Source organism: Parafrankia soli, assembly GCF_001854695.1.
Classification (GTDB): domain Bacteria; phylum Actinomycetota; class Actinomycetes; order Frankiales; family Frankiaceae; genus Parafrankia; species Parafrankia soli.
The window spans coordinates 57,204-113,485 of the sequence record NZ_MAXA01000257.1; the positions used below are offsets into that span (position 1 = coordinate 57,204).

The 56,282-nt window shown below is 73.0% G+C and carries 57 protein-coding genes (1 of these 57 only partly in view); 18 read left to right on the forward strand and 39 right to left on the reverse strand.

The annotated features are described in order from the left end of the window. Positions 1 to 119: the 3' portion of a heavy-metal-associated domain-containing protein gene (locus BBK14_RS29695; RefSeq protein ID WP_020463551.1), read on the forward strand. Its footprint begins 106 nt before the window's first position; the window shows 119 of its 225 coding nt (coding positions 107–225); its start codon lies beyond the left edge, outside the window; it ends in the stop codon at positions 117 to 119. Between the two features lie 58 nt (positions 120 to 177). Here BBK14_RS29695 and hemB read toward each other — a convergent pair whose 3' ends face one another. The 6 genes from hemB to BBK14_RS29725 all read right to left on the reverse strand — a co-directional run bounded on the left by hemB (position 178) and on the right by BBK14_RS29725 (position 7,135). Beyond that, complete coding sequence (gene hemB, locus BBK14_RS29700) at positions 178 to 1,194, reverse strand: porphobilinogen synthase (RefSeq protein ID WP_020463552.1); 1,017 nt, start codon at positions 1,192 to 1,194, stop codon at positions 178 to 180. Then, the gene (locus BBK14_RS29705) at positions 1,191 to 3,005 is read right to left on the reverse strand and encodes a bifunctional uroporphyrinogen-III C-methyltransferase/uroporphyrinogen-III synthase (protein WP_071066480.1); all 1,815 of its coding nucleotides are present in this window, start codon (positions 3,003 to 3,005) and stop codon (positions 1,191 to 1,193) included. Before BBK14_RS29705 ends, hemB begins: the two co-directional genes overlap by 4 nt. A gap of 2 nt (positions 3,006 to 3,007) precedes the next feature. Then, entirely contained in the window at positions 3,008 to 4,072 is a 1,065-nt protein-coding gene (hemC, locus tag BBK14_RS29710) for a hydroxymethylbilane synthase (protein ID WP_071066481.1), read from the reverse strand. After that, positions 4,069 to 5,499, reverse strand: a complete 1,431-nt coding sequence (locus BBK14_RS29715) for a glutamyl-tRNA reductase (RefSeq protein WP_071066482.1) — start codon at positions 5,497 to 5,499, stop codon at positions 4,069 to 4,071. The genes hemC and BBK14_RS29715 overlap by 4 nt, the downstream gene beginning before the upstream one ends. Further along, entirely contained in the window at positions 5,496 to 6,365 is an 870-nt protein-coding gene (locus BBK14_RS29720; RefSeq protein ID WP_476739413.1) for a redox-sensing transcriptional repressor Rex, read from the reverse strand. Before BBK14_RS29720 ends, BBK14_RS29715 begins: the two co-directional genes overlap by 4 nt. 284 nt (positions 6,366 to 6,649) lie before the next feature. Continuing rightward, positions 6,650 to 7,135, reverse strand: coding sequence for a glutaredoxin family protein (locus tag BBK14_RS29725; RefSeq protein ID WP_083391339.1), 486 nt, complete (start codon positions 7,133 to 7,135; stop codon positions 6,650 to 6,652). 327 nt (positions 7,136 to 7,462) lie between these two features. On the opposite strand from BBK14_RS29725, the gene BBK14_RS29730 reads away from it, so the two are divergent. Next, positions 7,463 to 8,422: a sigma-70 family RNA polymerase sigma factor gene (locus BBK14_RS29730; protein WP_071066484.1), complete on the forward strand. Its 960-nt coding sequence runs from the start codon at positions 7,463 to 7,465 to the stop codon at positions 8,420 to 8,422. 259 nt (positions 8,423 to 8,681) lie between these two features. Next, positions 8,682 to 9,566 (forward strand): HAD family hydrolase, encoded by an 885-nt coding sequence (locus BBK14_RS29735; RefSeq protein ID WP_020463559.1) that lies wholly within the window; start codon positions 8,682 to 8,684, stop codon positions 9,564 to 9,566. A 46-nt stretch (positions 9,567 to 9,612) separates the two neighbouring features. Here BBK14_RS29735 and BBK14_RS40875 read toward each other — a convergent pair whose 3' ends face one another. The 11 genes from BBK14_RS40875 to BBK14_RS29785 all read right to left on the reverse strand — a co-directional run bounded on the left by BBK14_RS40875 (position 9,613) and on the right by BBK14_RS29785 (position 23,417). Beyond that, on the reverse strand, positions 9,613 to 10,950 hold the full coding sequence (locus BBK14_RS40875) for a lysophospholipid acyltransferase family protein (RefSeq protein ID WP_241831948.1): 1,338 nt from the start codon (positions 10,948 to 10,950) through the stop codon (positions 9,613 to 9,615). Positions 10,951 to 10,994: 44 nt separating this feature from the next. Next, positions 10,995 to 12,035 carry an NAD-dependent epimerase/dehydratase family protein gene (locus BBK14_RS29745; RefSeq protein ID WP_071066578.1) on the reverse strand — a complete coding sequence of 347 codons (1,041 nt, stop codon included), beginning with the start codon at positions 12,033 to 12,035 and terminating at the stop codon, positions 10,995 to 10,997. Between the two features lie 201 nt (positions 12,036 to 12,236). Beyond that, positions 12,237 to 13,073, reverse strand: a complete 837-nt coding sequence (locus BBK14_RS29750; protein ID WP_241831949.1) for an SAM hydrolase/SAM-dependent halogenase family protein — start codon at positions 13,071 to 13,073, stop codon at positions 12,237 to 12,239. 313 nt (positions 13,074 to 13,386) lie between these two features. Next, positions 13,387 to 13,485: a 30S ribosomal protein bS22 gene (locus tag BBK14_RS36140; RefSeq protein WP_003948845.1), complete on the reverse strand. Its 99-nt coding sequence runs from the start codon at positions 13,483 to 13,485 to the stop codon at positions 13,387 to 13,389. 102 nt (positions 13,486 to 13,587) lie between these two features. Then, complete coding sequence (proC, locus tag BBK14_RS29755) at positions 13,588 to 14,442, reverse strand: pyrroline-5-carboxylate reductase (RefSeq protein ID WP_083391340.1); 855 nt, start codon at positions 14,440 to 14,442, stop codon at positions 13,588 to 13,590. 94 nt (positions 14,443 to 14,536) lie between these two features. Then, positions 14,537 to 16,948 (reverse strand): acyltransferase, encoded by a 2,412-nt coding sequence (locus BBK14_RS29760; protein ID WP_241831950.1) that lies wholly within the window; start codon positions 16,946 to 16,948, stop codon positions 14,537 to 14,539. Between the two features lie 436 nt (positions 16,949 to 17,384). Beyond that, positions 17,385 to 18,134: a class I SAM-dependent methyltransferase gene (locus tag BBK14_RS29765; RefSeq protein WP_071066487.1), complete on the reverse strand. Its 750-nt coding sequence runs from the start codon at positions 18,132 to 18,134 to the stop codon at positions 17,385 to 17,387. Between the two features lie 73 nt (positions 18,135 to 18,207). Continuing rightward, a complete protein-coding gene (locus BBK14_RS29770; protein ID WP_071066580.1) occupies positions 18,208 to 19,074 on the reverse strand; it encodes a sugar phosphate isomerase/epimerase family protein in 867 nt (288 codons plus the stop codon). 499 nt (positions 19,075 to 19,573) lie between these two features. Then, a complete protein-coding gene (locus tag BBK14_RS29775; protein WP_241831951.1) occupies positions 19,574 to 20,905 on the reverse strand; it encodes a Ppx/GppA phosphatase family protein in 1,332 nt (443 codons plus the stop codon). Between the two features lie 223 nt (positions 20,906 to 21,128). Continuing rightward, positions 21,129 to 21,809: a response regulator transcription factor gene (locus BBK14_RS29780; RefSeq protein ID WP_026240240.1), complete on the reverse strand. Its 681-nt coding sequence runs from the start codon at positions 21,807 to 21,809 to the stop codon at positions 21,129 to 21,131. Positions 21,810 to 21,947: 138 nt separating this feature from the next. After that, positions 21,948 to 23,417, reverse strand: a complete 1,470-nt coding sequence (locus BBK14_RS29785) for a sensor histidine kinase (protein ID WP_071066488.1) — start codon at positions 23,415 to 23,417, stop codon at positions 21,948 to 21,950. A 332-nt stretch (positions 23,418 to 23,749) separates the two neighbouring features. Here BBK14_RS29785 and phoU point away from each other — a divergent pair, with 332 nt between their 5' ends. Then, the gene (gene phoU / locus BBK14_RS29790; RefSeq protein ID WP_020463569.1) at positions 23,750 to 24,394 is read left to right on the forward strand and encodes a phosphate signaling complex protein PhoU; all 645 of its coding nucleotides are present in this window, start codon (positions 23,750 to 23,752) and stop codon (positions 24,392 to 24,394) included. Positions 24,395 to 24,553: 159 nt separating this feature from the next. Here phoU and BBK14_RS29795 read toward each other — a convergent pair whose 3' ends face one another. Then, on the reverse strand, positions 24,554 to 25,291 hold the full coding sequence (locus BBK14_RS29795; RefSeq protein WP_071066489.1) for a phosphoglyceromutase: 738 nt from the start codon (positions 25,289 to 25,291) through the stop codon (positions 24,554 to 24,556). 403 nt (positions 25,292 to 25,694) lie between these two features. On the opposite strand from BBK14_RS29795, the gene BBK14_RS29800 reads away from it, so the two are divergent. Together BBK14_RS29800 and ygfZ are read left to right on the forward strand one after the other, a co-directional pair. Further along, complete coding sequence (locus BBK14_RS29800; RefSeq protein WP_071066490.1) at positions 25,695 to 26,129, forward strand: Fur family transcriptional regulator; 435 nt, start codon at positions 25,695 to 25,697, stop codon at positions 26,127 to 26,129. A gap of 7 nt (positions 26,130 to 26,136) precedes the next feature. Then, the gene (gene ygfZ, locus BBK14_RS29805) at positions 26,137 to 27,366 is read left to right on the forward strand and encodes a CAF17-like 4Fe-4S cluster assembly/insertion protein YgfZ (RefSeq protein ID WP_071066491.1); all 1,230 of its coding nucleotides are present in this window, start codon (positions 26,137 to 26,139) and stop codon (positions 27,364 to 27,366) included. Between the two features lie 77 nt (positions 27,367 to 27,443). Here ygfZ and BBK14_RS29810 read toward each other — a convergent pair whose 3' ends face one another. The 5 genes from BBK14_RS29810 to BBK14_RS29830 all read right to left on the reverse strand — a co-directional run bounded on the left by BBK14_RS29810 (position 27,444) and on the right by BBK14_RS29830 (position 33,779). Further along, the gene (locus BBK14_RS29810) at positions 27,444 to 28,793 is read right to left on the reverse strand and encodes an NsdA family TPR-like regulatory protein (RefSeq protein WP_071066492.1); all 1,350 of its coding nucleotides are present in this window, start codon (positions 28,791 to 28,793) and stop codon (positions 27,444 to 27,446) included. A gap of 528 nt (positions 28,794 to 29,321) precedes the next feature. Then, positions 29,322 to 30,512, reverse strand: a complete 1,191-nt coding sequence (locus BBK14_RS29815) for an ABC transporter ATP-binding protein (protein ID WP_071066582.1) — start codon at positions 30,510 to 30,512, stop codon at positions 29,322 to 29,324. 11 nt (positions 30,513 to 30,523) lie between these two features. Beyond that, on the reverse strand, positions 30,524 to 31,879 hold the full coding sequence (locus tag BBK14_RS29820) for an extracellular solute-binding protein (protein ID WP_071066493.1): 1,356 nt from the start codon (positions 31,877 to 31,879) through the stop codon (positions 30,524 to 30,526). A 35-nt stretch (positions 31,880 to 31,914) separates the two neighbouring features. Then, positions 31,915 to 32,838: a carbohydrate ABC transporter permease gene (locus BBK14_RS29825; protein WP_071066494.1), complete on the reverse strand. Its 924-nt coding sequence runs from the start codon at positions 32,836 to 32,838 to the stop codon at positions 31,915 to 31,917. After that, positions 32,835 to 33,779, reverse strand: coding sequence for a carbohydrate ABC transporter permease (locus BBK14_RS29830; protein ID WP_071066495.1), 945 nt, complete (start codon positions 33,777 to 33,779; stop codon positions 32,835 to 32,837). Before BBK14_RS29830 ends, BBK14_RS29825 begins: the two co-directional genes overlap by 4 nt. A gap of 326 nt (positions 33,780 to 34,105) precedes the next feature. Here BBK14_RS29830 and BBK14_RS29835 point away from each other — a divergent pair, with 326 nt between their 5' ends. The 4 genes from BBK14_RS29835 to BBK14_RS29850 all read left to right on the forward strand — a co-directional run bounded on the left by BBK14_RS29835 (position 34,106) and on the right by BBK14_RS29850 (position 37,924). After that, positions 34,106 to 35,449 (forward strand): DUF349 domain-containing protein, encoded by a 1,344-nt coding sequence (locus BBK14_RS29835; RefSeq protein WP_241831952.1) that lies wholly within the window; start codon positions 34,106 to 34,108, stop codon positions 35,447 to 35,449. 114 nt (positions 35,450 to 35,563) lie between these two features. Further along, positions 35,564 to 36,361, forward strand: coding sequence for a helix-turn-helix domain-containing protein (locus BBK14_RS41490; protein ID WP_071066497.1), 798 nt, complete (start codon positions 35,564 to 35,566; stop codon positions 36,359 to 36,361). 41 nt (positions 36,362 to 36,402) lie between these two features. Beyond that, positions 36,403 to 36,873 (forward strand): hypothetical protein, encoded by a 471-nt coding sequence (locus BBK14_RS29845; RefSeq protein WP_071066498.1) that lies wholly within the window; start codon positions 36,403 to 36,405, stop codon positions 36,871 to 36,873. A 130-nt stretch (positions 36,874 to 37,003) separates the two neighbouring features. Next, entirely contained in the window at positions 37,004 to 37,924 is a 921-nt protein-coding gene (locus BBK14_RS29850; RefSeq protein ID WP_241831953.1) for an aldo/keto reductase, read from the forward strand. Positions 37,925 to 37,993: 69 nt separating this feature from the next. Here BBK14_RS29850 and BBK14_RS29855 read toward each other — a convergent pair whose 3' ends face one another. Continuing rightward, positions 37,994 to 38,491, reverse strand: a complete 498-nt coding sequence (locus BBK14_RS29855) for a DUF1269 domain-containing protein (protein WP_071066500.1) — start codon at positions 38,489 to 38,491, stop codon at positions 37,994 to 37,996. A gap of 84 nt (positions 38,492 to 38,575) precedes the next feature. Here BBK14_RS29855 and BBK14_RS43045 point away from each other — a divergent pair, with 84 nt between their 5' ends. Then, entirely contained in the window at positions 38,576 to 38,809 is a 234-nt protein-coding gene (locus tag BBK14_RS43045; RefSeq protein WP_071066501.1) for a macro domain-containing protein, read from the forward strand. A 6-nt stretch (positions 38,810 to 38,815) separates the two neighbouring features. Here BBK14_RS43045 and BBK14_RS29865 read toward each other — a convergent pair whose 3' ends face one another. Further along, entirely contained in the window at positions 38,816 to 39,643 is an 828-nt protein-coding gene (locus BBK14_RS29865; protein ID WP_241831954.1) for a class I SAM-dependent methyltransferase, read from the reverse strand. 241 nt (positions 39,644 to 39,884) lie between these two features. On the opposite strand from BBK14_RS29865, the gene mshA reads away from it, so the two are divergent. After that, positions 39,885 to 41,189 (forward strand): D-inositol-3-phosphate glycosyltransferase, encoded by a 1,305-nt coding sequence (mshA, locus tag BBK14_RS29870; protein WP_071066503.1) that lies wholly within the window; start codon positions 39,885 to 39,887, stop codon positions 41,187 to 41,189. 166 nt (positions 41,190 to 41,355) lie between these two features. Continuing rightward, on the forward strand, positions 41,356 to 41,850 hold the full coding sequence (locus BBK14_RS29875) for a type III secretion system chaperone family protein (RefSeq protein ID WP_071066504.1): 495 nt from the start codon (positions 41,356 to 41,358) through the stop codon (positions 41,848 to 41,850). Between the two features lie 43 nt (positions 41,851 to 41,893). Here BBK14_RS29875 and BBK14_RS29880 read toward each other — a convergent pair whose 3' ends face one another. Further along, a complete protein-coding gene (locus BBK14_RS29880) occupies positions 41,894 to 42,535 on the reverse strand; it encodes a nitrobindin family protein (protein ID WP_071066505.1) in 642 nt (213 codons plus the stop codon). Positions 42,536 to 42,798: 263 nt separating this feature from the next. On the opposite strand from BBK14_RS29880, the gene BBK14_RS29885 reads away from it, so the two are divergent. Both BBK14_RS29885 and BBK14_RS29890 read left to right on the forward strand, forming a co-directional pair. Then, positions 42,799 to 43,161 carry a DsrE family protein gene (locus BBK14_RS29885; RefSeq protein ID WP_041254942.1) on the forward strand — a complete coding sequence of 121 codons (363 nt, stop codon included), beginning with the start codon at positions 42,799 to 42,801 and terminating at the stop codon, positions 43,159 to 43,161. 206 nt (positions 43,162 to 43,367) lie between these two features. Then, positions 43,368 to 43,616, forward strand: coding sequence for a hypothetical protein (locus tag BBK14_RS29890; protein ID WP_071066506.1), 249 nt, complete (start codon positions 43,368 to 43,370; stop codon positions 43,614 to 43,616). 140 nt (positions 43,617 to 43,756) lie between these two features. On the opposite strand, the gene BBK14_RS29895 is transcribed toward BBK14_RS29890, so the two are convergent. The 9 genes from BBK14_RS29895 to BBK14_RS29930 form a co-directional block, all read right to left on the reverse strand. Further along, positions 43,757 to 44,056, reverse strand: a complete 300-nt coding sequence (locus tag BBK14_RS29895) for a DUF1416 domain-containing protein (protein ID WP_020463590.1) — start codon at positions 44,054 to 44,056, stop codon at positions 43,757 to 43,759. 2 nt (positions 44,057 to 44,058) lie between these two features. Beyond that, positions 44,059 to 44,892, reverse strand: coding sequence for a sulfurtransferase (locus BBK14_RS29900; RefSeq protein ID WP_071066507.1), 834 nt, complete (start codon positions 44,890 to 44,892; stop codon positions 44,059 to 44,061). Further along, the gene (locus tag BBK14_RS29905; protein WP_071066508.1) at positions 44,889 to 45,308 is read right to left on the reverse strand and encodes a DUF4395 domain-containing protein; all 420 of its coding nucleotides are present in this window, start codon (positions 45,306 to 45,308) and stop codon (positions 44,889 to 44,891) included. Before BBK14_RS29905 ends, BBK14_RS29900 begins: the two co-directional genes overlap by 4 nt. A 93-nt stretch (positions 45,309 to 45,401) precedes the next feature. After that, positions 45,402 to 45,551, reverse strand: coding sequence for a putative leader peptide (locus tag BBK14_RS42500; RefSeq protein WP_368952255.1), 150 nt, complete (start codon positions 45,549 to 45,551; stop codon positions 45,402 to 45,404). Further along, on the reverse strand, positions 45,517 to 46,185 hold the full coding sequence (locus BBK14_RS40885; RefSeq protein WP_241831956.1) for a thioredoxin family protein: 669 nt from the start codon (positions 46,183 to 46,185) through the stop codon (positions 45,517 to 45,519). The genes BBK14_RS42500 and BBK14_RS40885 overlap by 35 nt, the downstream gene beginning before the upstream one ends. A 74-nt stretch (positions 46,186 to 46,259) precedes the next feature. Next, complete coding sequence (locus BBK14_RS29915; RefSeq protein WP_071066509.1) at positions 46,260 to 47,027, reverse strand: LmeA family phospholipid-binding protein; 768 nt, start codon at positions 47,025 to 47,027, stop codon at positions 46,260 to 46,262. After that, the gene (locus BBK14_RS29920; protein ID WP_241831957.1) at positions 47,024 to 48,196 is read right to left on the reverse strand and encodes a hypothetical protein; all 1,173 of its coding nucleotides are present in this window, start codon (positions 48,194 to 48,196) and stop codon (positions 47,024 to 47,026) included. Before BBK14_RS29920 ends, BBK14_RS29915 begins: the two co-directional genes overlap by 4 nt. A 227-nt stretch (positions 48,197 to 48,423) precedes the next feature. Beyond that, positions 48,424 to 48,678 carry a MoaD/ThiS family protein gene (locus BBK14_RS29925; protein WP_071066511.1) on the reverse strand — a complete coding sequence of 85 codons (255 nt, stop codon included), beginning with the start codon at positions 48,676 to 48,678 and terminating at the stop codon, positions 48,424 to 48,426. Between the two features lie 63 nt (positions 48,679 to 48,741). Further along, complete coding sequence (locus BBK14_RS29930; protein WP_338045520.1) at positions 48,742 to 49,821, reverse strand: alpha/beta hydrolase; 1,080 nt, start codon at positions 49,819 to 49,821, stop codon at positions 48,742 to 48,744. 84 nt (positions 49,822 to 49,905) lie between these two features. Here BBK14_RS29930 and BBK14_RS29935 point away from each other — a divergent pair, with 84 nt between their 5' ends. Both BBK14_RS29935 and mshD read left to right on the forward strand, forming a co-directional pair. Next, on the forward strand, positions 49,906 to 50,649 hold the full coding sequence (locus BBK14_RS29935; protein WP_020463598.1) for a response regulator transcription factor: 744 nt from the start codon (positions 49,906 to 49,908) through the stop codon (positions 50,647 to 50,649). Between the two features lie 402 nt (positions 50,650 to 51,051). Then, a complete protein-coding gene (gene mshD, locus BBK14_RS29940; protein WP_071066512.1) occupies positions 51,052 to 52,020 on the forward strand; it encodes a mycothiol synthase in 969 nt (322 codons plus the stop codon). A 52-nt stretch (positions 52,021 to 52,072) separates the two neighbouring features. Here mshD and BBK14_RS29945 read toward each other — a convergent pair whose 3' ends face one another. Further along, entirely contained in the window at positions 52,073 to 52,504 is a 432-nt protein-coding gene (locus BBK14_RS29945) for an STAS domain-containing protein (protein WP_071066513.1), read from the reverse strand. Between the two features lie 496 nt (positions 52,505 to 53,000). On the opposite strand from BBK14_RS29945, the gene BBK14_RS29950 reads away from it, so the two are divergent. Continuing rightward, positions 53,001 to 53,654, forward strand: coding sequence for a hypothetical protein (locus BBK14_RS29950; RefSeq protein ID WP_071066514.1), 654 nt, complete (start codon positions 53,001 to 53,003; stop codon positions 53,652 to 53,654). A gap of 96 nt (positions 53,655 to 53,750) precedes the next feature. On the opposite strand, the gene BBK14_RS29955 is transcribed toward BBK14_RS29950, so the two are convergent. From BBK14_RS29955 to BBK14_RS29965, 3 genes are all read right to left on the reverse strand, one after another. Further along, positions 53,751 to 54,164 (reverse strand): hypothetical protein, encoded by a 414-nt coding sequence (locus BBK14_RS29955; RefSeq protein ID WP_235014147.1) that lies wholly within the window; start codon positions 54,162 to 54,164, stop codon positions 53,751 to 53,753. A 393-nt stretch (positions 54,165 to 54,557) separates the two neighbouring features. Further along, positions 54,558 to 55,238, reverse strand: a complete 681-nt coding sequence (locus BBK14_RS29960) for a pentapeptide repeat-containing protein (RefSeq protein ID WP_241831959.1) — start codon at positions 55,236 to 55,238, stop codon at positions 54,558 to 54,560. Positions 55,239 to 55,292: 54 nt separating this feature from the next. Next, the gene (locus BBK14_RS29965; protein WP_071066515.1) at positions 55,293 to 56,039 is read right to left on the reverse strand and encodes a TMEM165/GDT1 family protein; all 747 of its coding nucleotides are present in this window, start codon (positions 56,037 to 56,039) and stop codon (positions 55,293 to 55,295) included. Positions 56,040 to 56,282: the final 243 nt, after the last annotated feature.

Here is a 56,282-nt window from a genome sequence, read left to right on the forward strand (position 1 = left end):
CCGTGGACGCCGACGCTCCCAGTGGCCGGGTGGCCGTGACGAGCACCGGCGAGCTGGACGACGCGGCCGTCCAGGCCGCCGTCGAGGAGGCCGGCTACACCCTGACCGGCCGCCTCTGACCAACGCCCCCGGCCGCGGCCCGAACCTGGCGGCGGCCGGAGGCTGGTGGCGGGGAGGCTAGCGGCGGGAGGCCAGCCGCTCCGCGACCTCGGCCGCCCAGTAGGTGAGGATGATGTCGGCTCCCGCCCGGTGGATGGCGGTAAGCGTCTCCATGATGACCCGGTCGCGGTCGAGCCACCCGTTGGCCGCGGCGGCCTCGACCATCGCGTACTCGCCGGAGACCTGGTAGGCGGCGACCGGGACGTCCACGGAGTCGGCGACCGCGCGCAGGACGTCCAGGTAGGCCAGGGCGGGCTTCACCATCACGGCGTCCGCGCCCTCGGCCAGGTCCAGCGCCACCTCGCGCAACGCCTCACCGGCCGAGCGGGCTGGATCCTGCTGGTAGCCGGCCCGGTCGCCGAACTGGGGGGCGCACAGGGCGGCCTCCCGGAACGGGCCGTAGAAGGCCGAGGCGTACTTCGCCGAGTAGGCCATGATCGGGATGTCGGTGTGGCCACCGCCGTCCAGCGCGGTGCGGATCGCCGCGACCTGGCCGTCCATCATGCCGCTGGGGGCGATCATCTCGACGCCGGCGGCGGCCTGGGCCAGCGCGATCTCGCCGTAGCGGACGAGGGTCGCGTCGTTGTCGACCTCGCCCGTGGCCGTGAGCAGGCCGCAGTGACCGTGGTCGGTGTACTCGTCCAGGCAGAGGTCGGCCATGATCACCGTGTCGCCGCCGACCTCGGACACGAGGTCGGCGATGGCGAGCTGGACGATGCCGGCCGGGTCGTCGGCGGACGAGCCGCGGGCGTCCTTGTGCTCGGGCACGCCGAACAGGATGATGCCGCCGACGCCGGCCGCGGCCGCCTCGGCCGCCGCCTTGCGCAGCGAGGAACGGGTGTGCTGCACGACGCCGGGCATCGAGGAGATCGGGACCGGCTCGGTCACACCCTCCCGGACGAACATCGGCAGGATGAGGTCGGCGGGATGCAGCCGGACGTCGGCCACCATCCGCCGCAGCGCGGCCCCGCGGCGCAGCCGCCGCGGGCGCGCCACGGGGAAACCGACGGCCGACCGCCCGGGCCCCGCGATCACCGCCGGGAACCCCGGCGCGGCTTGGGCAGCCTGGCGGCGAGCGGGCCGACCTTGCCGAGCTCCTCGCGGTGCTCGGCGGCGAACTCCGCCAGCGAGGCGACGAGCGACGGGATCGACGCCTCGGTCGCCTGGACGTCCACCCGCAGGCCGAGCTCCTGGGCGGTCGCGGCCGTCGCCGGGCCGATCACCGCGATGACGGTGGTCTCGTGGGGCTTGCCGGCGATTCCGACCAGGTTGCGCACCGTGGAGGAGGAGGTGAAGACCACCGCGTCGACCCGGCCGCCCTTGAGGGCCTCGCGGATCGGCGCGGGCGGCGGCGCGGCGCGCACCGTCCGGTAGGCGGTGACGTCGTCCACCTGCCAGCCGCGGTCCTTGACGCCGGCGACGAGGGTGTCGGTGGCGATGTCGGCGCGCGGCAGGAGAACCCGGTCGAGCAGGTCGAGCGACTCGTCGAACTCGGGCCAGTCCTCGAGCAGGCCCTCGCTGGACTGCTGGCCGGCGGGCACCAGGTCGGGGCGGATACCGAAGGCGCGCAGCGCGTCCGCGGTGGCCTCGCCGATCGCGGCGACCTTGACGCCGGCGAAGGCGCGGGCGTCCAGGCTGCGCTCCTCGACCTTCTCCTGCACCGCCTTGACGGCGTTCACCGAGGTGAAGGCGACCCACTGGTAGCGGCCGGAGACCAGCCCGGTGATGGCGCGCTCCATCGGCGCGGCCGTCCGTGGCGGCTCGACGGCGATCGTCGGCACCTCCAGCGGACTCGCCCCGTGGGCGCGCAGCGAGTCGGAGAGGATCGCCGCCTGCTCCTTCGTCCGGGGTACCAGCACCGTCCAGCCGAACAGGGCGCGGGTCTCCCACCAGGACAGCTTCGCCCGGGTCGCGACGACCGGGCCGACGGAGATGATGACCTCGTTCGGCGGGTTCGCGGTGGCGTTGAGCATCGGCGCGACGTCGGCCTCGATCCGGTCGAGGGTCGAGGTGACTGTGCGCTGGTCGGTGGTCGTGCCGTCGACGGTGACCGCGACGGGGGTGTCACCGGCGCGGCCGTGCTCGACCAGCGCGGTCGCCACCTTGCCGATCTCGGTGGGGCCGGCGGTGACGATCAGCGTGCCGGGGGCCTGCGCGAGCGCGCCCCAGTCGACGTCGCCCGGCGTGGTGGGCACGCCGAGACCACCGAAGCCGGTAGGGGTGCCCAGGCCGAGGGGCGCGCCGAAGCCGCCGCCCACGCCCAGCGGGCCGCCGCCGAGGCTCGGCATCGGCCGGCCGCCGAGGCGGGACGTCCCGAAGGGGGGCGGGGTGAGCGGGCCGACCGGGTCGCCGACGCCGAACGGTGAGGCCGAGGCGACCGAACCCGAGGACGAGAAGACACCCGACGTGCTGGCGAAGGTGACCGGGCTGCCCGGCGCGACACCGGCGTAGGTCGCGACCGCGGCGGAGGTCGAGACACCGGGAACCACCCGGTAGGGGATCTTGGCCTTGGCCAGCGACTGCGCGTCCGCCGCGCCGATCCGGGTCAGCCACGGGTCCGAGGCGTAGAGCCGGACGACCTTGTCCCCGGCCCGTGCCCGGCTGACGACCGCGGCGGTCGCGGCCTCCGCGTCCCGCACCGGCTTCGGGGCGTCGAGGTCACCGATCCGCAGCACCTCGGCCGACAGCGACTCGACCACCTCGGACGGTACGTCCGGGTCGGCGACCACCACGTCGGCAGCGGTGAGAGTCTCCACGGCGAGGACCGTGAGCAGCCCCGGATCACGGGGACCGGCGCCCACAAGCGCGACCGGGGACACGGGCTTCTTGGTACGTCGGGTGGCCATGCTCAGCTTGTTCCCATCAGCGTGTGTGCTCCGGCGGACAACAGCTCGTCCGCGAGGCGCTGCCCGAGCGCCTCCGGGTCGACGGCAGAACCGGTGAGCTCGCGCCGCAGGACCCTGCCTCCATCCGGCGCGGCGACCACCGCCCGCAGGCGGATCTCACCCACGGCGGGCGCATCGTCACCGCCCGCGACCGGGCGTGCGTCGGTACCCGGAAGCACGTGGGCCAGAGCACCTACCGGAGCGGTACAACCGGCCTCGATGCCCGCCAGGAAGGCACGCTCGGCTCGGACCGCGACGGAGGACGTTGCGTCGTCGAGCACAAACCGTAGCAGCTCCGCGAGTCCCTCATCGAAGCCCTGGCCCGCTTCTGGTCCGGTCTGGTCGTGGGCTGGTCCGCCGCCGGCCGGGGTGCGCACGCACTCGATCGCCAGCGCGCCCTGCCCGGGAGCGGGCAGCATCACCTCGGGTGAGATGATCTCGGTGACCGCGTCGAGGCGGTCGAGGCGGTCGAGGCCGGCGTGCGCGAGCACCACCGCATCCACCTCGCCGTCGATGGCCTTCTTGATCCGGGTGTCGACGTTGCCGCGGATCGGGACGACCTCGAAGCCGTGGCCGAGCGCGAGCAGCTGGGCGGCCCGCCGCGGCGACCCCGTCCCGACCCGCGCGCCCGGACCCAGCTCGCTCAGGCGCCGGCCGCTGGGCGAGACGAGGACGTCCCGGGTGTCGGCCCGGCGCGGGACGGCGGCCAGGACGAGCCCGTCCGGGGTGGCCGTCGGCAGGTCCTTGAGCGAGTGGACGGCGAGGTCGATCTCACCGGCGAGCAGGGCGTCACGCAGCGCGCTGACAAAGACGCCCGTTCCACCGATCTGGGTGATCGCCACCTGCGACTGATCACCCGCGGTAACGATCGGGACGAGTTCCACGGGCCGGCTCAGCCGGGTCCGCAGCGTCTCGGCCACTTTCTCGGACTGGGCCCGCGCCAACGCGGAACGCCGGGTGCCCAGTCGCAGCGGCCGCCGCGCCAGGAGCGCGTGTGCTCGTGCCTCGGGCCCTCGGGTCACTGTCACGTTCTCTCCACCAGATCCAGATCAGGGGCGGAGACGATGGCCGGCACGTCACGCGGCAGGTCGAAGAGCTCGCGCAGGGCCTCGGCGTAGGAGTCACCGCCAGGCGCCTCGGCGAGCTGCTGGACGCGCACCGTGGGCGCGTGCAGCAGCTTGTCGACGACCCGCCGCACAGTGCCGGAGACCATGTCCCACTCACGGTTGTCAAGGTCGGGCAGGCGGGTGCGCAGCCGGTCCAGCTCGTCGCGCACCACCGCCGCCGCGTGGGCCCGCAGCGCCACCACGGTCGGGGCGACCCGCTCGGCACGCCGCCGGTCGAGGAACCCGGCCACCTCGGTGGTCACGAGGGCCCGGACGGCCTCCACGTCATGGGCCACCTGCGCCCCGTCCAGGGCGACCCGCAGGGCCTCGATGTCGATCAGGGTCACCCCGGGGAGCTCGCGCACCGCCGGGTCGATGTCGCGCGGCAGCGCGAGGTCGAGGAAGACCAGCGGCCGGGCGCCGCGGCCCGCCAGCGAGGCGCGCACCACGTCGTGGCCGACGACGAGCCCGGAGGCTCCGGTCGACGAGATCACGAGATCCGCGCGGCCGACCTCGTGGGCGATCTCGGCCAGCCCGACCGCGCGGGCGTCGTGCAGATCGGCGACCCGGGCCGCGCGGGCCGCCGTCCGGTTCGCGACGACGACGTCACCGGCGCCGGCCCGGCGCACGGTCTGGGCCGCCAGCGAACCGACCGCGCCGGCCCCGATGATCAGCACCCGGGCCCCGGCGAGCGGGGCGGGGCCCGTCACCTCGACCGGGGCCGTCAGCTCGGGGCGCAGCAGCGCCTCCACCGCGTCACCCGGGTCGCATCCGGGGGACGCGACGGGCGCGACGAGCATGTCCGGCCGGCGAGCCTGCAGGTCGAAGGCGGCCATCCGGACGCCGACCGAGACGATCGAGGCCCCCGCGGCGTCGATGGAGGTCTCGGTGTGGGCCCGCTTGCCGACCCGCAGCGCGGTCTGGAACAGGTTGGCGAGCGTGCCGCTGGTCACCTCGGCAGACTGGGCCAGCCGGAACGCGGCGCGGACCTGGCCGAGGATCTGCGTCTCGCCGACCAGCATCGAGTCGAGGCCGCAGACCACCGAGAAGAGGTGGCTGACGGCGCGGGCCTCATGGTGGACGTACAGGTGCGAGGCGAGATCGGTCAGCGGTACCCCGCACACGCGGCTCAGCTGGTCGGAGATGTCGGCCAGGCCGCCGTGGAAGGTCTCCACCTCGGCGTAGATCTCGGTGCGGTTGCAGGTGGAGAGCAGCACCGCCTCGCTGAGATGATCCGCCGCGACGAGATCGTGCAGCACCTTCGGCGCGTCGTCGGCTGAGACCGCGGCGAGCTCGAGCAGCGAGGTCGGGGCCGTCCGGTGGTTCAGGCCCACCGCGAGCAGGCTCACTCCGCCTCACCCCCGTGAGTGGCGGCCGGCATCGGCACCTCCGGCGCCTGCGCCATCCGTGCCGCCTCCGGCGCCTGCGCCGCCTGTGCCGCCCGCGACTGCCGCGCCACCGGCTGCGCCAGCGGTGAAGGCTGCGCCAAGGGTGACGGTGGCACCATCCGACGGGTCATCCGCACGACCTCACCAGCCTCGTCATCCACGAATCCGCCCGACCCCGGCTGATCGCCGACCACCACGCCCCCCGCGCCGGGGGCCCGGCCTGGCGACGGACGTTTACGCGCTTCGTGAAAGGAGAGAATCTGCAGTTCCAGGGCAAGGTCGACCTTACGCACATCCACTCCCTCGGGCACCGAAAGCACCGTGGGGGCGAAGTTCAGGATGCTGGTCACGCCCGCTGCCACGAGGCGGTCGCAGACGCTCTGCGCCGCGGCCGCCGGCGTGGAGATCACGCCGATGGTCACCTGGCAGTCCTCGATGACCGCCTCCAGCTCGTCGACCGGGCGAACGACGACCTCACCGACCCGCTCACCCACCCTGGACGGATCRGCGTCCACCAATGCCGCGATGCGGAACCCTCGGGCATGGAAGCCGCCGTATCCGGCAAGTGCATGCCCGAGGTTACCCACGCCAACGAGGACGACCGAGCGGTCTTCGGTCAGGCCGAGCTCGGCCGATATGCACTCAAGGAGCACACCCACGTCGTACCCGACTCCGCGCGTGCCGTACGAGCCGAGCTGGGAGAGGTCCTTGCGTACCTTCGCCGACGTCACGCCGGCGGTCGCGGCGAGCGTGTCCGAGGACACCGTGTGCACGCCGCGCTCGCCAAGCGCCGTCAGCACACGGAGGTAGAGGGGCAACCTGGCCACTGTCGCCTCGGGCACCGGCGACCGCCCCGGCACCCGCCCGGCACCCCGCCGAGGTTGACCCATCCGCGGCTCCCGACGTTGCTCGACAGTGCGGGCCGGCGGCACTACCGCCCAATGCCGACCTCTGGGCCGGTCCTGATTCCGACCTCGAAGCCGGCCTCAACGGCGGCCGCGAAGCCGGCCCGGAGGCCGGTGCGGGCCGAACGGGCGCGCCCGACCCGGCGGTCACCGCGGCCGACGACCGCATCTGCGGACCCGTCGAGTCTACGACTTCGTGAAGGGATTCACGAAGTTCCCGATGCGGGGCTCCTGCCGGACCGGCCTGAGCCACCGGACCTGCCGGTCAGCCAGGACCACCGGTCGCCGGCGAGCGCGCGCCGCAGCCGCTGCTCCTCCACCCGCCAGTAGCCGTGCTCCCGGCCGTCGACCAGGATCACCGGGACCCGGTCGCCGTAGGTGTCCGCCGTGCGCGGGTCGGCGTCGACGTCGAGCTCCCGCCAGCCGGCCCCGACATCGGCGCTCACCCGCTCGATCACCTGGCGCGCGTCGTCGCACAGGTGGCAGCCCACCCGGGTGAGCAGGGTGATCCGGACGCCGGGCACCTCGCCCCCGGCAGCGCCGTCACCGGCGGCACGACTACCGGCGGCACCGTCACCGGCGGGGCTGTCGGCGGTGACGTGGTCACCGGCGACATGCGCGGGAGTCGATGTGGCCCCTTGGGGGCCCTGTTCGCGGTTGGGCCCGGACGTCCCGGCGGCGACCTCGGTCATCTCATCGACGATAGTCCCCCGCCTCAGCAGGGATACCGCCCCTGCGAGGCCGCCCCGACGGTCGCCGGTAACCGGGCTCACGGTACGGTTCCCGGTCCCCACCGTCAGCCAACCGGCTACAGCCAGCTACTCGGCGACTATGGTGGAGTCGTTGTCCGGCCATCCTCCGTACCGCGGCCGGCACCGAAGTACTACGCGCCACCACGCCAACACACCAGGTCACCGCGACACGACGGCAGGTCACCAGAGCACCACGGCAGTGACCCGGCCCCACCCCTCGCCCGCGAAGATCGCGACCGCCCGCGACGTCCATGTTCGGGAGCCCGCATGCGCCTGCCCGCGGCACCGGCCACCCTGCCCGCGGGACCGGCGGCGCCACGGTGGGCACTCGCCCCGGCCGCGGCGCGGTCGACCTTCGCCCCCGTGACTGCGCGCCGGGGCCTCACTCCGGCCGCGGCGCGGTGGGCTCCTGCCGCGGCGGCGCCGTCCCAGTTCGACGACCCGCTGGCCGTCGGCGTCGCCACCCTGCGCGCGGAGATCGCCTGCGCCCGCCGGGCAGGGCTGCTCGGCGTGCTCCCGGCGCTGCTGGGCGCCGCGATGGCCACCGCCCGGACGGCGACCGCTCACTCCATCCGGGTCGAGCCGGTCGGGCCGCACACGGAGGGCGTCCGTCCCTTCACCGACGGTCCCGCGGACGGTCTGGGCATGCCCGACCCGCGCAGGGACGCCGATCTCGTCGGTCGGGCGATCCGCGGGGAGCGGGAGGCCTTCGGCCTCATCTACGACCGGTACGCCGAGTTCCTCTACCGCTACGCCTACTACCGCGTCGGCGGCAACCGCGCGGTGGCCGAGGACGTGGTCTCCGAGACGTTCCTACGGGCGCTGACCCGGATCTCGACCTTCGAGTGGCAGGGCCGCGACATCGGGGCCTGGCTGGTCACCATCGCCCGCAACCACATCGTGGACCTCGCCCGCTCGGGCCGGGCCCGGCTGGAGTTCCCGACCGCCGACCTGCTCGCGGCCGCGGACGGCCACCCGGGCGCGGGCGCCGCCGTTCCCGGCCCGGAGGACGCGGTGCTGGCCGCGCTGGACATCCGCGAGGTGCTCGAGGCGCTGGGAACACTCGGGCCGGAGCAGCGGGAGTGCGTGACGCTGCGGTTCCTCGAGGGGCTGTCCGTCCGGGAGACCGCGCGGGCGATGAACAAGAAGGAGGGCGCGGTGCGTGCGCTGCAGCTACGGGCCGTGCGGACGCTGGCCCGGCATCTGCCCACGGCGCGCACCGACTGACCAGCCACATCGGCTGACCATTCGCACCAGCTGAGACCATTCGCGTCGACTGACTGTTCGCATCGACTGACTGTTCGCGCCGACTGACCGCGGATGGCCCACCATGCGGTCCCGGCGGCGCCGCGGGTCGTAGGCTGACCACACGGCGCGGCACTCGACGCGGCCGGGCAACCAGATTCGCTCCGGATGTCGGCGGGCGTGGCCAGGACCGGGCCGGTCGGCCACCGGCGACGGCGACCGGACCGGCACGGAGATGACCATGAGAGTGCGACGACGCAAGGATCACCTGGGTGGCCGCGAGGCCGCGGAGGCGGCGGCGACGGCCGCGCTGAAGGTGGCTGCCGAGGAAGTGGCCAAGGCCCCGCCGGACGAGTCCGCCGCTGCCTTCTTCGACGTCGACAACACGATGATGGCCGGCGCGTCCATCTTCTACTTCGCCCGCGGGCTGGCCGCCCGCGACTTCTTCGACTCCCGTGACCTGCTGAAGTTCGGCTGGCAGCACGTCAGCTACCGGCTGCGCGGCCTGGAGGACCCGAACGGGATGCGGGACGCCCGGGAGGCGGCCCTGGCGTTCGTCGCCGGACGCAGCGTGACGGACATCGTCCGTTACGGCGAGGAGATCTATGACGAGCGGATGGCCCAGCAGATCTACTCGGGCACCCACGCCCTGGCCCAGCAGCACCTCGACGCCGGGCAGCGGGTCTGGCTGGTCACCGCCACCCCGGTGGAACTCGCCTCGATCATCGCCCGCCGGCTGAGCCTCACCGGCGCGCTGGGTACCGTCAGCGAGGTGGCGGACGGCAAGTACACCGGGCACCTCGTCGGGGAGCCGCTACACGGGCCGGCCAAGGGCGCGGCCGTGCAGGCGCTGGCCGAACGGGAGGGCCTCGACCTGTCCCGCTGCTGGGCCTACTCCGACTCGGTGAACGACCTGCCGATGCTCTCCCTCGTCGGCCATCCCGTGGCCATCAACCCGGACCCGGACCTGCGCGCCGTCGCCAAGGAGCGCGGCTGGCTGATCAAGGACTTCCGGACGGCACGCAAGGCAGCCAAGATCGGCATCCCGACGGCCGCCGGAATCGGCGCCCTCGGCGGCGGCGTCGCTGCCGGCATGGCGCTGCGCCGCCGCTACGGCGGAACCTGACGGTCAGGATGACGCGGGCCCGACGGAGGCCGTCGGGCCGCGGCGATCAGAAGAACACCGAGCGGCGCTGCATCAGCAGGCCGTACAGCGTGTGCTGGATCGTCTCGCGGATGCGGTCGGTGAGCTCGAAGACGAGCATCGGGTCCTCGGCCGCGGCCTGCGTGTACTCGGTGGTGTCCACCGGCTCACCGAACTCGATGATCCACTTGCTCGGCAGCGGGACGAGCCCCAGCAGCCCCAGCCAGGGGAAGGTCGGCGTGATCGGGAGGTAGGGCAGCCCCAGCAGCCGCGCCAGCGTCCTGGCGTTGCCGACCATCGGGTAGATCTCCTCGGCGCCCACGACCGTGCACGGGACGATCGGCACCCCGGTGCGCAGCGCCGCGGAGACGAACCCGCCGCGACCGAACCGCTGGAGCTTGTAGCGGTCGCTGAACGGCTTGCCGATGCCCTTGAAGCCCTCCGGCCACACCCCGACCAGATGCCCCGCTCCCAGCAGACGCTCGGCGTCCGCCTGGCAGGCGAGGGTGTTGCCGGTCTTGCGGGCCAACGGCGCGAGGAACGGCAGGGCGAACACCAGGTCCGCGGCCAGCATCCGCAGGTGACGGTGGGCCGGGTGGTGGTCGAGAATCGCCAGGGCGGTCATCAGCGCGTCGAGGGGTACCGTCCCCGAGTGGTTCGAGACGACGAGCGCCCCGCCCTTGTCCGGAATGTTCTCCAGGCCCCGGGTCTCGACCCGGAAATAGCTCCGGTAGATCGGGCGTAGCAGCGGCGCCACGATGTGCTCGGTCAGGTCGGGGTCGAAGCCGTGCTCGTCCACCGTGTAGTCCCCGGTGATGCGGCGCCGCAGGAAGGCGAGCAGCTCGGCGAGCACCCGCTCCAGCTCACCGGCGTCCGCGACCGGCTCGGCCGGTGGCCCGACCGCCTCGCCACCAGGATCCGCGCCGCTACCAGGGCCCGCCTTGCCGCCAGGGGCGGTGCCGGTGCCGGTGCCGGCACTGCCCGGACCGCCCGGACCGCCCGCATCACGTGAACGGTCGGCACCGTCGGCACTGTCGGCACCGCGAGAACGGCCGGCGGCGTCAGCACCGCCTGGATGGTCGGCGCCGTTCGGGCCGCTCGAGCCGTTCAGAGCACCGGCACCTTCCCGGCCGGGGAGGGCGGCCAGGTCATCGAGGCCGTCGAGGCCCGCCCGCGTTCCGGGCTCGCGCTGGCTGCCGGTGCCGGCCCGGCTGGAACCGGATCGTCCGGAACCAGGCCGGACCGTCCGACTCGCGGCGCCGGTCGCGCGCGCGCTCGTCCCGTTGGGCGAGCGCCTGGTCCCCTCGGGTCGCGGCGGCGGCGGACCGGCCGCCCCCGGGGGACCGGCGCGTCCATCCGGTGGCATCGGCACGTCGGCCCCTCTCCGCGAGCTGGTGCCCCGCTCGCCCATCAGGACGCGCCGAGCAGCCGGCGTCGGGCGAGCGCGCCCTGAAGGCCGTGCTCCACCCGCGAGACCAGCTCGTGGTCGATGGTGAACCGCAGTCCGCGGTCCTGGACGAAACTGTCGAACGTCGCGACGGTCGTGTACTGAGGAACGTATCCGAACACCTCTTTGAGCTTGGTGGTGTCCACCGCGCGCCCGTGCGCGAGGAACCCGAGCTGCTCGGAGGAGAAGTCGACGAGCCGCAGCCGGCGGGCGATGTTGCCCAACGACCCGATCGCGGGGAAGGGCACCGGCAGCGCCGGCCGCCCGGCCCGCCGGATCGCCTGCGAGAGCAGGAGCACGCCGTCCCCGGCCACATTGAAGGTGCCGGCGTGGGTCTCCCGGGTGGCCTTCAGGAGTACCGCCATCGCGTCGTCGGAGTGCAGCAGCTGAATCCGTGGGTCGAAGCCGAGGACCGTCGGGACCAGCGGAAGGTCTAGGTACCGCGCGAGCGGGCTGTCCACTCGCGGGCCGAGCACGTTCGCCAGGCGCAGCACCGTCACCGCGATGTCGGGGCGCCTCCGGCCGAAGCCTCGGACGTACCCCTCGACCTCGACGGCATCCTTGGCGTAACCGCCGCCGGGAAGGCCGCGCGGTTCCATCTCCTCGGTGAACAGCGCGGGGTCGCGCGGCGACGAACCGTAGATCGACGTCGTCGACTTCACCACCAGTTTCTTCACCCCGGGGGTCTTCTGGCAGGCGGCGAGGAGCTGCATCGTCCCGATGACGTTGATCTCCTTCATCGCCGTGCGCCCGCCGGCGCCGAGCGGCGTGGCGAGCACACTCAGATGCAGGACGGTGTCGATGGCGGCGGTGGAGATGACCTTCGCGATCAGCGGGTTTCGGATGTCCACCCGGACGAACTGGGTCCGGCCGAGATCCGCCGTCGGGGCGATGGTGTCGACCCCGACCACGTCGACGATCTCGGGGTCGGCGGCGAGTGCGGCCGCGACCTCGGCGCCCAGCGGACGCGACACTCCTGTCACAAGCACGCGACGTGGCCTCATGGTCGCCTCCCCGGCATGACCTACCGACTCGGCCAGCGGCCGGCCTCGCGGGGTCATCGTACGCCGCGCACCACCCTCATCGCTGCGTAGCGTCACATCAAGGCGCATGGAAAGCTACGGAGAGTAGCAAGGCTACGGTCGGGCGACGCACGACACGGGATGCCAGTCGTGTCAGACCCGCTCGCGCACCACGCTCCGACGTCAGGCGAGCCCACGCACCGCGCTCACCGGGATCCGGGCGCCGTCCCGGGGGACCTGGGCGACGACGACGGCGTCGCCGCGCCGCAGGCGCAGCACCTCGGCCGCCCGGCCGCAGTTCACCGCGATCATGACCTGGCGCAGCGCGTCCTCGCAGAGCGCGATCTCGCCGAGCGGGACCTCGCCGTAGGTGTGCGCGAAGGGCATGGTGAGCAGCCGACCGTCGGCGCGCACCTCCACCCTGTCCCCGAGCAGGATGCCGGCGGCCTCGAGCTCGGCCCTGGTCATGTTCAACGAGAGGTTCCCGAAGTGGTCCACCGAGAGCACCTCGCCGTGGACGTGGTCGTCGTCCACGTGGCACACCCGTGGCTCCACGACGACCAGCTCCCCCGGGTCGATCCTGGGACCGACGTCGGCCGGAGGCAGGCCCGTCGCGAGCCGCGCCACGACCGGCGCGTAGACGTCACGGCCACGGAAGACGGCGGTGGGCAGCGGGAGCCAGAGGTCCGGGTTGGAGATCTCGTAGGCCTCCTCGACGCCGCCCAGGGCCTCCCAGCCCAGCGAGGCGACGCCGTTGTCCGGGGCGACGAACGTCGATCCGTCCGCGGCGCGGGCGACGACACCGCGGGTGTAGCCGCTGGCGTCGAGCTGCTCGACGACCACGAGGTGGATTCCCCTCGGCAGGTAGCCGACCGCGCCGACCAGCGTCACGGCCGCCTGGCCGATGTCCTGCGGCGCGATCGAGTGGCACAGGTCGATGACCCGGGCGTCCGGCGCGTGCCGGGCGATGATCCCGTGACAGACGCCGACGCAGGCGCCGTCAACTCCGTAGTCGGACATGAATGTGATCCACGCGCTGCCCATGTGACCCCCTGTGCCCGGACGGCGTCGTTGCCGACTGTGCAACCAGCCTGCCATACGGTCACCAGAACCGCATGGACGAGCACACAGCGCGAAACAGGTCTGTTACTCGGCTGTCCGGGCCGGGACAGCGGCCGCAGCGGGCCGACGTGAGCGGGCCTGACCGCGGGAACCGTAGCCTGACGGTGGGAACCGTGGCAGCCGGAAGGGACCCGCCGACGACGCGGCGGCACGTCCGGGATCCGCGCCCCTTGTGATCCGTGCCGCCCCGGCGTCCGCCGGCCCGCCGCCGCTACTTCTTGTTACGGCGCTGGACTCGCGTCCGCTTGAGCAGCTTGCGGTGCTTCTTCTTGGCCATACGCTTGCGACGCTTCTTGATTACGGAACCCACGTACCCGACCGATCTGTTGACGAGGTTTTTCCGAGCGAGCCTACCCGCCGGAACCCCCCGGCAAGACGACCGGTGCGGATCCCGGCCGGTGCCGGGACAGCGCTAGGACGCGCCGAGTTCCCGGGAACGCGCCCACGCCGCCTCGACCGCGTCGAGGACGGCCGCCCGTACCCCGCCGCGGTCGAGCTGCCGCAGCGCGGCCACGGTCGTCCCGCCGGGCGAGGTGACCGCCTCCCGCAGCAGCGACGGGTGCTCGCCCGCGGCCCCACCCGCGCCATCCGAGTCACCCGGGTCGCCGGCGCCGGGGTCGCGCAGCATGCGCGCGGATCCGGCGGCGGTCTGCACGACGAGCTCGGCCGCCAGCGCGCGCGGCAGGCCCAGCAGCACACCGCCCTCGATCATCGCCTCGATCAGGTAGAAGAAATAGGCCGGGCCGCTGCCCGACAGGGCCGTGACCGCGTCAAGCTGGGTCTCCGTCACCCGGACGACGCGACCGACCGGGCGGAGCATCTCCTCGACCGCGGCGACATGCTCGTCGCCGGCACCCGGCCCGGCGCACACCGCGGACATCGCCTCGCCGACGAGCAGCGGCGTGTTCGTCATCACCCGCACGACGGGGGTGCCCGGTGCCAGCCGCTCGGCGACGAACGCCGAGGTGATCCCGGCCGCCACCGAGACGACCAGGGTCCCGGGCGCGACGTGCGGAGCGAGCTGGGCGAGGACCGTGCCCATGTCCTGCGGCTTGGTCGCCAGGACGACGACACCGGCCTTCGCCGCCGCGGCGGCGGGATCCACCACCTCGACGCCGTACCGCCGGGTGATCTCGGCGGCCCGGCCCGGGTCGCGCTCGGCCGCGACGACCTCGGACGGCGTCCGCCCCGCCCGCAGCAGCCCGGACATCAGGGCGCCGCCGAGCCTGCCGGCCCCGACGATCGCGACAACGCTCGAACCCACCACCGAACACTTCCCTTCGCTCCGGTGCCCACCGCATCCGACGGCGACCACGCCGATGAAGGTTATGACCCGGGCTGCTCGGGACGTCCCATCGCTCTCACCAGTCGCGCCCCGCGCCCGGGACCGGGCCGAAAAGCGGATCGGGCTCGGCGGGCTCGCGCCCGGCGCGCGGATCCCGGACGGGCTCGAGCACGTGGTCCCCGGCGTGGTCGGCGGGGCCGTGCCCGGCTCCGTCGAGACGGTCGAGGCCCTGGTCACGCCCGGGACCCCTGCTCTCCCCCGGCCCCCGCCCGTATGCCGGGCCGTGGCCGTGGGCAGGGCCGTGACCGTTCCCCGGGCCGTGGCCATACGCCGGCGCATGACTGGGCCCCGGCACGTGACCGTGGCCCGGCACGTGACCCAGGGCCTGGCCGTGGGCGGGGCTGTGCGCAGGGCTGTGGCCGTACGCGGGCGCGTGGCCGGGTGCCGGGCCGGGCCGATGGCCGGCCGGATGGGCGACCCCGGGCAGGCGGCCGGGCTCGGCGGGATCGGCCGGGCGGCCGGGGCGGTCGCGCCCGGCCCGCGGGCCGGTCCCGTGGGCAGGGGGCGCGCCGGGGTCGAACGTCGAGGGAAGGTGGAGGTTCATGGTGTCGCCGCCCATCGACGCCGCCGGCCCCTGCCGGGGAGCGCCCATGGCCGGGCCAGCGTCCGCGGCCGATCCGGGGCCGCGGTTGAGGGCCGGGTAGGCCGCCCAGTCCGGGATGGGGGTCGGCTCGAACCCACCGGCGTGCGTAGCGCCCACCGCCGGCCCGTGTTCGTACACGGGTGGCCCGTCGGCGCGGTCGTAGACCACCTCGCCGGCCCGGGGCCCGCTCGGGCGCGGAACGGCCGGCATCGGCTGCGAATCCGGATCGTGGGAGTAGCCGGCCCGGGCCGGCCCGGGCCCGGCCGGGCCGCCGCGGCCTGGGTAACCCTCGTCCACCCAGTCGACGTCGCCGTCCGACCAGTCTCCCGGCCGAGGCGGGGCGCCGGCCCGGCCACCGCGCCCGTCCGCCTGCTCGGCGTCGGCGGCGCTCGTGCCGACACCGGCGAGCACCGGCTCCAGCTCGGGCAGCTCCGGCAGCTCGGACAGGTCCCGCTCCCGCGGCTCCCGCGGGCCGGCCTTGGCCGGCACCTGGGCGGGGGCCCCCGCCGGGCCCGCGGCGGCGGCGGGGCGGGCCGGGCCACGCGGGGTGTCCGCCCACTTCGGCCGGCGCGCGATGATGGGCTTCTCGATGAAGCGGTTCGAGAAGTAGGCCGTGATCGTGGTGCAGACTGCGGCGACGACCACCGACGGCCAGAGCCCGATCCGCGGCACGAGCTGGCCGGCGGCGGCCGAGATGAACGGGTAGTGCCACAGGTAGATGCTGTAGGTGATCTTTCCGGTCCAGGCCATCTTCGGCGAGCCGAGCAGCCGCACCCACCGGGCGTCCCGGTTGACGTCGGCGCCGATGATCAGCAGCGCGCCCAGGGCCGCGCTCGGCACGTAGGCCCCGTAGTCGATCCAGTTCGTTTCCGGGAGGTCCTTGTTCGGCCCGAGGAAGGCCAGCAGGAACAGCACGATGCCGGCGGGAAGGCCGAGGGCGGCCAGTCGCCGTCCGCTCGTCCAGCGTTCGACGGCGGCGGCGGTCGCCGCGGAGTGAGCTCCGGTCGCGGCCTTCTTACCGTCGCCCTTCCCGCCGCCGTCCTTCCTGTCGCCGTCCTTCTTGTCGCGGACCACCGGGGTCGCCAGCGCGCGCAGCCGGTTGTCCCGCCAGACCGCGACGAGGCAGCCGATGAGCAGCGGGGCGATGTGGGTGTCGGGCGCGAGGTAGACCCGGCTGCGCGGGGCCCCGTTGGCGGCCATCATGTACGTCCAGCCCATGATCAGGCCGATCGAGGCGATCAGGAACGTCAACAGGTACGGGCGCAGCCGCGCGGAGCGGACGAAGAGCAGGAAGACCCACGGCCAGACCAGGTAGAACTGCTCCTCCATCGACAACGACCAGACGTGGGCCAGCCAGCGCCCGCCGCCCAGCGGGTTCTCGACCTTGTACCAGTTGTTGACGTTGAGGAACGTCGAGAGGGCGCTCTTGATGTAGTCGTCGCGGTATGGGATGTCATCCCACTTGAAGGCGACCGTGATGGCCAGGCCGATCAGAAGATAGACCCACATCACCGGCATCAGCTTGTACGCGCGCCGGACGAGGAAGCGCCCGATCGAGACGGTGCCCGTGCGGGCCTGCTCGGCCAGCAGCAGGGTCGTGATCAGGAACCCGCTGAGCACGCAGAACATGTCGACGGCCACGTTGCTGGCGTGGATGGCGCCCATGTGACCGGCGAGGATGATGTAGATGCAGATCACGCGCAGACCGTCGAGCGCCGGGTTGTAGGCGAACTTCGCCGCCGCCGTCGCCTCCGCGTCGGTGGGCTGCCGGGTCTCGGCTGGCCCGGCCGGCGGGCGCGGGGTGGGCTTCGCCCGCCTGGCCGCCCCCGGCGGGCCGTCGGTCATCGGAAGCGAACCGGCTCTCACGATCGTGCGTCCCCTCCTCCAGCCAGGGACGCACGTGGCGACCGGGTGTGAGCACCCGGCAGACCCCTGGACCGCCGTCCGGCCGCGGGCCGCCCCGCCGTGCCCGACCCCCGCCGTGCCCGACCCCCGCCGACCGGGATCAAGACCGGCGCGCCCGGCCATGCGACGACACGGGCGAGTCGGTCAGAACCCCACGAACGCGCACGACGATAGCGGAAGCCCCTTATCAGACTTCCAGTCGCATACTCCTGACACGTTTCTAAAGGATCCGAAAGGAGTTGGACGATTACGAGAGGTATCCACCAACGGCCCGACCGCCCGGCGTCAAGGGAGCATCACGGCGCCGCTACCTGCGCGAAGGCACCTCGCGAACATCACCGGCGGATCCGCGCCGGCATCACGATCGGTCGGTGGTTCAGGGGACGCGCGCGACGACCAGCATCGTCCGGAACGGCTCGATGATCCGACCGTCGGGGAACGAGCGCAGCAGAGAGCGGCGCTCGGCCGCGAGGAAGTCCTCGAGCCGGTCACCGATCGCGGCGACGTACGACTTCGAGCACAGCCACGTCTCGTAGAGGTCGATGTCCAGCTCCCGGTGCCACCGGCAGGTCACCGTCGCCACCTCGGCGAACAGCCCCGTCCAACGCAGCTCGTCGGCGAACGGCCGGTTGCGGTACTCCCTGGTGTAGCCGGGGCTCATCGCCTCGAGGCGGTCCTGCTGGCGCTGGTACCAGTGGAAGTCGTCGGCGTCGACGTCATTCCACCACGCGGCGAGCGCTCCGCCGGGGCGAAGCACCCGGGCCGCCTCCGCCGCCGCCACCGGCACCCGCACCCAGTGCCAGGCCTGGGCGTAGGTGACCAGGTCCGCCGACGCGCTCCGGAGCGGCAGCGCCTCCCCGTCGCCCCGCACGACGGGCAGGTCCGGGGTCCGCCGCCGCAGCCGGTCGAGCATCACCGGGCCCAGCTCGACAGGCAGGACGGAGGCACCCCGGGAGATCATGGCCCTGGTGGCGATCCCCGTACCCGCGCCCACGTCGACCACGCCGGCGCCGGCGACGGGCCGGTCGGCGAGCAGTTCCAGATCGGCGAAAAGCTGGTCCGGGTAGCCCGGCCGGGCCTGGTCGTACGCGTCGGCCAACGGGTCGAAGAGTGATCCAGGGGACACGCCCCGATAGTGGCCCCTACGCGGCAACTCCGCCACTGACAGTGGCTTACCCCACCGGACGGTAAGGCCCTTGTCAGGGAACCGGGACGACTCCGGCCGGAGCGGCGAGGTTGAGCCGGGTGAAGGCCAGCGCCTCGGCGAGGTCGGCCTCACGCTGGTCGCGCGACTCCGCGCGCCTGGTGTTGATCTCGACGACGACCGTGCCGTCGAACCCGTTCGCCGCGAGGCGCTCCAGCAGCTCGGCGCAGGGCTGCGTGCCGCGGCCGGGCACCAGGTGCTCGTCCTTCGCCAGCCCCGTGCCGTCCGCCATGTGGATGTGCGCGAGCCGGTCACCGAGCTCGTCCGCCATCAGCAGCGCATCCGACCGGGAGACGCTGGTGTGGGAGAGATCCAGCGTGACGTGCCGGTAGCCGTCGTCGATCGGCGACCAGTCGGGGGCGTAGGCCGAGACCTCCCGGCCCCGGGCGCGCAGCGGGAACATGTTCTCCACCGCGAAGCGGACGTCCGTCTCGCCGGCCATCCGGTGGATGCCGGCGACGAACTCGCGGGCGTAGTCACGCTGCCACCGGAACGGTGGATGAACGACGACCGTGGGCGCCTCGAGGGTCTCCGCCACCGCCCGCGCGCGCTCGAGTTTCGCCCACGGGTCCGTCCCCCACACCCGCTGCGTCAGCAGCAGGCACGGCGCGTGCACGGCCAGGATGGGGATGCCGTGGTAGTCACGGAGCCGGCGCAGTGCCTGCGGGTCCTGGCTGACCGGGTCCGTCCAGACCATGATCTCGACGCCGTCGTAGCCGAGCCGCGCCGCCATCTCGAAGGCGGTCGCCGTCGACTCCGGGTAGGTGGAGGCCGTGGAGAGTGCCACCAGCCCACCGCCCACCGGCTGGAACCCGGCGGCGGGTGGGCCGGCCGGCGCCCCGAGCCGCGGGGTGACGACCATGCCGGACGGCGACGCCGCCGCCACCGACGGAGGCACCGCTGGCGAAGATGCTGCCGGTGAAGCGCCCGCTGACGGAGATGGCGCTGACGGAGGCGTCGTCGGCGAGGACCCCGCCGGCGGCGGCGCCGGCGCCACCGGCCGCCTCCTGGCACCGCGTTGCTGCACTTCGGCTCCCGTATCAGGATCTCGGCGGCCGAACGGCCGGACGCCTGTTGTGACCGGACCCGTCCCGGACCGGTGAGGAACCGGCCCCGTCATCCAGGCTAGGCCATACCCGGCGTGCCGCCTCCCGGGCCTTTGCTCCGCCAGGAGGCGGAACGCACCGCCGGACAGGCCCGGCGGTGCCGCCCGCGGGCCCGGGCCCGGTAACCGGACCAGCGKCGCGACGGCAGGACCAGCGGTGCGGGACGGGTGTCCGGCGGATGACCGGCCCCGCACCCACGGCGCTCCCGCGTTCAGAATCGCCGACGACGAGACCACACAGTGACGCAAGTCATCGCTACCGTGCCGGTGGAAGTGAACGCGGGCCGTCCAGTCCCGAGGTCAGCAGGTCGAGCCGGCGCAGGATCACCCCCTCGCGCAGCGCCCAGGGGCAGATCTCCACCTCCTCGAGGTTGAACAGATCCAGCGCCTCGGCCGCCACGACGGCGCCCGCGATCAGCTGGCTGGCCCGCGACGCGGAGACACCCGGCAGCGCCGCGCGCTCGGCGGCCGACATCCGGCACACCCGCGCGGCCACCTCCACGAGGTCCTCCCGGCGCAGGACCCGCCGCACGTACGGCCCGCGGCCGTAGGGCGCGGCGCCGGAGACACGGGCCAGCGAGCGGAAGGTCTTGGACGTCGCCACCGCCCGGGTCGGCTCACCCACGTGGTACAGCGACCCGACGACCGGCGCGATCTGCGCCCGGACATAGCGGCGCAGCGCGTTGAGCTCCGAACGCTTGGGCGGGTCGTTCTCGCTGAGCCAGTCCCTGGTCAGCCGGCTCGCGCCGAGCGGGAGGGAGGCGACGACCTCGGGGTCCTCGTGCATGCCCGCGCCGATCTCCAGCGAGCCGCCGCCGATGTCGAGCGCGAGCAACCGTCCCGCGCTCCAGCCGAACCACCGGCGCACCGCCAGGAAGGTGAGCCGCGCCTCGGCCTCACCCGGCAGGACGGCGACCTCCAGCCCGGTGTCGGCGCGTACCCGCGTCAGCACCTCGTCCCCGTCCGGGGCGTCCCGGACGGCTGACGTGGCGAAGGCGACCAGGTCGACCACGTGCAGGTCCTGTGCGTGCGCCCGCAGCTGCTGGATGCAGTCGGTCAGCGCCTGTTCACCACGCTCGGCCAGCCGCCCGTCGTCGTCGAGCAGTTCGACCAGACGCAACGGCACCCGCACGCTCGCCGCCGGCTGCGGCTGGCCACCCCGGTGCGCGTCCACCACCAGCAGGTGGACGGTGTTCGACCCGATGTCGATCACACCGAGGCGCATCGGGCCGTGCGGATGACCGGGAGGCGCCGCGACCCGGTTGTCCGCGGCCGGGGCGGTGGGCCGCAGGCCACGCTCCAGCTCACGCAGCGCACCGTCGTCGCCGCTCCGCGGAGCCTGGCCGCCGGTGCCGGCGCGAGCGGTGTCGGCACCGGCCGTGTCGGCACCAGCCGTGCCCGGGCCGATGATGTCCGCGACTGCTTCGTTCACGCCGGTCGCGTCCGCCCCGGGCTCGACAGCGCTGGTCTCGACAGCGCTGGGCTGGTCGGCGCTGGTCTCGACAGCGCCGGGCTGGTCGGCGCCGGCCCTGTTAACCGGGACACCTCCGCCCGGTCCCCGGCGCGCCAGCGCCGGTCTCAACCGCACCGCCGGTCACCCGCCCGGATCGCCATCCGACCGATGGCCCCGCGACGGCCCGTCCTACGACCGCTCGTCACCGGACTGGTCACCCCCCTGTGTATGCCGCCGCCGACGCCCCGTGACCGGGAGGCCGCGCGTGGCCTGCCCCGGAATCCGTCCGTCCCGGGCGCCCATCCAACCTAGTGCCGCTTCCGACCACGTCAGCCGGCCAGTGGGGGGCGGGAGCCGGTCAGGGCTCGAACTTGTAACCCAGGCCACGCACCGTCACCAGGTGCCGCGGCGCCCCCGGCTCGGCCTCGATCTTGGTGCGCAGGCGCTTCACGTGGACGTCGAGCGTCTTGGTGTCGCCGACGTAGTCCGACCCCCAGACCCGGTCGATCAGCTGGCCGCGGGTGAGCACCCGGCCCGCGTTGCGCAGGAACATCTCCAGCAGCTCGAACTCCTTGAGCGGCAGCGCGACCTGGCTGCCGTCGACGGTGACGACATGCCGCTCGACGTCCATCCGCACCCGGCCGACCTCCAGGGTGGCGTCGGACACCTCCTCGGTCTCCACCCGGCGGCGCAGGACGGCGCGGATCCGGGCGACGAGCTCGCGGGCCGAGAACGGCTTCGTCACGTAGTCGTCGGCGCCCAGCTCGAGGCCGACCACCTTGTCGATCTCGCTGTCCCGGGCGGTGAGCATGATCACAGGCACGGTCGAGCGGGCGCGCAGCGTGCGACAGACCTCCGTCCCGGACAGGCCGGGGAGCATGAGGTCGAGCAGGATCAGGTCGGCACCGTGCCGGTCGAACTCGGCCAGCGCGCTGGGCCCGTCACCGACGACGGCGACCTCGAACCCCTCACGCTCCAACATGAACGACAACGCATCGGAGAAGGACTCCTCGTCCTCGACCACGAGCAGCCTGGTCACCGTCACGCTCCCTGTACTCCCGCGTCCGCCGGGATCTCCGGGGACGAAATGTTTCACCGCGCGGTGTCACACCGTTTTACGGCCGGTGCCGGGAACAGGGGCCACCGCTGAAAAGCCGGTTGGAATACCGGCTCCGGATCATGCTCCGGGGCCGCCGTGGCCGGTTCCGGAGGAATTCTCGGACGCGACCGGAGCGGCCGCCGCCGGCCGGGTGCGACCAGCTGATTCGTGCACAGTTTCCGCCAGGACCGGGCCCCGCGACGCGGAATCGGCGAGATCGGGTGCATCGACTGGCGGCCGCAACGGAACGACACCGCTCGGCCGCGACGGAGCCGCGCCACCAGGCTCGACCGTGCCGCCGGGCTCGACCGTGCCGCCGGGCTCGACCGTGCCGCCGGATCTCGCCGCGGGGCCGGCCTTCGCCGCCCCGCCGGACTTCCCCGCACGGCCTGTTTCGGAGCGGCCCGCTCCGGACCCGGTCGCCTTGGGATCGTCGGTACCGGAGGGCAGGCGCAGCGTGAACGTCGAGCCCCGACCCTCCGCGCTCCACACGCTCACCGAACCGCCGTGGTTGGTCGCGATGTGCTTCACGATAGCCAGGCCGAGACCAGTTCCCCCGGTCGCCCGGGAACGCGCCGGGTCGGCGCGGTAGAAACGCTCGAAGACCCGTTCCAGGTCCTTCTCGGCGATGCCGATTCCCTCGTCCGCGACTGATATCTCTATCGTTCCGCCGACCTGGCGGACTCCCAGCACGACCCGTGTGCCGCGCGGCGAGTAGCTGATGGCGTTGTCCAGCAGGTTCGCCACGGCGGTGACCAGCTGGTTCTCGTCGCCGCGGACCCGCAGCCCGCCGGCGCCGATGACGGCGACCGAGATCTCCTGCGCCTGCGCGCTGAACCGGTTCCGGTCGACGGCCTCCGCGAGCACCACCGAGACCGGCACCGGGGCCAGGTCGGGCATCGGCTCGGCGCCCTGCAGCCGGGAGAGGTCGATGATCTCCTGGACCAGCCGGGCCAGCCGGGTGGACTCGTGCGTCATCCGCGACGCGAAACGGCGCACGGCCACCGGGTCCTCGCTGGCCTCGCTGACCGCCTCCGCGAGCACGTGCAGCGCCCCGACGGGCGTCTTGAGCTCGTGGCTGACGTTGGCGACGAAATCGCGCCGGACGGCCTCGACCCGCCGCGAGTCGGTGATGTCGTCGAGCAGGACCGAGACGTACCCGCTGTCACCGAGCGGTCGTGCGTATGCCCAGACGGCCAGCGCGGTCTGGTCCGGACGGGCCCTGGTCAGCGGTGGCTCGGGCACCGGCGGCAGGTCCAGTTGACGGTTGCGCTCGGCCGCTGCGGACCGGCAGGCCTTCACCAGATCCGCCACCTCGCCCACGCTGAGCTCGTCACCGTCGACGACACCCATCCGGCGGGCGGCGGAGTTGACCAGTACGACCACGTCCTCGGCGTTCACCACCACCAGCCCGGAGGGCAGGCCGGCGATCACCTGTCGGACGAGGTGGGCGGGCAGCGCGTGCGGACCGGTGGCGGCCGCCGCCGCGCCGCGGGGGCCGGTGTTCGTCGCACCGCCCCGATCAGCCGAGTCAGGCCGCCGTGCCATCGCCGCGTCCCCTCCACGATGCCGCGACCCGACCGTCGAGGGCACCCGTACCGGCCCTGCAGAGCCAACCCTGACGAAACGCGACGTGACCGGTTGTCATGTCATCGTCCGACCTGTCCCCCACGTGCCGAATGTTAGGCGCCACCAGGTCGTCCGCGCCTTGGCTCGCAATGGTTCACGGCCGATGGTCGCCAGGTGTTCATCCGGCCTATCGTCGATGTTCACCCGACGGCGACGGCTGCGCATCATCGTCTGACGTCAACCCCCGAGGACCACCGAACGACTGTGATCGAATGGTGCTCCGAACCTCCCCTAGCTGTAAGGAGCCGTCTGTGCGGGACGTCTTCCAGGAAGAACTGGAAAGCATCAACCAATCGCTGATCGAGATGACCAGCATGGTCGCGTCGGCGATGGCACGGGCCACCACCTCGCTCCTGGACGCCGATCTTCAGCTCGCCGAGAACGTGATCAGCGCGGACGAGACCGTCGACCTGCTCCGCAACGAGATCGAGGAGCGGGCCTTCGATGTGATGGCCCGGCAGGCCCCGGTCGCGACCGACCTGCGGATGATGGTGACCACGCTGCGTATCGTCGCCGACCTGGAGCGGATGGGCGACCTCGCCCTGCACGTGGCCAAGGTCGCCCGGCGCCGCTACCCCGGGCGGGCGGTCCCGCCCGAGCTGCACGCCACGATGCTGCAGATGGGCCAGGTCGCGCAGCGCATCGTCGCCAAGGCCGGCTCGGTGATCGCCAGCCGGGACGCCGAGCTCGCCAAGGAGCTGGAGGCCGACGACGACGCGATGGACGGGCTGCACCGCGCCCTGTTCCACGTGCTGATCGAGAAGCCGTGGACCCACGGCATGGAGGCCGCCATCGACATCACCCTGTGCGGCCGCTACTACGAGCGCTATGCCGACCACGCCGTGTCGGTCGCCCGCCGGGTGATCTACCTGGTCACCGGCGAGAAGGCGGGCTGACGACCCGCCCACCCCGGCTTCTCGCCGCCCGCCCCGCGCCTTCGACGACCCGCCCTCGCGCTCGGCCCCCGCGCTCGGCTGCCAGCTCCCAGCCTTCGGCCACCCGCCCGCACCGCCCGGTGTCCCGCCGCGCCGCGGCCCGTGCCGCCCGCCTGGCGACTACTTCTTCTTGCCCTGAGCCGCGACGGCCGCGGCGGCGGTCTCCGCCGCGGCCGGGTCGAGATAGCCCGAGTCCAGCACCTTGAGATCGTCGTCCAGCTCGTAGCGCAGCGGGATGCCGGTCGGGATGTTCAGGTTCGCGATGTCGGTGTCGGAGATCCCATCGAGGTGCTTGACCAGCGCCCGCAGCGAGTTCCCGTGCGCCGTGACGAGCACCGTCGCGCCGGAGCGCAGGTCCGGGACGATCGAGTCATACCAGTAGGGCAGCATCCGGACAACGACGTCGCGCAGGCATTCGGTGAGCGGGATCACATCGGGAGCGAGGTCGGCGTACCGCTCGTCGACGCCGCTCGGCTGGCTCGGCTCGATGGGCGGCGGCGGCGTGTCGTAGGAGCGGCGCCAGAGCAGGAACTGCTCGTCGCCGAACTTCGCCAGGGTCTCCGCCTTGTTCAGCCCCTGCAGGCCGCCGTAGTGCCGCTCGTTGAGGCGCCAGCTGCGGCGCACCGGCACCCAGGTGCGCCCGGCCGCGTCCAGGGCCAGCCACGCGGTGCGGATGGCCCGGGTGAGCAGCGAGGTGTGCACCACGTCGGGCAGGACCCCCGCCTCCTGGAGCAGCTCCCCGCCGCGCGTGGCCTCCTTGAGGCCCTTCTCGGACAGATCGACGTCCACCCAGCCGGTGAACAGGTTTTCACGGTTCCACGTGCTCTCGCCGTGGCGGAGCAGGACGAGCGTCGGCATAGGTGAATCCTGCCCGCTCGGGCCGGTGCTCGGCCAGTGTCCTCCGCTGGTCCCGTGCACCGCCGGAAACGCAGCGACCCCCGGGTGCTCCGCCCCRCATAGGGCGGGACGGGCCGTCGGGACTAACGACGGCACCCGGGGGTCGGGTGTCTGCCTGGTACTCGCCGGTGCCGGTGCCCGAGGGCCACCCGGCAGGGGGTGAGGACCACGAGACCGGCTAGCGGACAGTCACCTCACGAGTCCTATGTGCATACAAAGCCTGGACCACCTCCCTTCTCGTGTACAGGGAACGCTACGCRCCAGCCGACCGCCGTCGCAAACGGTTTTTTCCACTGGCGCTCCGCGAGGAGCAGGGTGTGGTCCGCCCCGCCGGGATCCGCGCGGCGGGGCCTAGACTTTCTCCATGGCGGCCGAGGTCGACGACTGGCACACACGGCTACGTGCGCGTGGGTACCGCCTGACGCCGCAGCGCCAACTGGTGCTGGAGGCCGTCGCCCGGCTGGGCCACGCCACCCCGGAGGCGATCGTCCACGAGGTCCGGCAGACAGCCAGCGGCGTGAACATCTCCACCGTCTACCGCACCCTCGACCTCCTCGAGGAGCTCGACCTCGTCTCGCACGCGCACCTCTCACACGGCGCGCCGACCTACCACGTCACCGGGGTCGACCCGCACGTGCACCTGGTCTGCGGCGCCTGCGGGGCCATCCTGGAGATCTCGCCCGAGCGGCTCGCGGGCATCGTCGGCGAGCTGCGCGCGGAGCTGGGCTTCACCGTCGACATGGAGCACCTCACACTGGCGGGCCGGTGCGCGGAGTGCACAGCGGCCGGAAGGCGTTAGACCTGGCATGAGCACCGACACGCAGGCCCTCCGGCCGGCCCCGGCCCCGTCTCCGCTGCTCGCGCGGCCCGGAGCGGTCGCGGCCCCCGAGCCGGACGCGACGGTCGCGGCCCACTACGGCGATCCGCTGCGCGAGCAGCGCCGGGCAGTCACCACCGCGGTGCTGGTCGACCGCTCCAACCGCGGCGTGCTGCGCGTCACCGGTCCGGAGCGGCTCACCTGGCTGCACAGTCTGACCTCGCAGCACCTGTCGCAGCTGGCCCCGGGGCGAGGCACCGAGGCACTGGTGCTCTCCCCGCACGGCCACATCGAGCACCATCTGGTGCTCGCCGACGACGGCACCGCCACCTGGATCGACGTCGAGCCCGGGAGCGCGCCGCGGCTGCTGTCCTTCCTGGAGTCGATGCGGTTCATGCTCCGGGTCGAGCCGGCTGACGCCACGGCCGAGACGGCCGTCCTGTCGCTGCTCGGCCCGAACGCGGATGACGTCGCCCGGGCCGTGCTCGGGCCGTCGGCCGTCCCCGGCGAGGCAGGCGGCGGTCCTGCCGCGGGCACTGCCGCCGCGGGCTCCCCCACCGCGGCCGGTGCCGTGACCACCGGCCCGTACCCGGTCACCCGCGCGGCGGCCGCGACCGACCCGACCGCCACCGGCGCAGCCGTGGGCGGCCCGGCCCCCCTGATCCGCCGGATGCCCTACGGGCTGGACCTGCTGGTCGCACGCGCGGATCTCGCCACGATCGCCGACCAGCTGGTGGGCGCCGGAGCCACCCCGGCCGGCCTGAGCGCGTTCGAGGCGCTGCGGATCGCCGCGCGCCGGCCGCGCCTGGGCCGGGAGACCGACCACCGCACCATCCCGCACGAGGTGGGGTGGCTGCCGGCCGCCGTGCACCTGGACAAGGGGTGCTACCGCGGCCAGGAGACCGTCGCCCGGGTGCACAACCTGGGTCGCCCGCCTCGGCGCATGGTGCTGCTGCACCTGGACGGCGCCGTCGCGGCTCCGGGTACCCCGGTCACCGCGGGCGGTCGCGCGGTCGGCTTCGTCGGGGCGTCCGAGATGCATCACGAGCTGGGCCCGATCGCGCTGGCCGTGGTGAAGCGCTCGCTTCCGGCGGACGCGGTGCTCGTCGTCACCGACCCCGACGGCGCCCAGGTGGCGGCGACGATCGACCCCGAGGCCGGCCCGGAGCAGCCGACCCGTCCCGCGGGGCGCCTGCTGCACCCGCACACCGGAGGCTGACCGGCGGCGGAGGCTGACCGGCGGCCACCGCCCGCCTGTCCGGCGGCCGCCGGGATGACCGGCGGGCCGCCGGTCACTCAGGCCGTGCGGGCCAGTATCTGGTCGAGCTCACGCGCGGCCGGGTCCGCCGAGTGCCGGCGCAGCCGCCGCCGGACCTCGTCGGCACGCCGGCTGTTCCGCTTCGACCGGGTCGCCTCCAACATCGGCAGGGCCTCCTTCGCCAGCGAGCACCCACCGTCGAGGTTGCCCAGGTCGATCTGGACGGCGGCCCGCCGCAACAGGTAGGTCGCGCGGTCCCGGGTGCGCTCGTGCGGGTGGATGGCCAGCGAGCCCTCGAGCCAGCGATCGGCGTGCACGAGGTGGCCGAGGTCGATGTAGCAGCTGCCGACCTGCGCCTGGTACTCGGCGTCGTCGAAGTAGGCCGACCAGGCCGGGTCCTCCGCGCGTGCCTCGACGAACGCCGCCTCGGCGCAGGCCAGCGCCTGGGCGCAGGCGCTGGCCTCGCCCAGCGCGGCGTGCGCGCGGGCCCGGCGCATCTGCAGCATCGCCGCGACCCGGCCGGTCGCCCGCCGCGCGCTGGCGACCGCGGCCTCCGCCAGGTCGACCGCCTCACGCGGCCGGGCGAAGTCCACGCACTGCAGCGACATGTTCTTCAGGACGTTCGCGCCGAGCATCCGGTCCCCCGCGGCGTGCGCGGCGTGCAGCGCGGTCACCCAGTACCGCTGCGCCGCGGTCTGGAAGCCGGCGTCGAAGGAGACCCAGCCGGCGAACCGGGCGAGCTCGGCCGCGACCAGGTGCAGGTGCCGGCCGATCGCCTCGGTGTAGGAGCCGCGGGCGAGCAGGTCGGCGACCACGCCGAGCTCGGCGTCCACCAGCCGCCGCACGCTCTCCCCGCCGAGACGCTCGTCCATCACCCGCAGGCCGGGGATGTTGTGCTCGATCCGGTTGACGATCTGCTCGTCCACCTGGCCGCCGGCGAGCGCGGCCTGCAGCCGGGCCGGCTCCAGGCCGAGCCACTCCGACGACAGCGACGCGACACCGGGCCCGGTGATGGTCAGGAAGCCGCGGCGGTCGGTCAGCGCGTCCTCGACGACGTCCATGAGCGAGGTGACGCTGCCCGAGGCCGTCCACGGGTACTCCGTGCGCACGGCGTCACCGGTCGGCAGCCAGGACGGCCACGGGTGGGACTCCAGCCGGTCGGTCGGGACCCCGAGCTCGGCGGCGAGCGCCAGCTGGGAGACACGGTCGGGCACGACCCCGCGGTGCTCCCAGCGCCAGACCTTCTGCCGCTCGGCGGCCATGTTCGCGACCCCGAGATCTCGGGCCCGACGCGCGACGACGCGTGCCAGCCGTTGGTAGGACCACCCACGCTGAGCGCGGACGAAGGCGAGGGGATGGGTGCAGGCGTGGGCATTGTCCGTCAGCATCGACGTCTCTCCTCTAGTCGCTGACACAGTCGCTTGCGTGACCAGCTAGCAACGCTATGTCGCGACATCTTCGTGTCCCAGGGCGATGGAGAGTGCGTTGTGAGCGAAGAGGTAACGCACGGACCACTTCAGCGACGCAATTGCACGGTTCGCTCGCCAAAGCGCGTGCGACGATGCCCGCATCGTCCCGTAGGCGCCAGATGCGGCACAGGGCCGGACAAGTCCACCCGCACTCCGCCCGCCTCGCGGACGGGCACTCGCACCCGAGGCCGGCCGAGGCGGCCCCGCCGCCGGCACCCGCGCGAGGGCTGCCGGCCGGGGCCACGGGGATGATCCGCCTTAGACACAGGTCGGAGCACAGCCGCCTTTGCCCCAGAATGAGCATCAGCCATCCGACAGGCGCCGGCCAGGGTCTAAGGTCCGAACTCTCCATGGTCCGGACTTGGGGGCCTCAGGACACCCACGAAACGACAAAGGACCTCCGGAGGAACACTCCGGAGGTCCTGAGGTGCAGGTCAGCGGTGGTGGTCAGGACGGCTGGCGCGCCGGGGGGATCGGCAGCGACCGGCCGTCCGGGCCGAAACAGAGCAGTGCCGAGGCCGGCGCGGTCACCGTGACCGGCTCGTCGGGCGCGACCCGCACCTGGGCCGCCACCCGCACCCCGAGCGTTCCGGCCGCCGATCGCACATAGACGGTGCGCTCCGCACCGAGCCGCTCGGCGACAACGACGTGCCCCTTCACCCGGAACCCGTCACCCACGCCCGTCCCGGCGGCCGTGCCGACACCGACACCGGCGCGGGCGCCGATCCCGCCGCCGGACGGCGAGCGGGTGCCGGACGTGGCCGCGGCGGAGTCGCCGAGCCTCAGGTGCTCGGGCCGCACCCCGACGGCGACCGCGGCGGCGGGTGCCGGCGCGGAGAAGCCCGGTCCGCGCAGGATGCCGTCCGCCCAGGTGCCCTCGAAGACATTCATCGGCGGGCTGCCGACGAACGTCGCGACGAACCGGGTGGCCGGCAGGTCGTAGATCTCGTCCGGGGTGCCGATCTGCTCGACGGCGCCCCGGTTCATCACCGCCACCCGGTCGCCCACCGCCATCGCCTCGGCCTGGTCGTGGGTGACGAACACGGCGGTGGTGCCCAGTTGGCGCAGCAGGCCGACGATCTCCACCCGCAGCTCCACCCGCAGCTTCGCGTCCAGCCCGGACATCGGCTCGTCCAGCAGGACGACGCGGGCCCGGGTGGCCAGCGCGCGCCCGATCGCCACCCGCTGGCGCTGCCCGCCCGACATCTGGGCGGGGCGCCGCCGGGCGAGGTCGGCGATGCCGAGCATCCGCAGCGTCTCGGCGGCGCGCTCCCGGGCCGCCGCCTTGGACATCCCGCGCCCGTAGCGCAGGGCCAGCACGAGATTGTCCGTCGCGGACAGGTGCGGGTAGAGGGCGAAGTGCTGGAAGACCATCGAGACGTCACGCCGGTGCGGCGGGACGCCGAGCTGGCTGTCGCCGTCGAAACGCAGGTCACCCGAGGTCGGCGCGTCCAGCCCGGCGAGGATGCGCAGCAGCGTCGACTTGCCCGACCCGGACGGGCCGAGCAGGGCGACGATCTCACCGGCCTCGATCGCCAGGTCGACCCCGGCGAGGGCGTGCACGGAGCCGAAGTCCCGGCCGATGCCCACCGCCTCGATCCGGGCCCCCGAGGTCGCGGTGACCGGGCTCGCCGGCACCGGGTTCGCCGTCACCGGGTCAGGGTCTCGGCCTCGGCCTGCGCCGCGACGAGGGTCTTGTCGACGTCCGCCCCGGTCATGATGCGCACGACCTGGTCGGACAGGGCCGTCGGGAGCTCGCCGCCGCGCGCGCCGCCCCACGACGGCGGCGCGACCAGCGACGGGATGAGGTCGTTGAACGGCAGCAGCTGCGGGTACTGGCGGTAGAACGGCTCCAGCAGGGTCAGCTCGGCGGAGTCGACGGGCAGGTAGCTCAGCGACTCGGTGCTCGCCGCCAGGACGTCCGGCGCGAGCAGCGACACGACCAGCTCGGTCGCCATCTCCTTCTGGCACTGGTCGGTGGACAGCACGGTCAGCGCGTTGCCGCCCGCGACCGGCGCCTGCTTTCCGCCCGGCAGCGTCGGGAACGGCACCGCGCCGGCCCGGAAGCCCTGCGCCCCCTGGTCCTGGATGAACTTCAGGCCGCCCGCGAGGGCCGCGACCGTCACCATCGTCATCGCGGTCTGCTTGCGGATACCGAACCGCAGCAGGCCCTGGTTGGTCGGGTCGTCGGACTGCGGCCCGTACGTCCCGACCTTCGCCAGGAACCGGGCGGCCTCGAGCGCCTGCGGGCTATTCAGCCGCGGCCGGCCCGCCTCATCCTGGATCGGCGCGCCCTTCGAGCTGGCGAGGGTGTTCAGCACCCACTGCCCGAACTGCTGACCGGTCGGGATGTCGATCGGCTGGACGTCCTGCCCGGATGCCTTGATCTTGTCGGCCGCGGCGATCACACCGTCCGTGGTGGTCAGCGTCTTCGGGTCGACCCCGGCCTTCTCGAGGATGTCGAGGTTGTAGGCCAGCGTCAGCGTCGAGACCTGCTGGGGGATGCCGACCTGGCGGCCACCGACCTGGCCGAGCGGGACCATCCGCTGGTCGTAGGAGGCCCGCAGCAGCCGCGGGGAGAGTTCCTGCGCGCCGAGCTGGTCGGCGAAGACCGGCAGCACGTCGAAGCCGGCGACCGCGACGTCGACCTGCTGGTGGGCTGAGCGGTCCGCGCTGAGCTGCTGCACCAGCGCCACATAGTTGGGCGCGGTGGCGACGATCTCGACCGTGAGGCCGGGATGCGTCTTCTCCATGTACGCCTTGCCGGACTTCGCCACGTCGTTCAGGTTCCCCACGGCGTACATCCGCAGCGTCTTCACCTGGGCGGCGCACTGCGGGGACGCCTTCGCGCCCTCGACGTCGTCCACGCCGGCGGCCGCGGTGCGCGCGGTCGGGCGCAGGCCCTCCCCCGGGCTGGCCGGCGTCGAGCCGCCTCCGCCACAGGCCGCCAGCGGGAACAGCGCCGCCACCACGGCGAGCGGCACCGCGCGTCGGAATCGGGTCACGGATCTTCCTCTCGGGAGGCTCGCCCGTTCGGCGGTCACGCCGCGAGCCCGGTTCCGGTGATGCCGGCCGTCAACCGACGCTGGGCGACAACGAACACGACGAGGGTGGGCAGGCTGATGATCAGCGAGCCCGCGGCGAGCTGGGTGAAGTCGGGGAACGCGGAAGTTCTGGTGGCGAGTCCGGCGAGCGCGAGCGGGGGTGTCGCGATGTCGGGCGAGCGGGCGACGAGCAGCGGCCACAGGTACTCGTTGAACGAGAGCAGGAAGCTGAAGACGCTGACCGTGGCGATCGCGGGCATGCTCAGCGGGACGACGACGGTACGCAGGGTGCGCAGCGTCCCCAGGCCGTCCATCCGCGCGGCCTCGAGCACCGACACCGGGATCGTCGACATGTACTGGCGGAGCAGGAAGATCGCGGCGGCCTGCGTCATGAACGGCAGCACCAGGCCCACCCGGGTGTCGGCGAACCCGAGCGCCGAGATCGTGACGTAGTTCGGCACGGCGGTCACCTGCGGCGGGACGAGCAGGGTGGCCAGCACGACGCCGAACAGCAGCCCGCGCCCCCGGAAGGGCACCCAGGCGAACGCGTACGCCGCCGGGATCCCGGTGAGCAGTTGCAGCGCCAGGACGGCGAGGCTCACGCCGATCCCGGTCAGCAGCGCGGGGCCTAGATCACCCGCCTGCCAGGCGTTCTCGAACGCCCCGAAGCCCACCGAGGACGGGATCGGGTTCGCCGAGAGCCGCAGGGCGTTCTGCGGCGGGCCGACCGCGGTGCGCAGCATCCAGACGAACGGGAGGAGCGCGGCGGTGATACCGACCGCGAGGAACCCGAACCGGCCCGCCGCCGACAGCGACGACCAGAACGGCACGGCGCGCCGCCCGGCGCCTGCCGAACGCTTCGAACCGGGCGCCCGGCCGGCACCGGCGCGGTGCCGCGGGCTCGCCGCCTCGCTGGTCATGACCGGCCTCCTTCGGCGACGGGATCCTCGGCGCCCATGCCGCCGAGCTGCCTGGCCATCCGGACGCGCCGGCCCAGCAGCGCTCCCGCCGCGCCGACGAGCACCACCGCGACCAGCAGCAACAGGGCGATCATGGATGCGTAGCCGATCCGGAACGAACCCGTGAAACCGACCTTGTAGATGTAGTAGATGATCGTCGTGCTGGAGTCCAGGGGCCCGCCCTCGGTGAGCACCGCGACCGTCTCGAACGTCTGCAACGTCAGGACGGTGACGAACACCCCCAGGAACACCGTCGTCGGGGCCAGCAGCGGCAGCGTGACGTGGCGCAGCCGGGCGAGCCCGCGGACGCCGTCCACGTCGGCCGCCTCGTACACCGAGCGCGGAATCGCGGTCAGGCCGGCCAGATAGACCACGAAGACGAAACTGGTCAGCCGCCAGCCACCGACCAGCGCGACGACCGGGAGAGCGGTGGCGCGGTCACCGAGCCAGTTCACCGGATCGATGCCGACGAATCCGACGAGAGTGTTGGCCAGCCCGTCGGGGCTGCTGTCGAAGATGTACTGGAAGACCACAGCCATCGCCACGATGTTCGCACTCGCCGGCAGGAACAACGCGAATCGGACGGCCGCCCGGCCGCGGGTCACCCGTTCGGCCGCGAGCGCCAGCAACAGGCCGAACAGAACGGACGGAATGACCGTCAACAGGCAGTAGACCAGCGTGTTGCGGACGGCCTGGCCGAGATCGGGGTCCGCCAGCGCCTCGCGCAGGTTCGCCGTCCCCACCCAGTGGAAGTCCGGGCCGGTGAGGTTCTTGTCGGTGCCGGCGACGAAGGCCGACACGATCGCCGGACCGATGACGAACACGCACAGCCCGACAAAGGCGGGCGTCAACAGCGCGACCGCCCGCCAGCCGTCCCGCCCGGCTCTGGTCCCCTGCGCCACGGTTACGCATCTTGGCCCGACGGCGACCGGTCCGCACACACCGGGGGGCGGGAAAAGATGAACGCCCGACGTCTTTTACGGCCAGCGCCTGATGACACACCGAACAGAGCCGCGCCATGGTGACGACGCTCGCGCCGCGCGGCCACACCGCCAGGCACCCGCGACAGCGACATCCTGGTCGTATCCCGGTGGCGTCCCGGTGGCGTCCCGGTGGCCGACGCGCACCGACACGCCCGGGAGCGACACCGGTTGCGGGAAGGTTCGGCGAACCTCCTTCTTCATTCGATAGCCGCCAGCGGTCCCCTTCCGGCCGGATGCCTGCAACAATGACAGGCATCTTGATGTCGATCTTCGGGAACGCGATGAGTGACCGCAGCGACGGCGACCGCGATGACAGCGGACGCCACGGCACCGGACCTGGTGGGCCCGCCCACCACCATGACGGGGACGGACCTTCCGGCGGGCGGGACGAACTTGGCGACGACTGGGGCCGGGTGGATGCCGACGGCACCGTGTACCTGCGCACCGCCGACGGCGAGCGCGCGGTCGGCTCGTGGCGCGCGGGCAGCCCTGAGGAGGGCCTGGCCCACTTCCGCCGCCGCTACGACGACCTCCTCGCCGAGGTGGTGTTGCTGGAGCGGCGGCTGACGGTGAGCGGCGTCGACCCCGGCGGCATCGCCGGCAGCGCCCGCCGGCTGCGGGAGGGGCTGGCCCAGGCCTCGGTCGTCGGCGACGTCGACGCCCTGGCCGCGCGGCTCGACGCCGTCCTGGCGGCCACGGACACCCGCCGCACGGAGCTCACCGCCGAGCGGGCCCGCCGGGTCGCCGCCGCGGTCACCGCCAAGGAGGAGCTGGTCACCGAGGCCGAGCAGCTCGCCCGCAGCTCCGAGTGGAAGGTGACGAGCGAGCGTTTCCGGACCATCGGCGACGATTTCCGCGCGATCACCGGTGTCGACAAGCGGACCGACTCGGCGCTGTGGCGGCGGATCGCCGCGGCCCGCGACGAGTTCACCCGCCGCCGCACCTCGCACTTCGCCGCGCTCGACACCCAGCGCACGCGCTCACGCGAGCGCAAGGAGGCGATCATCGCCGAGGCCGTCGCGCTGTCGGACTCGACGGACTGGGGCCCGACGACCGCGCGGTACCGCGCGCTGATGGTCGAGTGGAAGGCGGCCGGCCGGGCCGCCAAGGACGTCGACGACGAGCTGTGGGCCCGGTTCCGGGCCGCGCAGGACGGCTTCTTCAGCCGGCGCAACGCCGTGAACGCCGAGCGCGACGCGGAGCAGATCGCCAACCAGGCCCGCAAGGAGGAGCTGCTCGTCGAGGCCGCCGCGCTCGATCCCGTCGACGTCGAGCGGTCGCTGCGCCGGTACCGCGAGATCCAGGAGCGCTGGGACGCGATCGGCCGGGTGCCCCGCGAGGCGGTCGGCAGCCTGGAACGCCAGCTCAACGCCATCGGGGACAAGCTGCGCGATGCCTCCGACGCCCGTTGGGACCGTCGCGACATCGCCGAGTCCCCGTTCCTGACGAAGCTGCGCGAGTCGGTGGCGAAGCTCGAGGCGAAGCTGGAGCGCGCCCGCGCCGCCGGCCGGGCCCGCGAGATCACCGAGACCGAGAACGCCCTCGCGACCCAGCGCGCCTGGCTGGCGCAGGCCGAGAAGGGAAGCTGACCGCGGTGCGCCGAATGGCCCAACTGCGCTAACTGCCCGCTTGCCACAGCTAGCATCAGCCCGTATCGTCGACCTCCTCTTGACCGGTTGTTCCTGTGGAGGTCGACGACGGCGGTGGCGGCTATCCATGTGCGGGATGTCGGCGACTTCATCCGCGAGCAGCGGCGCGGCGCGCAGATCTCACTGCGCCAGCTCGCCCGCCAGGCGGGGGTGAGCAATCCCTACCTCAGCCAGATCGAGCGCGGCCTGCGCCGGCCCTCGGCCGAGATCCTGCAGCAGATCGCGAAGGCCCTGCGCATCTCGGCGGAGGTCCTCTACGTGCAGGCCGGCATCCTCGAGGAACGCGAGGGCGGCGAGGACCTGCTGGCCGCCGTCCACGCCGACGAGACGCTGACCGAACGCCAGAAGCAGGTCATCGTCGACATCTACGACGCGTTCCGCCGGGAGAACGCGCTCGCCGGGCTGACCCCCGGCGCGCGGGGCCCGGCCGCGGCAGAGGCCGGCGACACCGAAGCCGACGTCGAGGCCGGCACCGCGACCGACGCTCTGACCGACATCGACACCGAGCCCGGCTCCGCGGCACCCGCGCCGCGCTCGGCGGCATCCCCGTCGGGCACGGACCGCGCGGCCTCTGCCGCCGAGCATGGCGAGACCACCCCGGGCGGGAAAGCCCCGGGCGAGGCCGGGCCGGGGCCCGCCGGGCGGACCAGGCCCGCGACGACCCGGCGCAAGACCGCCGCCACGGCGGGCGAGCCGACGTCCACGACGCGGCGCGCGGCGACCCGCAAGGCGGGGGACGGCCGGCGAGGCCCGCGTAGCAGCAGTACGAGGAGCGCCCCGGTGGCACCGGAGGACGGTGCCGGCGAGGCCACCACGACCCGGACCCCGCCCGCGGGGCCGTCAAACACCTGACCCAACACCATCACAACCAGCGGAGATCGCTAGGAGATCACATGGCTACCGCCCGCACCGGCACGAAGACGAAGAGCGACACGACCGCGGCAACCTCCGATGTTCGCAAGCCCCTGTACGCCTCGGTCGGCGCCGCCGATCTCGCGGTCGAGAAGCTCCGGACGCTTCCCACGGCCTACGGGACAGAGGTCCGGCGCATCTCGGACCGGGTCAGCCAGATCCCGGCCCAGGCGGCCAAGGTGCCCGTCCAGGTCGGCTCGGCCGTCCTCGCGCTTCCGGTGACCGTCGGGTCGCAGATTTCCGACCTGCAGGGCCGGGCGACCCAGCTCTACAACTCCTTCGCCAGCCGGGGCGAGAAGCGCGTCGCCGGCATCCGGCGCAGCCCCGCGACGGAGGAGGCAGTGAAGCAGACGAAGACGGCCGTCAGCCAGACGCGGGCCGCGCGCACCTCCACCCGCCGGGCGGCCACCGCCACGGGCCGCGCCGTCAGCGACGCCGCGACACCGAACTGAAAACAGCAGAACAAAAAATCAACACCACAGCTGCGCGCACCACGAACCCCAGACCCTGATTGCCGGCGGTTCGTGGTGCGCGTGTTGTATTAAGGGCATGCGTTATCGCCCCCTGGGATCTTCGGGCCTGATGGTCTCCGTCGTCGGGCTGGGATGCAACAACTTCGGGTCCAGAGTCGACCTGACCGGTACACGTGCCGTCGTCGAGGCCGCCCTCGACTCCGGGATCAACTTCTTCGACACCGCCGACACCTACGGGAACAAGGGCGGCTCGGAGACCCTGCTGGGGCACGTGCTCCGGGGCCGGCGCGACGACGTCGTCCTCGCCACCAAGGTCGGCAACGACATGGGCGGCATGTACGGCCAGGACTTCAACGCACGCGCCTCCCGCCGCTACATCCGCAAGGCGGTCGAGGGGTCGCTGAGCCGGCTGCAGACCGACTACATCGACCTGTACCAGCTCCACAACCTGGACGCCTTCACTCCCATCGAGGAGACGCTGGAGGCGCTCGGCGAGCTCGTCCAGGAGGGCAAGGTCCGCTACGTCGGGTCGTGCAACCTGGACGCCTGGCAGGTGTCCGACGCCGAGTGGACGGCACGGGCGTCCGGCACCACCCGGTTCATCTCGGCCCAGAACCACTACAACCTGCTCGTCCGGGACGTCGAGGCCGAGCTGGTGCCGGCCGCCCTCAAGTACGGGATCGGGGTCATCCCCTACTTCCCGTTGGAGAACGGCATCCTGAGCGGCAAGTACCTGCGCGACGAGGCGCCGCCGGCCGGCACCCGGATGGCGGGCCGTCAGGACGAGCTCACCGACGACCTGTTCGATCGGGTGGAGACCCTGGAGACCTTCGCCAGGGAGCGGGACCGCTCCCTGCTGGACGTCGCGATCGGCGGCCTCGCCGCCCAGCCCGCGGTCGCCTCCGTGATCGCCGGTGCGACGAGCGCGGCGCAGGTCCGGGCGAACGCCGCGGCCGGCCAGTGGCAGCCCCGAGCGGACGATCTCGCCGTCCTCGACAAGATCGCTCCCACCCGCCGCCCGGGGGCCTGACACCTCGGGCCCGCTCGACGGCCCGGATCGGGAGCCTGACTCCTCAGCCGGGCTCGGAGCCCTGGCGCCTCAGGCCGGGCTCGACTGAAAGCGCAGGGCGCGGGCCAGGGCCTCCTCCCGCTCCCGGGGCAGCGAGGTTTTGATCACCATCGGATGGTGCTCGCGCAGCGCCACGATCGCCGCCGGCCGGGACTCGCGGACCAGCGCGAACACCGCCGCACGGCCGGGCTGCAGATGGCCGGCGATGCGCCGGATCATGCCAGTGTCCATCGCCTGGGCCATCAGGAGCCGGCCGGCGAGCGCCCCACCGCCGGCGCCGATCGCCAGGCCCACGACCGGGGCCAGGAAGACGGCACCGACGGTGGCCCCGCACGCCGCGCCGCCCACCGCCGCCGATCTGATCCGCCGTGCCCCGTGCCGCACGTGCACCGCACCGCTGTCCTCGCGCCACGCGACCGCCCGGTCAGCCAGGTCGACCAGCCCCTGCCGGGACAGCCGCCGACCCAGCTCCCAGACCTGCTCGGCCTGGCGCCTGCTGTCGAACCCGAGTACGATCAACTCCGCCACGCCTCCATCGCATCGCAGGCCGTTGACGTCTGGCAAACGGACATTCCCGCGAGGGGCCCGCTCTGGTCTCGGTACTGTGTCCGCATGGTCACGGTGAGGCTAGTTCAGGGCGACATCACCACCCAGGCCGTGGACGCGATCGTCAACGCCGCCAAATCGTCGCTGCTCGGGGGCGGCGGCGTCGACGGGGCGATCCACGCCGCCGGCGGAACCGTGCTCACCACCCCCAGCTCGGTCACCGAGGCCCGCTTCGTCCTGTTCGACCAGGCCATGCTGCGGATCTTCGCCGAAGCCCTCAAGAACGCCACGACCGGCTGAAGCGCCTCAGGACGTCCGCGGCGGGCGGGGTGGCCAGGCGACGGTGAGCTCGCCGAGGCGCCAGCGGCGCGGGCCGTCCAGCACCGACCAGCCGTCCCGCCGCAGCAGCTCGACGGCGCCGATCCAGCGCTGACGTGGCCCGAACGGACCACGCGGAGCCGCCCGCTCCCAGGCCAGATCCAACGCCGCGAGCAGGTCATGGACGTCCTCACCGGGCACGTTGCGCGTGATCAGCGCCTTCGGCAGCCGCGGCGCCAGGTCGGACGGGCGGGCCAGACTCGGCAGGTGCGTCGACAGGGTCAGCGTCCGGGGCACCCCGCCGGGCGGGACCGCGAACCAGCACGCCCGCCGGCCGATCTCGTCGCAGGTCCCCTCGACCAGCAGCCCGCCGTCCTGCAGCCGACCGGCCATCGCCGCCCACGCCGCGCCGACCGCCTCCTCGTCGTACTGGCGCAGCACGTTCATCGCCCGCACCACCACCGGGCGCAGTCCGGCGAGCTCGAAGCCACCGCGCGCGAACGCCAGCCCCGGCGGACGGGCCGCCGGCGCCGCCGCGGCCACCCGCCCCTGGTCCAGCTCGAGCCCGACCACCCGCAGGTGGGGCCGCACCGGCCGCAGCCGGTCGTACATCTCGACTGTGGTGACCGGCGACGACCCGAACCCGAGGTCGACCACGAGCGGGTCCTCGGCGGCGCGCAACGCCGACCAGGCCGCCGAGGTCAGCCACCGGTCGACGCGGCGCAGCCGGTTCGGCGCCGTCGTGCCCCGGGTGGGCAGTCCGAGCGCCCGCGCCCGCCCCGCCGCCAGCCTCGGCGGCCGCCGCGCGGCTGTCACACCCCTCACACCCCCCATCGGAGAACTCGACCACGAAGCACGCTGTTGTACACGGTCGCCGTCATGCCGGGTCGCACTGGCACAGCGTCGCTGTGGTGCAGCGTCGGTCGGATGGCGACGACCTGGTCCGGGCACATACAAGCTCGTACCGAGTGTGCCGGGCGGGCATAGGACGGCCACCGCCCGGTGTTGAACCGCTTTGGCGCCGGTCGTCGGGTAGATCTGCCTGTGGAGGTGGTTGGTGCATCTGGTCGGAGGCGCGCCGCCGGAACATCCCGAACCAGCCCGGCCGAAGCCAGCCTCGCGGGTCGCGATGCTGTCGATGCACACGTCGCCCCTGGAGCAGCCCGGCACCGGCGACGCGGGCGGGATGAACGTCTACGTCATCGAGCTCGCCCGGCAGCTGGCCGTGCTCGGCACCGAGGTGGAGGTCTTCACCCGGGCCGTGAGCAGCCGGCTCCCACCCGCCCTGGAGATCGCCCCCGGGGTCATCGTCCGGCATGTGCCCGCCGGCCCGTTCGAGGACATCGGCCGCGAGGAGCTGCCCGCCTGGCTGTGCGCCTTCACGGCGGACGTCCTGCGCACCGAGGCCGGCCACGCAGCGGGCTGGTTCGACGTCGTCCACTCGCACTACTGGCTGTCCGGGCAGGTCGGGCTGTCGGCCGCCCGCCGGTGGGGCGTGCCTCTGGTGCACACGGCCCACACCCTGGCGCGGGTCAAGAACGCCTCCCTCGCCGACGGCGACCGCCCCGAGCCGGAACCGCGCGTCCAGGGCGAGCAGGAGATCATCAAGGCGGCGACGCGGCTCATCGCGTCGACCGACACCGAGCGCCGCCACCTCACCCAGCTCTACGGCGCGGCACCGGGCAAGGTGGACGTGGTCGCCCCCGGTGTCGACCTCGACGTCTTCCGCCCCGGCGACCCCCGGGCCGCCCGTGAGCGGGTCGGCCTCGACCCCGACACCCAGCTCCTCCTCTTCGTCGGACGCATCCAGCCGCTCAAGGCACCGGACGTCCTGCTCGCCGCCGCGGCCGAACTCATCCACCGCGACCCCGACCGCCGCGGACAGCTGGCGGTCGTCGTCGTCGGCGGCCCGAGCGGCTCCGGGCTCGAACGCCCGGACTCTCTGGTCAAGCTCGCCGCCGAACTCGGCATCACCGACATCGTCCGTTTCCAGCCGCCGGTACCCCAGGAGCAGCTCGCCCACTGGTACCGCGCGGCGACGGCGGTCGTCGTCCCCAGCCACAGCGAGAGCTTCGGCCTGGTCGCGGTCGAGGCCCAGGCCTGCGGCACCCCTGTGGTGGCCGCCTCCGTCGGCGGCCTGCGCACCGCCGTCGCCCACGGGACGTCCGGAGTCCTCGTCCACGGCTGGGAGCCCGCCGACTACGCCGACGCCCTGGAACGCATCCTCACCGAGGAGCGCTGGCGCCGGCACCTGTCGACAGGCGCCCGACTGCGCGCCGCGAGCTTCGGCTGGACAGCGACCGCGAAGGGCGTCCTCGCGAGCTACCAGGCGGCGATCTCACCAGCGGCCGTCGCCGTCTGACCCGCCCCGGCGAGCCGGTCACCGCCGACCCGCTCGGCGGACCAGCCACTCGGGCGTACCCTCCGTCGCCGAGTCGGCTAGCGTCGCCGACGGCGGGTTCGGCCGGGCTCGGCGTCACCGCGCCCGCCCGGCTTGACCGGCACCACGAACGGGGAGGTCCCTGCGCATGACGGCACCCATCGACGGCGCGGAACGCGAACGGCTCGACAAGCTGATCAGTACCGCCCTGGACGACCTCGGCGTGGCCTACGAGCACCCCGACACCGGTGCCTTCCTGGTCATGCTCGAAGGCGAGCACAAGCTGCGCACCATGACCTGGCTCGTGGTCCAGGACCACACGCTGCTCGTCGAGGCGTTCTTCATGCGCGCGCCCGCCGAGAACGCCGCCGGTACCTACGGCTTCCTGCTCAGCCGGAACGCCCGCACCTACGGCGTGCACTTCTCGATCGACCGCGTCGGCGACATCTTCCTGACCGGCCAGGTCCCGCTGACCGCGGTCACCGCCGAGGAGGTCGACCGCCTCCTCGGCTGCGTCGGCTCCTACGCCGACGACAACTTCGACCCGGCCATCGCGCTCGGCTTCGCCGGCGCCATCGAGCGCGAACGCGCCTGGCGCGCCAAGCTGGCCGCCGACGCCGGCACCGCCCCCCGCCCCACCTGACGCCCCAGCCGCCGGCCGACAGCCCCGACCGGCCGGTGCCGGATCAGGACGGTGAGCGGTGCAGGCGGGCGGAGAGGTGGGACTGCAGCGGCTTGCCGCCGGCCTCCATGTCGATCGCGTACGCCAGGTCACCGCCCTCGATCAGGCCGTACAGCCGGACCGACCGGGTGACCTCCCGGGCGGTGGCCGTCCTGATCAGGACGTTCGAGTCGAGATCGATCCTGGTTCCGGTGACCGTCCCGACGTAGATCTCGGCGATGCCGAAGGGGTGGGCGAGCATCACCTCGACGACCGGGCTCCCGTTCACCTTCCCGTCGGGGCCGGGCTCGGTGGCCGGTGGCTGGACCCGCCAGAAGCCGGTCTCGGTGGCCAGCGGGCTGCCGGGCTCGCGGCCGTCCCGCGGCTCGTCGGCCCACCAGGTGTGCGAGACGTAGCCGAGCGCGGGGCGCCCGTCCGCCGCGAAGGTGATCTCCTGGCCGTAGTGGAACGACTCCATGCCCTCGTAGCCGCCGACGCCTTCGCCGCGCCAGGTCCCGACGAGGAACGCCAGCGGCAGCAGGCTCGGGTGCAGGTCGACCGTCGCGATGTTCCCGGCCGTGCCGCCGGTAGCTCCGCCGCTCGCGGTGTCGCCGTGTGCCGCTCTGTCGCCGCGTGCCGCCGTGTCGCCGGTCGCGTCCGCCCTCATCGTCCTGCCACCTCTCGCCCGGCCGCTCAGCGCTGGCCTCCGTACAGCTTGTAGACGGCGTAGCCGGAGAACCAGGCGATCAGCATCGCCATGGCCACCAGCAGGCCGCTCATGAAGTAGTGCAGCACGGACCACAGCCTAGGCCGTGCCCCGACGCGTTCCGTAACGCCTGCCCCGTACCGCACCTGGCCGGTGCGTGTCCGCCACCAGCCACCAGCCACCAGCCGCCGGCCCGCGGTGGCCCGGCACGGCACACTGGACGGGTGACCCGTTCGCTGCTTGTCAAGGTGACCGCCGGCGCCGACGCCCCGGAACGCTGCTCCCAGGCTTTCACCGTAGCCTCGGTGGCCGTCGCGTCCGGAGTGGATGTCTCCCTGTGGCTCACCGGCGAATCGGCCTGGTTCGCGCTCCCGGGGCGTGCCGCGGAGTTCTCGCTGCCGGAGGCCGCGCCGTTGAACGATCTTCTCGACGCGATTCTCGCCGCCGGCCGGGTGACCCTGTGCACGCAGTGCGCCGCCCGCCGGTCGATCGGCCCGGACGACGTCATTCCCGGGGTCCGCATCGCCGGGGCGGCCGTCTTCGTGAGCGAGGCGCTCGCCGACGACGTCCAGGCGCTCGTCTACTGACGTCCGCTCCGCCGGCGTCCGCATGTGGCCGGCGTTCGCAGGTGGCTGACGTTCGCAGGTGGCTGACGTTCGCGTTATACGCACCTGCACATGAGCGGTGCGTGTGCACCGAGAATGCGCGCTACTTCTGCACGCGCACGGCAGACCACTGACAGCACACGACGCGGCGCGTTCACCGGAACGCCGGGATGCGCTTTCATGATCGCATGATGCCGGAGTCCGAGATGCTCTTCGCCGTGGTGCAGTTCGAGGGAGCGGGCCGGCACACGGTCCGTCGCGTGGTCGCGCCGTTCCCCGACCGCAGCGCCGCGGCGACCTTCGCCGTCGACAACGACCTGCGTCACTTCACCGTGGGCCCGATGGCCTTCGCGGTCCCCACCAGCATCCCGTTCGGCGTCGTGGACGGCGCCGAGCCCGCCGACAGGTTTCCCGCCCCGCGCCAGGCCACAAGCTGACCACCACTCCGGGCCACACTCGTCCCACCTGGGATGGCGCCCCACGCGTAACAGCCGGGTCCCGGGGAGGTGATTCCTCGGGACCCGGCCGCCACCGGGCACCCAGCTGCCAGCCGGATGCCCAGAAGTGTCAGACGAGGTCAGGCCGCGACGTCGACCTGGGTGTCGACCGGCTCGCCCTGCCGGGCGACGACCTTGCGCTCACCGCTCCCGCCGGGGACGAGCGCACGGACCGTCCACTCGCCGGGGCGGGCGAAGAAACGGAACTGGCCGGTCGCCGAGAGCGGCACCTCCGCGGTGAAGTCGCCGCCGGAGTCGAGCAGCCGGGCGTAGCCGGTCGAGACCGGCGACCCGTCCTTCACCACGACGCCCTGGATCACGGTCTCCTTGGCCACGTCGATTCCTTCCACCGAGGGTCCACCACTGGTAGCGCCACACATGATCAGGCACCCTTCTCGATCGGCACGCCCACCAGGGAGCCGTACTCGGTCCACGAGCCGTCGTAGTTCTTGACGTTCGCCAGGCCCAGCAGCTCGTGCAGGGCGAACCAGGTGTGCGCGGAGCGCTCCCCGATCCGGCAGTAGGCGATGGTGTCCTTCGACAGGTCGACACCGGCCTCGGAGTACAGCTTCTCCAGGTCGGCGTTCGACTTGAAGGTGCCGTCCTCGTTGGCGGTCCTCGCCCACGGGATGTTCTTCGCGGTCGGCACGTGGCCGGCCCGCTGCGACTGCTCCTGCGGCAGGTGCGCCGGGGCGAGCAGGCGGCCGCTGAACTCGTCGGGCGAGCGGACGTCCACCAGGTTCTTGTCACCGATGGCGGTGATGACCTCGTCGCGGAACGCGCGGATGTCGGTACGCGCCTCCGAGGCGGAGTACTTGGTCGCCGCGCGCGGGGTGACCTCGATGGTCAGCTCGCGGCCGTCCAGCTCCCACTTCTTGCGGCCGCCGTCGAGCAGGCGGACCTCGGCGTGGCCGTAGAGGACGAAGTACCAGTAGGCGTAGGCGGCGAACCAGTTGTTGTTGCCGCCGTAGAGCACCACGGTGTCGTCGTCGGCGATGCCCTTCTCCGACAGGAGCTTCTCGAACTGCTCCTTGTTCACGAAGTCACGGATCACCGGGTCCTGCAGCTCGGACTTCCAGTCAAGCCGCACTGCGCCGGGGATATGGCCCTTGTCGTAGGCCGACACGTCCTCGTCGACCTCGACGAGGACGACCTTGGGGTCGCCGCTGTGGGCTTCTACCCAGGTCGCGTCGACCAGCGCGTTCTCACGGCTCATGTGCGTGCTCCCTTCACGGTTGCGGAACGTAGGACGAGGTAGATCTGGCATCCGAGGCAGAATCCGAACGCCGCGTTCAGGAAGGCCGCGGCGAAGGCGAGGGCCGCCGCCGAGTAGCCCAGCGCGGCAGGCCCGGCGAGCAGCCCGACGGTTCCCAGCACGCCGAACACGGCGCCCACGGCCTGGGCGAACCGCGGGGGCGCCTCGTCCTCCAGGTCGGCGGGCGGGCCGAGCCGCGGCCGGACGAGGTAACGGAACACCAGCCCGTAGGGGGCGTTTCGGATCCCGGCCACGGCACCGACCAGGAAGACCACGGTCTGCCCGAGCAGGAGCCACGGATTACCGGTAATGATCGTTACGGCGAGTACAACAGTGGTCACGGCCGCGGCGAACCGCGGCCCACGTGGATCCACCATGGTGCTGTTCTCCTGACCTGCAAACGAGCTCGGGCAGCCGGGCGGGGCTGCCACACCCGGCCGGCACGGGCGCGGACGTACGTCAACGCGCTGTCAGAAGATGCGACACAAGCAGCTGCTCACGCGGCACAGGTCGACCGCGCGGCGCTTGACCAGCTCAGTGCTGCACATGGTTCGTGTCACGGTAGCAGCGAACGTCACGTCTGTGTTAAGCGTTACCCGACAGACCCACCGAATCACCATCAGTACCCTTCCGATGGTCTCCTGGCGCCGACTCGACGAGCGACGCGAGGGTCGCCAGGACGGCGTCCCGGGTCGGCGGCGCACCGCTCGCCCTGCGTGCCTCGACACCCTCGGCGTCGAGGACGAGCACCGTCGGCGTCCGGCGCACACCCAGCCTGCGCACCAGCTCCAGGTGCGACTCGGCGTCCACCTCGACATGGCGCACCCCCGGCACGATCGCGGCGACGTCGGCGAGCACCCGCCGGACCACCCGACAGGGGGCGCAGAACGCCGTCGAGAACTGCAGCAGGGTCGCGACCTCGCCGGGCACGTGCCCCAGCGCCGCAAGCTCCGCCGTCAGACCACCCCGCCCGCCCCGCGCCGTCTCGCCAGGCGCCGTCTCGCCAGGCGCCTCGGGGCGGTGATCGCCCGGATCAGGGCCCGGCACCGCACCGACACCGGTCACCGCCGCCGGACCCGCGTCCCCACGACCCTCACGTTCACCACCTCCGTGCTGGTCACCGCGGCGCGCGGCGGCGCCCCGGGGACCACCGCGCACCCGGGACACCCGGAACCGGCCGTCCCGCGCCCTGGCCAGCAGGCCGACCCCGGTCGCCGCTACAAGTGCCGCCAGCAGGACCCACACGCCGGTCATGGCGGGTGCAGCGCCTCAGGACGGCGAAACCTTCCCACCTCCGCGCGAGGCGCGCGTGCGCGCCGGGCCGCGGGTCAGAGGCCGGGTGTGCCCGCGGGGGCGACCGTCGGGGCGACGGTGGCGTCGAGCAGCACGTTCTCCCCACCAGCGGCGAACGTCAGCCGGTCGGCGCCCACTGTGGCGGACCGCAGCTTCATGTTTAACGGCAGCCCGGTCACCGGCACCCGCACCGTGAGCAGTGAGCGGACGGTGTCGAGCAGGCCCGGCGGGATCACCGCCGCCAGGTCGGGGGCCAGGTCGCGCGGGGTGAAGGTGACAGCGTCCGGCGCGACGCCGATATCGGTCGTACCGGAGACGGGGTAGGCCGTGCCGAGGAGATCGACCGTTCCGCCGACCTGGATCCCCTGCCCGGCCGGGCTGATCTTCAGCTGCGAGTTCTGACTGGCCAGGTATGCGTTCAGGTCGTTGAAGGTCAGGTCGACCTCAGCGTCGACCTGGTCGACGGGCACCCGCTCGACCGCGCCGCGCAGGACGTCGGAGAGCGGGAGCCGCACCCCTGTCAGGTCGGCGTGGACGCGATCGATCCGTGTGCCGTCCTGCTCGTAGCCGCGGACCTCGAGCTGGACGTCGCGATACCGGCCGGCGACGACCTGGGTGAGGAAGGGGAAGCCACCGAGGGACACATCTGGCCGTTGCGCCAGGTTCTCGGCGTTCTGGGCCCTGGTCGCGATCTGGTCGGCGACCACGCGTGCGGCGACCCGGTCCAGCACCCCGACGACGATCAGAGCCACGACCATTGTGATCAGGAAGATGCGCAGGCCGCGCCGGCCACCGGGGCTCATCCGGGAAGCTGCCTGCCGACGAGGTACACCATGGGCGCCGCCAGCGCGATCGGGAGCAGCGCGCCGAGCAGCACCCCGGCCAGGGCGCCTCCCGGAGCGAGAACGCCACGCGAGGCAGGGCTGCCCGAGACAGGGCTGCCCGAGGCAAGGCCACCCGGAGCAAGGCCACCCGGGGCGAGGGCCCCGGCTCGTGGCTCGGAGTCCGGCGCGGACGGTGCCTCGGGCGCGGTCTGGCCCAGCAGGAGGCTCACGCACGCGGCGGCAACGGCCCCGGCGGCGGCGAGGGCGGCCGCCGGGGCCGCCCCGAGGTCCGTGAGCGAGCCGTAGAGCGAGCCCGCACCCGCACCTGCCATGGCGCCGAACGCCGCCGCGATGAGGACCACAACTCGTGTCACACCCCCGCCCACCGAGCCAGGTCCGCCGGGCGCCGCGAAACGGCCGAGGCCGGCGAGCGCGGCCAGCAGCCGGCCGGCCAGTACCGACGTCCCGGCCCCGATCAGCCCGGCGATCACCATGCTGTCGGCGGGGTTCGGGGCTCCGGCCTCCGAGCGCAGCACCAGGAATCCGGTCAGGAAGGCGGTGACGGCGACACCGCCCAGCGCGGCAGCCATGTCACCGCTGACCCGGTCCGCCGCGCGGGACGGCCGACCCTCCGCGGGCGCCGCTGCGGGCGCCGCCGCGGGGCCGGGCCGGTGTACGCGCCGCGCGAGCTGGTAAAGCACCGTCACCGCGAGGGAGACCCCGATGACGCCGGCGACCGTGCCGATCCCATTGTCGTCGTAGCCGTGACCGCCCGCTTCGCCGTCGCCGGGCCAGAGCACGGCGAGGTCACAGGCCAGCGCGCTGCCGGCGACGAGGGCGACGGTTCCCGCCGAGGCACCGAGGGAGCGCGTCCACGCCCAGCCGAGGACAATCTGCGCCGCGAGCAGCACTCCCGCCAGCGCCCAGGGACCAGCGACCGCCGCGAACGCCGCACCGGCGGCCAGCACCGCGACCGTCGCCCCGACGGACACCGCCTCAAGCCCACCCGGCAGAACCGATGGGACCGGCAGGTCCGGTTCGCCCGGCGCGACCGACGGATCCGGCAGGTCCGGTTCGGCCGGGCGTGCCGCACCGACCGGCCGGGCGACTTCCGGCGATCCGGGCGAACCGGGCTCGGGCGTGGGCACCGCACCATGCTGCCACGGTCGATCGACGAAGATTCCAGGGCCCAACGGTGGCTGCATGTGTCCGTGCGTCAGCCGGCCGCGGACGCCCGCCCCCAGCGCCGTCATCGCGACCCAGGCCGCGCCGAATCATCGAACTACTTGTCGTTCGCCGTCCCACTCGCCGCTTCAGGAGCAGAGCAGCCCCATCGACCCCGAAACGGCGAGCACGACGTCAAAGAGAGAGCGGCTCATCCCCCCGCGAACGGGGGTAACACCTCGATGAGCGCGCCTTCCCGCAGCGTGACGCTGTCGGGATCACGCCGGCCGACGGGCTCGTCGTCCACCAGGAAGGCGCACCTCGCGAGTACCGCACCGAGGCGCTCGCCCCGGCGTTCGGTGACGTCGGCCAGCGCGGTCGCGAGGGTGACGGCGTCGAGCTCCTCCTGGGCGACGCCGGCCGCGTCGCGGGCCGCGGCCCAGTACCTGACCATGATGCGTGCCACGGTTCTCCTTCACGTCAGTCCACGTCGACCGCGTCCGGTCAGTCCACGTCGACTCAATCCACGTCAACCGCGTCGTGACCGGCTCCCTTGGCCAGGGCCGGAACGACGCCACTCCCCCGCCGCTCCCCGCCGCGCGACCGGTGGCCGCAGGACTCCGGACGACGGTTCGCCCAGTATTGGGGACGTGTCACCTCCCGGGCCCCGGCCAACCCCCCGGCCAGCGTCGAGACCCGCCCCCAGGCCCTCGGCCGTCTCCCCGGCGATGCGCCCCGCGCGCGCCGACCACTCGGGACGGCCGGCCAGCAGATCGGGCAGGTGGGCGCCGATGCGGTCGAGCAGGCCCGCGGTGGCGGCGGCCTCGGCGTGGCCGAATCCCGGGACCACCCACAGCTGCCCGGTCGGGCCGGCCCCGGCGGCCAGCGCCCGCGGGTGCTCGAGCGTGAAGTACGAGTCACGGTCACCGTGCACGATCAGGACGGGCGTCGGCGCGATCCGTCCGATGAGTTCGACCGGCGAGGGCGGCACCGCCGGCCATGGCTGCGCGGCGATGCGCACGCCCAGGGCGACCCGGGCCGCGGCTCGTCCGGACGCCGTCTCGGCGAACCAGTGGATGCGGCGCATCGGCGCCGTGTCGCGGACGAACCACCGGCTCGCGGCACTGACGGCGACGACCGCGTCCGGACGGTGCCGGACCCGGTGCCCGTGCGCCGGCTCGCCGCCGGCTGCCAGCCCCGCGTGCCGGACCACCGCGGCACCACCCATGGACCACCCCATAGTGACCACTTCGCGGTAGCCGAGCCGTCGCGCCTCGCCTACCGCCGCGTCGACATCCAGGACTTCGCGGTCCCCGAAAGTGCAGGTGCCGGTCGATCTGCCGTGACCTCGCAGGTCCATCGACAGCACACTCACGTGCGTGCGCAATCCGGCTGTTACAGCACGCAGCGCGGGTCGCCCGATCGATCCGGAGAACCCGTGGACGAGAACGACGCAGACCCCGTGCGGGTCTGTCACCGCGGGAACACGATTACGCAGCTCCGTGGCCAGGATCTCAGCGTCTGCGGTGGGAAGAAGTCGGTAGACAGTAGGAGCGGAGTAGGGCACTCCGCTATCCTCCCCATGGACCGGTGCTCGTTTCATGCCCATGACGGTCGTGGAACGTGGGACACCGGAGACAAGGATCGCTGGGTCGACGCTGCCCCAACACACACCGCACCTGGAGGAGCCGTCTTGAGCGTCGTCCTTTTGCTCACCAACGCCCCCGGTCCGTCAGCCGAGTCCTTCCCGTCACTCGGCCTGCTCACGCACACGGTCCGGGTGGCACCGCTGGAGGCAAGCGCACTGCTCGACGCACCGCCGGTCGATGTGATCGTCGTCGACGGCCGCCGTGAGCTCGTGATCGCGCGAGGCCTGTGCCGGCTGCTGCGCACCACCGGGCTCACCACCCCGCTGCTCGCCCTTGTCACCGAGGGTGGGCTCGCCGCCGTGTCGGCGGACTGGGGCGTCGACGACGTGGTCCTCGACACCGCGGGTCCCGCCGAGGTCGAGGCGCGGCTGCGCCTGGCCATCGGGCGGGTCGCCGCCGCCGGCGGTACGGCCGAGGCCGGGGTCATCCGGTCCGGCGACCTGTCGGTCGACGAGACCACCTACTCCGCCAAGCTGCGTGGACGTCCGCTCGAGCTCACGTTCAAGGAGTTCGAGCTGCTCAAGTACCTCGCGCAGCACCCGGGGCGGGTCTTCACCCGCGCGCAGCTCCTGCAGGAGGTCTGGGGCTACGACTACTACGGCGGCACCCGCACGGTTGACGTGCACGTCCGCCGGCTGCGGGCGAAGCTCGGGCCCGAGCACGAGGCGATGATCGGAACCGTCCGCCACGTTGGCTACAAGTTCGTGGCGCCGCCGATCTCGCCGCTGCCCGAGTCCGGTGCCAACCGTATGGACCGGGACGACATCCGCACCCCCGAGCGCGTCTGACCTCACCACTGGCGCTACCCGCTCCACAGGCGCCGCTTGCTCCACAGGCACGGGGCTCGCGCCAGCACCACCGCGCGCGTTCCGAAAGGGTCCGGCGGTCGTCGGTGACGACGACCGCCGGACCCTTTCGGCGTTTCCGGCGTCTTCCGCCACCATCGCCCTGCGCCACGGCGCCTTCCGCCACCGGTCACGGACAGCCATGGTCGGCGTCCGTTGACGCCTGACGTAACCTCGTGGTCACGTGCAGACTCAGGCTCCGCCGCGACCGGGCGGGACACAGGTCCCGCCGCCACCGCCCCCCGCCGGCGCTCGTCACATTGACACCGGTACCGGGAAGATCGACGTTCTGGGAAACGTCCTCGTGCCGGGCGAATGTCGGCCCGGACGCACTAACGTCGACTGGTGACCTCGCTGAGCTGGCTCCGCGCGCTCGATGTGGCCGACATCGCCGCCATCACCGACCTGCTGGCCGCGGCCGAGCGGGCCGACGGCAACGGCGGCGTCTCCGAGGACGTCCGCCTCGCCCTCCGCCCCGGCCCGGTCGGTGGCGGCGTGGAGCACCTGGTCGCCCGCGCCGGCTCGGCTGTCGTCGGCTACGCGGCGCTCGGCGGCACGGCCACGGAGCGGCAGGCTGAGCTGGTTGTCCATCCCGACCACCGCCGCAGGGGAGTCGGCACCGCGCTCGTCCACGCCCTCTTCGCGACGACGTCACCGGTCTCGTTGAACATCTGGGCACACGGGAACACACCGGCCGCGGCCGCGCTGGCCGCGCGCAACGGGTTCGACCGGGAGCGGGTGCTCCTGCATCTGCGCCGGCCCCTGGMTTCGGCCCGCCCCGGTGATCCGGATGATCTGCCAAGGCCCATCATCCCGGCCGACGTGACGATCCGGGCCTTCGAAGTGGGCGTGGACGAGGAGGCCTGGCTCGCCGTCAACGCCGAGGCCTTCGCCGACCACCCCGAGCAGGGCCGCTGGACGCTGGACGACCTGCGTGCGCGGGAGGGTGAGTCCTGGTTCGACCCGGCCGGCTTCTTCCTCGCCGAACGGAACGGCGCCCTGCTCGGCTTCCACTGGACCAAGGTGCACCCGCAGGACCCGGTACCCGAGCACCCAGCCGCGCCGGACCAGCCGGCCGGGCAACCAGGGCCGATCGGTGAGGTCTACGTCGTAGGAGTGGCCTCGGCGGCGGCGGGCACCGGGCTGGGCGCGGCGTTGACGATCGTGGGTCTGCGGCACCTGCGCGACATCGGCCTGGCCTCGGTGATGCTCTACGTGGACGAGGACAACGCGCGCGCCGTCCGTCTCTACACCCGGCTCGGGTTCCGCCGGCACGCCGCCGACGTCTCCTACCGGCACCCGGCGCGCGGCTAGGCCCGGTGCCGTGGATGGACGCAGCGGCGGGTCCGCTCGGGGGCCGGGCAGCTCAGGCCCCGCGGCGCGACACCGCTCCCGGCCACCGTTCCATGCCACGCGCGCCGCTCGCCCGCGTGCCGTTCGGACGCGCAGCATTGGAGCGCGTGCCGTTCGGGACGGCGACCGAGCCGTGGTCGACGTCGATCACGGTCGTCAGATTGGTCACGTCGAGCAGCCGGTAGGTGTTCTCGTTCAGGTTTCGCAGAATCAGGCGCCCGCCCGCGGACCGCTGCCGCTGGTGCGCGTAGAGGATCACGGCAAGCCCCTGCGAGTCCAGGAACGAGACCTGCTCGAGATCGACGACGATCTCACGAACTCCGGCGATTCGGGCGTCGAGCAACGCCTCCCGCAGCGGTTCCAGTGACGAGTAGTCGATCTCGCCAACCGGGTGCACCACGACAGCGTCCCGACCTGTCACTTCCACACGCACGCTGGGGACCATGGCTCCGCTGTCGGCCGAAACGACGGTGCGGGGCGGGAAGCACGGCCGGCCTGCCTCCCGCGGCGCGACGCGCTCCTGACAAGCGCGATAGTCCAGCTACTACCCCTCCGCTATCGGGCTCACACCCGCGCGTCCGTCACGTTTTCATCCGTCCGCGTCTTCGCCGTGGGCGGGCGTGGGAGCGGCCACAGCGATCTCCCCCGGCCTGCGCTGACACCCGATGGCGTAGAACAGCTACCTGAAGCAATCTGGTTTACGTGGAGCAACCGACCGGCGGAATTTGCGTCTCTCTGTGGTCCTGTTTCACGGTGGTCCTGTTTCACGCGGGACGGCCCACCGCGGCCACCTCCACCGATCTCCGCCGCCGATCCGTCGAGGAAAGGCGGATGCCGGGTAAAGCTCCCCGGCCCGCGGGGTGTAATGGCCGAAATTCACATGAGAGCGTCGTCCCGTGAACAGCGATCGAGCAATCCCTCGGCCGCGGACAGGAGTAACGATGCCCCGATCCACCCCCAGCCCCATCACGGCCCCGGCCGCGGCCGTCCCGGGCGCCGCGGCCCCGACCACCGGGCCGCGCGACGCTCACTCCGGGTCACCCTCGGATCCGGCGATCTCCCCGACCGGCACCACGACGGCCCCGACCGACGTCCCGACGTTCCCGAGTGACACCAGGATCTTCGTCGGCCGGGTCGACGGGACCGCCGTCACCGTCACCGTGACGCCCGGTTCGGGGGGCCGTCCGGAGAGTGGGCCCACGGGCGGGTCCCGGGGCGCTCACGTCAATAGCGACAACGAGATCATGGACGACGAGGACACGGAAGGCGAGGAGGAGGAGGAGGAGGTGACCGTGCGGCTGCGGATCGAACCGCCGGAACCGGGCCGTGCCGCCTTCGTCGACCTCGAGCCGGACGAGATCCTCCGCATAGTCGATCACCTGATGACGATCGTCTCCACGCGGCCGGCCGCGTTCCGGGCCGCACCCGAGCCGGCCGGGGGCGCCTCACGGCTCACGGTCGTGGCGACCGAGGGCACGACGGCCGGAGGCCTGCGCCAGGCGCTGGCCTCCGTGCCGGCCGAGGCCCGGTTGCAGGACTTCGTCACCGACACCGAGGTCGTCCTCGTCTTCGGCCAGCACCGGCAGCGGCCCTGAAGACGCTGGTACCGGCGGCGGTCCAGAAGCCGCCGATGCCCGCGGCGGGACACCACTGCCGGGCCACTGCCTGCCAGCGGAGAACAGCCAGGTCGGTCAGCCCCCGGGGACGCCGGCCCGCCGCGTGTCCAGATCGGCGCGGTCGGCGACCCAGTACGGGCCCTCGTCCTCCACCACGTCAGCCATGATCACATAGTGGTGGCCCTGATGGCCGGTCGGAAGCAGGCAGGTCATCCCCTCGGCGCGGCACCCGGGGGCCGTGATGGTCCTCGGGGCGGACCACGACAGCCAGACCTCCTCGTTCCCCCATCCCTGCAGTACCGCCATGTGGTTGTCCGGGTGGCCCTGCTGAAGCGCGCAGGTCACCTCGCTGGGCACCTCGTACGCGGCTCCTGGCACATCGTCGAGCCGTATCGCTATCTCTTCGGGCACGCGCTGCCAGGCACCGCAGCTGCCCTCCTCCGTGATCATCTCGTCGCCGTTCCCTCCGCTGTCCGCCGGCAGCCCCATCGCCACCGGTTCGATCGGGCGTACTGGGGCACTCTTCGTGTCCACATCGCCACAAGCGCGATCGACGCACCGATATAAGCACGGACCGTCGCGAGGTCTCCCAGCAGGGCGGAAACATCCCGTTCATGGGTCCGCGCGCCTTTCATCACGTTCCGCATTCCGACGATCCTCCACCTTCACCCAAAAACAGGAGAATTCCCACTAAGGACATCCGAATCGGTCATCCGGACCGGAGGTCGGGGTCGAGCCTCCGGACCACGGGTACCTCAGGCGACGGCCGTCACGCGCGCGACCGGCGGCCTCGCGGTCGCGGTCTGCCTGTATCACTCCAGCACTGGTATCGCCCGCTACACCGAACGCGACCAGGCACAACCCAGGGACGGGCGGAAACGCTCAGACCACAGATATTCCGAGCGCGGCGGCCATCGGCCCGGCGAGACTCGCCAGGTCCGACGAGTCCACCTCGGCTCCAGCCAGGCCATCGGCTCCCACCACGCCGTCGAAACGACATCCCCGCAGCTGAGCCGCCGCGATCTGCGTACCAGTGAAGATCGCGGAGCTGAGATCACAGTCCTCGAACCGCACGTGGTCGAGCCGTGTGTCCGTCATATCCAGCCCGGAGAGGTCGCAGTTCACGAACCGCGCCCGGCGCAGCAGGCAGGCCCGCAGCGCGAGCCCGTCCGCCCGTACCTGGTCGAACACCACGTCGTTGAGCTCCCCGCGGATCCACACCGTGCCGGACACCCGGCCGCCGGTGACCCGGACCCGCGTCGCGCCGCCCCCGTCGAGCACGATGCCGGCCAGGACGGCCTGATCGGCGACGACGTCGCGCAGCCGCAGGCCCGTGACCCGCCCGCCCAGGACACGGGCGCCGGCCAGGACGATCGACTCCACCGTCGTCCCGGTCAGGCCACCGGCGTCCGGGTCGAGTTCGCTGACGGCCGCGGCCAGGTCGTCGACGGTTCCACGGACGACCCGGCGGCCACCTCCCGCGGACGCGGCGGCACTCCCGGGCTGGTCGTCGATGGCCGGAGGGAGCGGCTGCCAGAGGTCGGTCCTGCGTCGCGGCGGCATGTGCGGAGTCTGCCGCGCCGCGTTCGGCCGGCGAACCGGGCCCGTGCCGGGCGGTCAGCCGCGGATGGCGTCCACGAGCGAGATCAGCGCCAGTGCCGTGAACGCGACCGCGGCGATCCGCGTGATCACCTTTACCGACAGGACACGAAGCAGCCCACGACCGCCGACGATGGCCAGACCCGCGACGGTCCACAGCGCGAGGACCGCGCCGAGCCACACCGCCACCGGCGCGGAGAACCGGGCGGCGAGGTTCGCCGTCGAGAACTGTGTGAGGTCACCGAGTTCCGCGACGAACACGACCGCGAAGGACGTCGCCGCGACCCGCGGGAACGTGGACCGCGACGGGTCCGCGCTCGCCGGGCGCGCCGAACTCGGCTCCGCAGCGGGAACCGGGCCGGACGCATGCCCGGTGCCAGCACCGCCAGCCGCACCACCAGCCGCACCGGCACCGCCCGCCGGCTCCGCGACCACGGTGGCAGCCCTCGGCGCGGGCAGCGCCTCGGCCGGGCTGGGCTCGGACTCGTCCGTGGTCTCCTCGCGTCCCTCCCGGAGCACCAGCACCGCGCCGAGCGCGAACAGCACCGCCGCGACCGCGTCGACGAGCCGCCCGGGCAGCAGCGAGATCGCGCTGCCGGCGGCGACCGCCACTGTCACGTGGATCGCGAAGGCGGCCGCGACACCCGTCCAGACGTAGAGGGGACGGTAGCGGCTGCCCAGCACGAGGCTCGCCACCATCGTCTTGTCAGGCAGTTCCGCCAGGAAGATCACACCGAAGGTGACAAGTACGGCGGTGAGGCTCACGGCTCGGATCCCTCTCATTGGAGCCGGGCCGGGACGGGAGCCGCCTTCGACCCGGCATGACAGCCAGATCGAAGGTCTCGCCCACCTGACGGAGGTCAGGCCCGACGGCCGGGCCCGAACAGGTCGGGCCAGTATGTCGACGCGCCGGACCGTGCGGCTCCCCGGCGGCCCGACGACCGCGGCGCATCCGCCGCGCACGGAGCGCGGTGACACGGGCGCGGCGATCGGACACGGCCGGTGGCC

Bases quoted from the DNA above. Each gene is read 5' to 3' on its own strand.
- BBK14_RS29955 (WP_235014147.1), bottom strand. From the start codon at position 54,164: ATGGGGCTGCCGGCGGACAGCGGAGGGAACGGCGACGAGATGATCACG.
- BBK14_RS29960 (WP_241831959.1), bottom strand. From the start codon at position 55,238: ATGCCGCCGCGACGCAGGACCGACCTCTGGCAGCCGCTCCCTCCGGCC.
- BBK14_RS29705 (WP_071066480.1), bottom strand. From the start codon at position 3,005: ATGGCCACCCGACGTACCAAGAAGCCCGTGTCCCCGGTCGCGCTTGTG.
- BBK14_RS29770 (WP_071066580.1), bottom strand. From the start codon at position 19,074: ATGGTCGTCACCCCGCGGCTCGGGGCGCCGGCCGGCCCACCCGCCGCC.
- BBK14_RS42500 (WP_368952255.1), bottom strand. From the start codon at position 45,551: ATGGTGATTCGGTGGGTCTGTCGGGTAACGCTTAACACAGACGTGACG.
- BBK14_RS29725 (WP_083391339.1), bottom strand. From the start codon at position 7,135: ATGACCGAGGTCGCCGCCGGGACGTCCGGGCCCAACCGCGAACAGGGC.
- BBK14_RS29835 (WP_241831952.1), top strand. From the start codon at position 34,106: ATGACAGGCATCTTGATGTCGATCTTCGGGAACGCGATGAGTGACCGC.
- BBK14_RS29730 (WP_071066484.1), top strand. From the start codon at position 7,463: ATGCGCCTGCCCGCGGCACCGGCCACCCTGCCCGCGGGACCGGCGGCG.
- BBK14_RS29800 (WP_071066490.1), top strand. From the start codon at position 25,695: ATGGCGGCCGAGGTCGACGACTGGCACACACGGCTACGTGCGCGTGGG.
- ygfZ (WP_071066491.1), top strand. From the start codon at position 26,137: ATGAGCACCGACACGCAGGCCCTCCGGCCGGCCCCGGCCCCGTCTCCG.
- BBK14_RS29895 (WP_020463590.1), bottom strand. From the start codon at position 44,056: ATGTGTGGCGCTACCAGTGGTGGACCCTCGGTGGAAGGAATCGACGTG.
- BBK14_RS29795 (WP_071066489.1), bottom strand. From the start codon at position 25,291: ATGCCGACGCTCGTCCTGCTCCGCCACGGCGAGAGCACGTGGAACCGT.
- BBK14_RS29890 (WP_071066506.1), top strand. From the start codon at position 43,368: ATGATGCCGGAGTCCGAGATGCTCTTCGCCGTGGTGCAGTTCGAGGGA.
- BBK14_RS29900 (WP_071066507.1), bottom strand. From the start codon at position 44,892: ATGAGCCGTGAGAACGCGCTGGTCGACGCGACCTGGGTAGAAGCCCAC.
- BBK14_RS29760 (WP_241831950.1), bottom strand. From the start codon at position 16,948: ATGACCGACGGCCCGCCGGGGGCGGCCAGGCGGGCGAAGCCCACCCCG.
- BBK14_RS29745 (WP_071066578.1), bottom strand. From the start codon at position 12,035: ATGAGGCCACGTCGCGTGCTTGTGACAGGAGTGTCGCGTCCGCTGGGC.
- BBK14_RS29785 (WP_071066488.1), bottom strand. From the start codon at position 23,417: ATGGCACGGCGGCCTGACTCGGCTGATCGGGGCGGTGCGACGAACACC.
- BBK14_RS29950 (WP_071066514.1), top strand. From the start codon at position 53,001: ATGCCCCGATCCACCCCCAGCCCCATCACGGCCCCGGCCGCGGCCGTC.
- BBK14_RS29915 (WP_071066509.1), bottom strand. From the start codon at position 47,027: ATGAGCCCCGGTGGCCGGCGCGGCCTGCGCATCTTCCTGATCACAATG.
- BBK14_RS29905 (WP_071066508.1), bottom strand. From the start codon at position 45,308: ATGGTGGATCCACGTGGGCCGCGGTTCGCCGCGGCCGTGACCACTGTT.
- BBK14_RS29845 (WP_071066498.1), top strand. From the start codon at position 36,403: ATGGCTACCGCCCGCACCGGCACGAAGACGAAGAGCGACACGACCGCG.
- BBK14_RS29735 (WP_020463559.1), top strand. From the start codon at position 8,682: ATGAGAGTGCGACGACGCAAGGATCACCTGGGTGGCCGCGAGGCCGCG.
- BBK14_RS43045 (WP_071066501.1), top strand. From the start codon at position 38,576: ATGGTCACGGTGAGGCTAGTTCAGGGCGACATCACCACCCAGGCCGTG.
- BBK14_RS40885 (WP_241831956.1), bottom strand. From the start codon at position 46,185: ATGACCGGCGTGTGGGTCCTGCTGGCGGCACTTGTAGCGGCGACCGGG.
- BBK14_RS29825 (WP_071066494.1), bottom strand. From the start codon at position 32,838: ATGACCAGCGAGGCGGCGAGCCCGCGGCACCGCGCCGGTGCCGGCCGG.
- BBK14_RS29875 (WP_071066504.1), top strand. From the start codon at position 41,356: ATGACGGCACCCATCGACGGCGCGGAACGCGAACGGCTCGACAAGCTG.
- BBK14_RS40875 (WP_241831948.1), bottom strand. From the start codon at position 10,950: ATGCCACCGGATGGACGCGCCGGTCCCCCGGGGGCGGCCGGTCCGCCG.
- BBK14_RS29945 (WP_071066513.1), bottom strand. From the start codon at position 52,504: ATGGTCCCCAGCGTGCGTGTGGAAGTGACAGGTCGGGACGCTGTCGTG.
- BBK14_RS29880 (WP_071066505.1), bottom strand. From the start codon at position 42,535: ATGAGGGCGGACGCGACCGGCGACACGGCGGCACGCGGCGACAGAGCG.
- BBK14_RS29930 (WP_338045520.1), bottom strand. From the start codon at position 49,821: ATGGGCATGAAACGAGCACCGGTCCATGGGGAGGATAGCGGAGTGCCC.
- BBK14_RS29810 (WP_071066492.1), bottom strand. From the start codon at position 28,793: ATGCTGACGGACAATGCCCACGCCTGCACCCATCCCCTCGCCTTCGTC.
- BBK14_RS29850 (WP_241831953.1), top strand. From the start codon at position 37,004: ATGGTCTCCGTCGTCGGGCTGGGATGCAACAACTTCGGGTCCAGAGTC.
- BBK14_RS29750 (WP_241831949.1), bottom strand. From the start codon at position 13,073: ATGTCCGACTACGGAGTTGACGGCGCCTGCGTCGGCGTCTGTCACGGG.